Below are 56,390 nucleotides of genomic sequence, written 5' to 3' on the forward strand. Positions count from 1 at the left end.
ATGATCGTGTCGATGAAGGTCTGGGTCATCGACACCAGGCCCTGACGTACCGGGTGCCGGGTCTGCGCCGCCGCGGCGGCGATAGCCGCCGACCCCAGGCCCGACTCGTTGGAGAAGATGCCTCGGGCCACGCCGTACTGCAGCGCGATGATGAAGACCGAACCGGAGAAGCCACCCACGGCCGCGGTTCCCGTGAACGCGTCCGTGAACACCAGTTTCAACGCCGCGGGAACGTCGGTGATGTTGAGCAGCAACACCGCCAGCGCACCCACGACGTAGAGCACGATCATGAAGGGCACGAACGCGGCGGTGACCTTGCCGATCGACTTGATCCCACCGATCAGAACCGCGCCGGCGGCGACGGTGACGACAAGGCCCACCACCCAGGTCGGCACGCCGAAGGAGCTCTCCAGCGAGGCGGCGACCGTGTTGGACTGGGTCATGTTGCCGATGCCGAAGCTCGCCAGGACCGCGAACACCGCGAACGCGATACTGAGCGTGAGCCCGAAGCCGTTCGGGATGGCTTTCGCCAGGTAGTACTGCGGGCCACCGGACATGTCACCACGAGCGTCCTTGGTGCGGAACCGCACCGCCAGGAAGGCCTCCGAGTACTTCGACGCCATACCCACCAGGGCCGTGACCCACATCCAAAACAGCGCACCGGGACCGCCCAGGTAGAGCGCGGTGGCGACCCCGGCGATGTTGCCGACGCCGACCGTGGCGGCAAGAGCGGTGGTGAGCGCCTGGTAGTGGGAGATGTCGCCGTCCGCGTCCTCGTCCCGACGCTTGAACAACGCGAGCCGCAACGCCGGAACGAGTTTGAGGAATTGGACCCCACCTAGTCGGACCGTCAGGTACAAGCCCGTGCCCAACAACAGCGGAATGAGGAGGAACGGGCCCCACACCACATCACTGACTTTGGTGAGGAACTCCTCCATGTCGACTCCTTCGGTCAGGTCGAGCGGGTGAGATCGACAGAGAATAAGACGAGGACGGTTCGAGGTCACGCCATTGTGAGAAGGACCCCGCGACGCGACGTCGACGAGCACGAGAGGAACACCGCGGGCCTTCTCCTCGGCACCCGCGTCGGCAAATTTCGGACAATCCGGGCAACATCGACGGGGTGGCGGACTCGACGTTCGTACGAGGTTCTCGTCGTGACCGCCACGCTAGGAAGGCCCATTCCGACGGGCCAGCTCGACCAACCGCTCCGCACCGTCGGTCCACGCCTCGCCGTGGCCGACGAGCACCGTGCTCACCCCGGTCGCCGCGATGGCATCCAGTGACTCCAGGGCACGTTCCGGGTCCGCGGTGGCCGCCGCGGAGACGATTTGCGGCGCCTTCGTCCCCCGATACGGATTGAGCGTCACCACGGCGTCCCCGGCGATGACGGCGTCCCGGTCGGGGAAGTGCAACGCGCAGTGCCCCATCGTGTGGCCCGGCGTGAACAGCACCCGTGGTTCGCCGGGCACCGGCAACGTGTCCTCACGGATTCGGTGCACTCGCTTGACGGGTTTGGGCCACCAGGCACGATGCGCCACGAAGGCGGCGACCATGGGCAATGCCTTGTACTGCGTCAGCAGGTACCACGTCAGCGAGCGGGCTCGGCCGTATCGGCGGGGATTCCGGGTCAGTGGGAGGTCGTTTTCGTGGATGTAGACGGGCACCCCCACTTCGGAACGTAATCGCTCGGCGAACCCCAGGTGGTCGAAGTGACCGTGGGTCAACACCAACGCCTCGATGTCTTCCTCGCGGCGCCCCAGCTCGTCGAGGGCACGCCTCAGCGAACGCCACGACGTCGGCAATCCGGCGTCGACGACGGTCAGCTTGCCCCCGGCCTCGACGAGGAACCAGTTGACATAGGAATCCTCGACGCAATGGATACCGTCCGCGACGTTCTTCTTGAGCATCCCCACCTCCACCGGCCGAACGTCCTCGTGTGGCCTACCCACGGCGGAGGGCGCTCACGCCGGCTCCGGAGCCTCGGAGACCTCGTCGGCGGCACGTCCCGAACGTGGAGGGCGACGGCGTCGTCGGGATCGATTCGTCACCTCGCCGCGATGAGGGCCTGTGGCGCGGCCTGCTTGATGCGGGAACGCAACCAGACGAGCTGACGCGCGGTCTCCGGCTCCCAGGTGTCGACCACGTGGAGCAGGTCCTCGTCGCGTAGTCCCTGCGCGGCCTGTCCCACGACGGTCCATGTCATGTCGGTGAGGCCGGCCAGCATGTGGAGGTCCTGCAGGTCGCGCAGCAGTCCGACGGGTCCGCTGCGCGTGTGTTCCAACCCCACGGCGTACAGGCGTTCGGGTTCGGCCTCGCGGTCTTCGCCGTAGCGCTCCACGATCGGGCTCAACGCCTCTGCCTGGCGGTCGGTCCGTCCGGCGAGGAGACGACAGAGCTGCGCGACGTCGGGCTCGTCACCGTGCCCACGGGAGACCTCACGGAACGCGTCGGCGAGCGTGGTCAACGACGTGTGGAGCAATCCCAGGTAGATGGTCAGGTACATGGGTTCGTCCGTTCACGAATGGTGCGGCACGTCGGGACTCGGTGGCGCCGGTGGTGGCCTCGTGGCCGCCACGTCCTCCCACACGTCGTCGTCTCCCGTGGTCGCCGGAACGCCCGCCGGATCGTGGGGCGCGGAGGCCGCGGTGGTGGGAGCGGGGGCGGGCCCTTTTCCGTCGGCGAGCTTGGTCACGCGCACGGCGCCGAGCTTGTAGAGGGGTTGCTTGGACACCGGGTCCCAGGCGGTGAGGGTGAGCTCGTTGGCCGCCCGAGCGCGGTCGTCCGTGTCGCTGTCCCAGTAGCCGTAGTGGAAGGGCAGGAACACCACGCCGTCGCGGCCTCCGCCGACACGCACGGGCAGCTCCACCCGACCACGCCTGGACTCGACGCGGACCGGGTCCCCCTCCGTGAGCCCGAGCGCGGCCGCGTCGTTCCGGGACATCTCGATCCACGGCTTCGGTGCCGCGCGACGGAGCTGCCGGGAGCGGCCGGTCTTGGTGCGGGTGTGGAAGTGGTAGACGGTACGCCCCGTGGTGCACACGAGCGGATACTCTCCGTCCGGTTCCTCGGGCGGCGGCACGTACTCCGCCGCCCTGAGAACCGCCCGGCCGTCCGGGTTCCGCGCGTGGTACTCCTCCCGAGAGGTGATGCCGCCGGTGAGGAGATCGCGGCCGTAGCTTTCGCACACGTCGGCGTGGGTGGGGAACACGGCGTCGGCATACAGGCGGTCGCGACCGTTCGGATACTCGTCGTTGCACGGCCACGGAACACCGCTGCCCCCGCGAAGCTTCTCGTAGGACAGTCCCGTGTAGTCACATGGCCGGCCTCGGCTGCACTCCTTCCACGCCTCGAACGCGCTCTCCGGGTCGTTCCACGTGATCAGCGGCGCGCCATCGCGATCGCGCAGGTCCATCCGCCGGGCGTAGTCGCAGAAGATCTCCAGGTCGGAGCGTGCCTCGCCGGGCGGCTCCACCGCTTTGTCGGACAGGTGGACGGTACGGTCGGCGTTGGTGAAGGTGCCTTGCTTCTCTCCCCACAGCGCCGCGGGCAGCACCACGTCCGCGTACTCGGTGGTCTCGGTGCGGAAGCCGTCCTGCACGACAACGAACAGGTCGTCCTTGGCGAGGATCTCTCGGACCCGCGGGAGCTGGGGCAGTGACACGGCGGGGTTGGTGGCGGAGATCCACAGGAATCTGATGGAGCCCTGCTCGGCGTACCGCCAGATCTGCATGGCATGGGTGGGCGGAGCCCAGTGCGGGATGGTCGCCGGGTCCACGTTCCACAACTCGGCGAGCTGCCGAACGTGCTCGGGATTGTCCCAATTGCGAAATCCCGGAAGGTCTCCGTCCGCGCCGGTCTCGCGGGTGTTCTGAGCGGTGGGCTGTCCGTTCATCTGCAGGACCCCGCACCCCGGCTTGCCGAGGAGTCCCCGCAGCAGGTGGAGGTTGTTGACCTGGCAGGCCGCCGCGGTGGCCTGGTGCGACTGGTAGAAACCCTGCAACACGGTGGACAGCACCCGGCCGGAGGTGCCGAATATCTCGGCCGCCCTCCGCAGGTCGTCCGGATCGACGCGGCAGATGCGCGCGACGTGTTCCGGCGTGTACGGCTGGACGGTCACCGCGAGTTCGTCGTAGCCGAGTGTGTGCGCGGTGACGTAGTCGTGATCGACCCACCCGCGGGTGATCACCTCGCGAAGAAGACCGTTCATGAGGGCCTGGTTGGTGCCGGGCAGGGGAGCCAGGTGCACTCCCCCGCTCCGCGCGCACGCCTCGGTCACCGGCGTGCGCCGGGGATCGACGGCGACGACGACGGGCGGGTCCGCGCCGTGGAGCCGGTCCAGGACCCGAGCCCACAACACCGTCTGCGTCTCGGCCATGTTGTGTCCGAAGAGGAACAACGCCTCGCAGGAGTCGATGTCGGAGTAACTGCCCGGTTGGCCGTCGGAGCCGAAACTCTCCTTCAGAGCGGCGGCGGCCGTCGCCGTGCACAACCGCGTGTTGCCGTCCATGTGCGGCGTTCCCAGCCCGGCCTTGCCGATCACGCTGAGGGTGTAGTACTCCTCCAGGAACAACTGACCGCTGGTGTAGAAACCGTGGGACAAAGGCCCCGTCTCGGCCAGCAATTCCCGTGAGCGGCGAACGACCAGGTCCATGGCCGTGTCCCAGTCCGTCTCCCGTAGTCGCCCGTCCCGCCGGACCAGCGGTCGGGTCAACCGGTCCGTTCGGTGCCACTGCCGGGAACCGTACAGTCCCTTGGGGCCCAGCCGCCCGTGATTGACCACGTCGCCCGCCCGCCCGCGAATCCCGACCATGCGGCCGTCCTTCACCGCGATGTCACATGCGCACCCGTTGCTGCACAACACGCACGCCGACCGCACCCAGGTGTCGACGTCCGAGGGGGCGAGTCCCTCGTCGAGATGTCGGTCCACCCGAACGGGCCACGAGGTGTCCTTCGCGTACGGTGTGCGGGTTCCCCAAAGGTCCGCGATGCGGTCGGCCATGTGTCTCCCCCCGGTCGCTCCGACGCTCGTGCGCGGCGGATACCCGCCACGCCGTCGTCGAACCTTCCGGGGTGCCGTGCGGGTCGCGGTCAGCCGACCGGCTCGGCTTGCCGCTCGGCGGTCTCGCGGGCGGGGAGATCGGCCTTGGAGTAGCGCAGGATCACACCGGTCGCCGCCAGGGCCAGGACCACGAGCCCCCCGAGCAGGACGGGGTAGGTCGCCACGGCGCTGAGCAAGCTCAGCAACGCGGGCAGCAGGAATCCGAGGTAGGCGAAGGCGTAGTACACCCCCGTGGTGTCCGCCAGTTCCTCCGGGCGCGAGAAGCGTTGCAGTTCGAGCAGGCCCGACACCACCGCGAGGCCGTACGCGCAGCCGAGTCCGAGCGCCGCCACCAGGGCCAGCACCGGTGATCCCGCCACGGCCGCGACCACGCTGAGCGCCAGCCCCACCGACATGACGCCCATGGACACCGCCACCGCACGGGCACTGGTCGGCCGGTCCAAGCGCTTGGCCACCGGCTGGATGAGCGCCCCGGCTCCCAGCGTGCCCACCGTCAGCAACGTCGAGTAGGCCAGCGCCAGGGAGCCGAGCCGATCGCCCACGAGCTGGGGCATGATCGCGTAGGCGACCCCGGCCGCCCCGAAGATCCACGGCGCCATCGGGAGGACGGCCTTCCGGAAGCGCGGATGCCTCACCCCTCCCCACCGCGGCCGGGGCGACCCACCGAGGCAGCCGGTCTCCGGGAGTCGGTACAGCAGCGGCAGCACCGCGAGCGCGAGCACGACATGCACGACGTACGGCAGGACCATGGGGGCGGGCCCCCACTGCGCCAGGGCACCCGCGACCCCCGCGCCGATTCCGAAACCCGTCGTGAGCGCGAGCGCCGCTCGTCCCGCGCCGGTGCGGGAGTCGCTACCCGAGCACGCCGACAGTTCGGTGACCCAGGTGGTGCCGACCGCCATCGCCGCGGCGACGCCGAATCCGGTCACGAACCGTCCCGCGGCGAGCCAGCCCGCGCCGTACTCGCCCGCGGCGAGCGACACGCTCGCCGTCAGCGACGCCACGACACCCGCGATCATCACCGCTCGGCGCCCGAAGCGTTGGGAAAGACCGCCCGCGAACAACAGCCCCGGAAACAGCCCGAGGACGTAGGCGCCCAGCAACGTGTTCACCATGAGGGCGGAGTGGCCCGCCTGTCGATACATCACGAGCAGTGGGGTGAATTGGTTGCCGCCCCACCCACAGACGAAGATCGCAGCGACCGCCGACTTCCACGCGGCCGGCCTCATGAGCGATGCGTTTCGTTCAGATGCGACCGCAACGTGGCCGCGAACGCGGCCTCGTCGCGCGCCTCGATGGTGGACACCAGCTCGGCGTGCTGTCGAAGAACCACGGGAAGCTGCTCCGGAACCGGTCCGAGGGCGTACATGCTCATGCGGCGTTGTCTGTCGGCCAAGGACGCGTAGAAACGCTGGAACAGCGCGTTGCCCCCGGCCGTCACGATGGTGCGGTGGAAGATCTCGTCGGTCTCGGCGAAGGCGGGCAGGTCGTCCCGCTCGGCATGGCCGCGTTGCACCTCCAGCACGGACCGCAGCTCCGCCACCACCGACGGCACCCGCTCCGGGGTGCGCAGCAACCTGCGTACCGCCGCGCACTCGACGGCCTCGCGCGCGTCGAGCACGTCCTCGGCCTCCCCCGGTGAGACCGGGACCACGATCGCACCCCGCTTCGGCACCAGCCTCAGCAAGTCCTCGGCCTGGAGCCGCAGGAACGCTTCCCTGACGGGGGTACGGCTGATTCCCAGGCGCTCGGCGATCTCTCCCTCGCTGAAGAGATGTCCTCCGGGAAGCTCGCCGGAGAGCACGAGTTCCTTCGTCAGCGCGTACGCCCGCTCGGCGGCGCTTTGGCGGGTTCGGGAAGTCGACACACCCCCACTGTAGGAAATAGATACAAGCTTGTATCTATGAGCTTCGTCGCTGATCAACTCAGGTCACGGGAGCCTTCGACGTCCTCCCCGAGCCGTGACCCGGACTTCGGAACCGGACACCCGCGAGGCGCGGAGCCACGACCGGCCCCCAGACTGGCGGTATGTTCCAATCCCCCGTCATCCTCACCCTGGACCTGTTGGGCACGTTCGCGTTCGGCCTGAACGGCGCCCTCACCGCCACCCGCGCCGCTCGGCTGGACCTGGTGGGGGTGCTGGTCCTGGGCATGATGACCGCGTTGGGTGGCGGGGTGATCCGGGACATCCTGATCAACGTGCCACCCGCGACCTTCGGCGACGGACGCTATCTCGCGGCGGCCGCGGGCGGAGCGCTGGTGGCCTTCCTGCTGAGCGTGGAACTGGAGCGCTACACCCGGCTCATCACCGTCTTCGACGCCGTCGGGTTGAGCGTGTTCTGCGTGACCGGAACCAGCAAGGCCCTCGACGCCGGCCTGGGAAGCGTGCAGGCGGTGATCCTCGGCGTGATCACGGCGGTGGGAGGGGGAACCCTGCGGGACATCGCCGTCCAGCGGGTCCCCTCGGTGTTGACCAGCGACTTCTACGCCGTTCCCGCTCTCGTGGGCGCCGTCCTCGCGGCCGTGGCCCTCGGCATCGGAATCCCCGGACTCGTCGGTGCGCTCGTCCCGGCGGCGGTGGCCTTCGTCATCCGCATGCTCGGTGTCCGCTACAACCTACGGGTGCCCCGCACCCGCGAGCGTGGCTTCCACTCCCGTGACGGGGACGAGGCCACCGACTGACGAGACGGCATCGGGGACGCGGCGCGGCCGCCCTCGCCCCGCTCCGGCCGGACCGCGGCGCCGGAGGTCAGAAGTGGTCGAGCAACTGCCCGAACCGCTCCACCGTCACCAGGCGCTCCGCGCCGAGGTCGAGATCGGCGTGCTCCAACACCCACGTGTTGGCGTTCGGCACGTACACGGCCCCCATGCCGGCGGCCAGTGCGGGCAGGATGTCGGAGGCGGGCGAGTTGCCCACCATCCACGTCGACGCGGGATCCAATCCGTACCGTTCGACGAGCCCGGAGTACGTGGCGACGTCCTTTTCCCGCACCACGTGAACGGCTCGGAAGTACTCGCGCAGCCCCGAGTTGTCGAGCTTGCGCCACTGGTCCTCCGGGACGCCCTTGGTCAGCAGGAGGAGCGGATAGCGCTCCCGTAACGCCTCGAGTGTTTCGGCCACCTCGGGGATCAGTTCGATACGGCACTCCAGCACCGCTTCCGCCAGCCGCCCCAGGTGCTCCCGTTCCCGTTCGGTCGCGGGTCGTCGGTGGATCCGCTCCAGGCAGTCGGTGAGGCTGCGCAGGAACACCGCGGCGCCGTAGCCGTAACGAGCCGAGTTGGCGTGTTCGACCTCGGCGAGCAGTTTCCGCACGGCCGCCGCGTCGAGTCCCGGCCGGGCCTGCCAATCGCAGAAGTCGTCGATGGCGCGCTCGAACACGACGTTGCATTCCCAGAGGGTGTCGTCGGCGTCGAACATCAGCACGGATCGCTGACCGAACACGGCGGGAACCTCCCCCGGACGCGGGCACGGGCGCGACCTTCGGGATGCTGCCATGACGGCCCCGGCTTCGACGACATCTTTTTGCGTAGAATGCTCCACCGTGCGCAGGTCTCGGTGGGTGCTCGGGGTGTTGGCACTCGCAGCCGTTGCCGTTCTGGTCGCCGTGGTGGTCCTCACCGGCTCCGATTCCGACTCCCCCGTCGATCGACCGGGGCCTCCCGGAACCGGTCCCCTGACCGTGGTGTCGCTCGGGGACAGCACGCTGTCCGGCGAAGGCGCGGGCGACTACACGCCCGACACCGACGGCAAGGACGGCAACTGGTGTCATCGCTCCCCGCACGCGATGGTGCACCAAATCGAGCTCACCGGAGTCACCGAGTCGATCAACCTCGCCTGTTCCGGGGCGCCGTCGGGGCACGTCGCGCTCGGCGACGTGGAGCAGTGGACCGAACCCTCCCAGGCCGGTCAGCTGCGCGAGCTGCTCGACGACCACCGGGTCGCCGCGGTGATCGTCGCGATCGGCGCCAACGACGACCCCCACTTCTCCCGGCTGATCTCCGAGTGCTTCACCGCGTGGTTCCTGCAGCAGGACTCGCCCTGCAACGCCAAGATCAAGCGGGACTGGCAGCAGCGGCTCGACGCCATGACCCCCAAGGTCGTGGCCGCACTCGAAGACGTCAAGCAGGTGCTGAAGGAAGCCGGCTACGAGCGGTCGGACTACGAGATAGTCCTCCAGTCGTACGCCTCTCCCATCGGACCCGACATTCCCGAGGAGTGGCGCAACCTCAACGGCTGCCCGTTCCGCACCGACGACCTGCGGTGGGTGGCCGAGACCGGCGCGATCGAGTTGTCGGAAGCGCTGCGAAGCGCGGCCCAGCAAGCCGACGTGCGGTTCCTCGACCTCTCCCGCGCGGGCACCGGGCACGAGGCCTGCAGTGGTGGCGACAACGCCGAGGACGAGTGGTTCACCCGGTTCACGGTGCGCTGGGACGACTTTCAGGACGTGGACCGCGCCAAACACGTCATTCAGGAGTCGTTCCACCCGAACGCCGCCGGACACGAACAGATAGCTCGGTGCATGAGCGAGTTCCTCGCGACCGACGACCGGGAGGCCGCGTGCCTGGAGGGCGAGGACGGCCACCTGCACGCCGCCCCGTCGCCCCAGTCGCTCGCGAGAAGCTGAGAATACGACCGCGGACACGCGCCCGCGGTCGTATTCTCAGAGGTCGAGGGCGGCTCGCAGGGCCCGGTCGATCTGCTCCTGGACCTCGGTGTCGATCTCGGCCACGTACTCCCGCAGCCACGGCCGGTACAGCCGCATCACATTGACCGTCGAGACCCAGTAGTGCCCGTCGACGGCCACCCCGAGAATGTCGTGGGGATCACGGTCCAGCAGCTCGGTGCCCAGCAGCCACGGCCGGTCGGAGTCGTTGATGCCGTCGGACGACAGCAGCACCATCTGCCGTGCTCGGGCCTGTTCGGAGGGTGGGTAGTAGGTCCAGATCTCACCCCTGCGCACGCAGGTCCTCCAACGCGGCGACCAGTTCGGCCTCGTCCCGCAACGCCGCCTCCTCGGCGGCCCGGCGACAGTCCGCCGGGTCGGGCGCCCGGAAACCGGTCCTCACGGCCTCCCGACGCGCGGCCTTGGCCAACCAGGCCGACACCGAGATCCCCGTGGCTTTGGCCGCTTGTTCGGCGAACGCCAGCACGCCGTCGTCCAGCGAGACCGTCACTTTCCGCGTTGCCATGTCGGCCATGGTACGCGGAACCCTCCCCCTGTGGGGGAAGGTTCACAAGGTCGGCGACCGCCCTTCGAACGGCGTGGACAGCACGACGGTGGTGCGGGTGGAGACCTTGGCCGCCTCCCGGATGCGCCGCAGCAGATCCTCCAGCGCCAAGGGCGAGGCCACCCGCACGAGAAGCACGTAGGACTCGTCGCCGGCCACCGAGTAGCACGACTCGATCTCGGGGATGTGCTCCAGCCGCTGGGGGTAGTCGTCGGGGGCCGCGGGATCGTTCGGTGTCAACGAGATGAGCGCCGTCAACGGCAGCCCGATCTGTTCCCCGTCGAGCCGAGCGGTGTACCCGCGGATGACACCGCGCTGCTCCAACCGGCGGACCCGCTGATGCACGGCCGACACCGACAGTCCGACCCGCTCGGCCAGGTCGGTGAAGCTGCAACGGCCGTTGGCCGCCAGCTCCCGCACGATGGCCCGGTCGAGCGGCTCCAGTCCTCCCCCGGTCATGCCGGCAGCACGACGAGTTCGTGCGGGCGCGTGTTCAACGGCTCCACACCGTCGGCGGTGACCACCACGATGTCCTCGATCCGTGCGCCCCACTTCCCCGCTCGGTACACGCCGGGTTCGACGCTGAACGCCATGCCGGGCTGCAGGGGCAGGTCGTTGCCGCTCATGATGTAGGGCTCCTCGTGCACGTCGAGCCCGATGCCGTGGCCGGTGCGGTGGATGAACAACTCGCCCAGCCCGGCGTCGGTCAGGATGTCGCGTGCCGCGGCGTCCACCTCGTGGGCCGTGACGCCGGGCCGCACCGCCCGTACCGCCGCCTCCTGGGCGCGCCGGAGCACCTCGTACGCCTCGACGATCTCGGCGGCGGGTTCCCCGACCGCGTAGGTGCGGGTCGAATCGGAGTTGTAGCCCTCGGGAAGCGGCCCGCCGATGTCGACCACGACGACGTCACCGGGCTCGATCACGCGGTCGGACACGTCGTGGTGCGGGCTGGCGCCGTTGGGGCCGGACCCGACGATGACGAAGTCGGCGTGCGTGTGGCCCTCCTCGACGATGGCCTCGGTGATGTCGGCTCCCACCTCGGCCTCGGTGCGACCGGGCCGCAGCCATTCGCCCACACGGGCGTGGACGCGGTCGATGGCCTCGGCGGCCCGCCGCAGGGCGGCGAGTTCGGCCGCGTCCTTGCACATGCGCAGCTCCCGCATCACGGGACCGGCGAGCGTCTGCTCGGCACCGGCCACGGCGTCGCGTAACCGCAGCACGTGGAGGGCGGCCATCGTGTCGCTCACCGCCACCCGGCCGGGCTTGCCGAGCCGGTCGGCCACGAGCCGGTACGGGTCCTCGCCGTCGACCCACGTCACCACGTCGACCCCGAGGTCGTCGGTGGGCACGTCGGCGTAGCCGGGGGCCTCCAACGCCGGCAGCACCAGCGTGGGTGGAGCGTCGGTCGCGGGGACGAGCAGCACGGACAGGCGCTCGAAGGAACCGCCGGCCTGCCCGATCAGGTACCGCAGGTCGGAACCGGGGCCGATCAATAGGGCGTCCGTGGCGGCGTCGGCCGCGGCGGCGCGGGCACGGTCGATCCGAGCGCGCAGCGTGGCGGCATCGGGAGCGGGGGTGTGCAGTGAACGACGCGACATGGCCGAAAGCCTAGCCCCGCGACGGACCGAGTGCCCGCACACCCACCGGCCCGGTGTGGCAGGCTGAGCGCGTGACCGGTCTGGTGCTGCTCGACGCCGCAAGCCTCTACTTCCGTTCGTTCTTCGCGCTGCCCGAGTCGCTGACCGCTCCGGACGGCACGCCGGTGAACGCCGTGCGCGGTTTCGCCGACACCGTGGCACGGGTGCTCGCCGACCGTCGTCCCGCGAGGCTGGTCGCGTGCCTGGACGCCGACTGGCGGCCCGAGTTCCGGGTGCGCGCGCTTCCCAGCTACAAGGCCCACCGCGTCGCGGAGCCCTCGGAGGCGGGCCCGGACACCGAGGAGGTCCCCGACACCCTCACGCCCCAGGTGCCGATCATCCTGGAGCTGTTGGAGGCGATCGGGATCGCCGTGGCCGAGGCCGAGGGCTACGAGGCCGACGACGTGATCGGCACGCTGGCCTCGCGGGAGTCGGAGCACCCCGTCGAGATCGTCACGGGCGACCGTGACCTCTTCCAACTGGTGCGGGACGACCCGACCCCCGTGTCCGTGGTCTACGTGGGCAGGGGCTGGGCCAAGGCGGAGGTGCTGGGGCCGAAGGAGATCGCCGAGCGCTACGCCCTACCGCTGGAGAACGCCGGTGCCGCCTACGCCGACATGGCGATACTGCGGGGCGATCCGTCGGACGGTCTGCCCGGAGTGGCGGGGATCGGTGAGAAGACGGCGGCGAAGCTCGTCACGCGGTTCGGGTCGTTGGAGGGCCTGCTGGCCGCGGCCCGCGACGCCGATCGTGACGTGCCGCCGAGGGTACGGACCAAGCTCACCGAGGCGAGCGACTATCTCGCGGCCGCTCCCCGTGTGGTGCGGGTGGTCACCGACGCCCCGGTGACCGGGTTCGCCGACGACCGCGTTCCGGCGGCTCCCGCCGACCCGGCGCGCGTGGCCGAGTTGGTGGAACGCTACAACCTCGGGGGATCGGTGAATCGCCTGCTGGCGGCGTTGCCCGGCTGACGGCCTCCCGGCCGGTGCGGTCGTGGCTCAGACGGGCAGGCCCACCTCGTAGCGGCCCTCCTCGTCGACGATCTTGATGGGAATGCGTTTGCTCTCGTCGGCGATGATGGCGGTGCAGTCGAATGTGGCGCCCTCGATCACGGCGGGCTGCTGGGGGCAGCGGACGCTCTCGACGTCGGCGATGCCGTAGCTGCCGGTGAGCACGGACCGCACGGCCTCTTCCACGGCGTCCCCGTCGAGTGCCTTCGGTACGGGCGTCAACGACAGCGAGGAAGTGGTCGTCGGTGAGCTCGTCGACGGCTCCGAGCTCTCGGTGACCACCGTCGGGGAGACCTCCCGGTCCCCTGGCTCCTCGGTGTCACCGCCGCAGGCCGTCACCGTCAGAGTCACACCGGCCGCCACGACGACCCACCGTAGTCCTCCGACACCGCGCACCCGCACGACAGGACACTCCACCCGTACTCGACTTCGCTACCGGTCAGAAGAACGTACCGCACCACGGTGCGTGTCGCGTTCGGACCAGTTCGTCGAACCGTTCCGCCGTGGCGTCGTCCTCGACCCCGATCCTCCCGGCGGCCACCAGCGCGGACGGGGACCATCCACCCAGGTAGACCATCGACAGGGCGGCCACGTCGAGGACGGCGTCGGGGGCCGCGTCGGTGCGCTCCACGCGAGCGGGCCCGACGCGGTAGCGGCCCGTGTTGCGCTCCAGGACCGGGTCGGTGACCTCCAGGACCAGCGGCTCACCGCGCCAGGTCCGCGCGGCCAGTGCCGCCTCGACGTCGACCAATCGTAGCCAGGCCTCGTCGGTGAGCTGGCTCGACTCGCAGGCACGGGGATCGGTGAACAACAGCTCTAGCGGCTCGTCCAAACCACGGTGCCGAACGACGATCTCGTCGACCAGATCGACCGAGAGCAAGAACCGCCACAGCCCCGCGAACGCGGAGGCGTCGGCGTAGTGGAGGTCGATCACGCGCATCGTCCCGGCCTTGCCGCCCTCGCGGTCGACCTGATAGACGGCGAACCCATCGGGGCCGTCAGTGCCGTGGTGCACGGCCGCGACGGCGTGCCCGTCGCCTCGACGCAGCATCGCGAACAGGCCGGGCCACCACCGCGCGGGGCGGGTCATCATGCCCGGCCGCAGCGGCACCCGCTCGTACACGTCGGGCAGGCGCCGCTCGGCCTCGTCGACTGTGATCAGCTCCACCTCACCGCCCTCGGGAACGCCGGGCCGCAGTCGCGCCCGGCTCCGGCGCACGACGCAGTCCCGTATCCGGCTGGCGACGCCGTAACCGAAGCGGCCGTAGATCACGCCCTCCGTGGCGTACAGGACAGCGGCGGTGACCCCGCGCTCGGCGAAGTCGGTGAGCTGGTGGCGCATCAACGCCGTCAGCACACCGCGCCTGGTGCGATCGGCGCGAACCCCGACCCCGGTGACCGCCGCCGTCGCGACCTTGGCCCCACCCGGTACCGCGAGTTCGGCGTCGGTCGACCTCGCGGTACCGATCAGCCGCTCGTCGAACGCCCCGAGTACCCGCCCCGGCTGGTGCACCTCCCGGAGGCGCTCCCACTGCTCGTCGGTCGCGGGACCGGAGTGGAGAGCGGCACGGAACAAGGTGTGCGCCGTACGGAACTCGTCGTCGCGGAGGGCGCGGACTACAACGTCGGTCATCGAATCGATCCTGTCGAACGGGCGCGGTGGGGACCAGTGGTTCTCGGCTCAGCCCTTCGGCGTGGGCCTGTCGACGGTGTAGTGCCCCTCATCGCTGGTGACCGTGATCTTCACGGTCTGCTGCTCACCGTCCACCGTGACGTCACAGGTGTAGACGTGGCCCTTTTCGACCGGCTGGTCGCCGGGGCAGTCGACCTGGCTGTTCTCCGAGACCCCGTACGAGTTGACCAGTAGCTTCTGCACCGACTGCTCGACGCTTTGTTCGTCGAAGGTCTTGGAGACGAGCAGACCGGGCTTCCAGAACAACACCACGGCCGCGGCCGCGATCACGACCACCGCCACCACGAGACCGATCAGGAGCTTCTTGCCGCCGCCGGAGGTGCCCTGAGGCACCCCACCCGGCTGCTGCCCGTAGCCCTGACCGTAGGCGCCGTACTGGCCCTGCTGCTGCGGCGGATAGGTGGCCTGTTGCTGGCCGTAGGTGCCCGCCCCCTCGTACGGGTTCGGGGCGGGTTGCTGGCCGTACTGCGGCTGCTGAGTGCCGTAGGCGGGCTGACCGTAAGCGGGTTGCTGACCGTACCCGCCGGGCTGAGGGAATCCACCGGACGCGGGGTTCGCGGGTGGTTGCTGCCCCCACTGCGCGGGGTTGTTACCTCCGTACGGCGCGCTCATCGTGTTGCCCTTCCGCGTATCACAGCCCTGATGTCGCACTTCACGGCAGTCACCGCCCACACGGCCGCCGCTTGCCGAATCCAACCACATCGGCCGAGGCGTCGGCACGTCCGCCCGGTGCTTTCTCAGACTTCTCCGGCGGCGACCACGCCGCGGCGGAGCAGGCGGGACGCCTTGCCCGCCGCGCCCCCCACGGGATGCTCCTTGCCGAGCACGTCCTTGATCTGGTCGAGCAGGTCGACCACCTGCCGCGACCAGCGCACGAAGTCGCCCGCCGACAGCTCCTGGCCGTTCATCTCGGCGGTGGTCAACACCTTCTCCAGGCTCTCGCCCCGCGCCCACCGGTAGACCGGCCAGGCGAATCCGGCGTCCGGTTCCCGAGTGCGGTCGAGTCGGTGCCTGCGTTCGTCCTCGACGAGGTCCGTCCACACCCGCACGGTCTCCTGCCATGCCGTGGACACCGGCCCCGAGGGCAGCTTCGACTCGGCCGGGGAGTCCCGCCGCGCCTCGTAGACCAATGTGGAGACCACCGCGGCCAGCTCCGCCGGGGCGAGTCCGTGCCACAACCGCTGCCGAATGCACTCGGCGGCCAGCAGGTCGGACTCACTGTACAAGCGCGACAGCAGCCGCCCGTGTTCGGTGACGGTGTCGCCGTCGGCGTCGAGGTAGCCGCGCTCGGACAGCAACCGGCGAATGCGGTCGAACGCGCGCGCCAGCGAGTGGGTCGTGGCCGCGACCTTGCGCTTGAGCTGCTCGGTCTCGGCCTCCAGCCGGAGGTAGCGCTCCACCCACCGCAGGTTGGCCTCCCGGTCGGCCATCCCGTGCACCGGGTGAGCACGCAGTTCACGACGAAGCTCCCCCAGCTCCGCGTCGGAGTGGGCGTCGGAACGCCACTTCCGGCGCCGGGGCGGACGCAGGCCCAGATTACGCAGTGACGAGGCGATGTCACGACGCGTCTTGGGGGAACGCAGCTCGACGTGCTTGGGCAACCGCAACCTGCCGAGTGGTTCCACCGGGGCCGGGAAGTCGGACAGCGACAGCGCGCCGGACCACCGGTCCTCGGTGACCACGACGGGCCTCGGTTCGTCGAACTGGTCCACTCCGGGGTCGACCACCACGGCCAGGCCCGCGCGCCGCCCCTGGGGGACGGCGATGACGTCACCCTTACGGAGCTTCTCCAGCGACTGGGCGGTCTGCGCACGCCGGGCGGCGGTGTTCTGCCGTGCCAGCACCTTCTCCCGGTCGGACACTCGCTTGCGCAGGGCCAGGTACGACCTCAGCTCGTCGAAGTCACCGGTGAGCGCGTCGGCGTACCCGCGGAGCGCCTCGGTGTTGCGCTCGATGCGGCGGGACAGGCCCACCACCGATCGGTCGGCTTGGAACTGTGCGAACGACTGCTCCAGAAGCTCCCGCGCCTTGGCCGCCCCGAACCGACCCACCAGGTTCACGGCCATGTTGTAGCCGGGGCGGAACGACGACCTCAACGGATACGTCCGGGTAGAGGCCAGCCCCGCGACCTGCCTCGGGTCGACTCCGGGCTGCCACACCACCACGGCGTGCCCCTCGACGTCGATCCCCCGCCTTCCGGCCCGACCGGTGAGCTGCGTGTACTCACCGGGGGTGAGGTCCACGTGCGCCTCGCCGTTGTACTTGACGAGCCGTTCGAGCACGACGGTGCGAGCGGGCATGTTGATGCCCAACGCGAGCGTCTCGGTGGCGAACACGACCTTGACGAGACCGCGGACGAACAGCTCCTCCACGGTCTCCTTGAAGGCGGGCAACAGCCCGGCGTGGTGGGCGGCGATTCCCTGTTCCAGGGCTTCCCGCCATTCCCAGTAACCGAGCACGGCGAGATCGTTCTGCGGCAGGTCGGCGGTGCGCTCGTCGACGATGCGGCGGACCTCCTCGGCCTCCTCGGGAGTGTTCAGCCTCAGTCCGGAACGCACGCACTGGGTGACGGCGGCGTCACAGCCCGCGCGAGAGAAGATGAACACGATCGCGGGCAGCAGGCCGGCCGAGTCGAGACGATCGACGATCTCGACGCGGGACGGTGGACGGTAACGCGGTCCCCGGTAGGGCGCTCCGCGTCGGCCGCGGCCCCGAAGCCCGGCGGGCGCATGCATCCGCGCGGTGTCCTCGACCCGGCGCAGCAGTTGGGGGTTCAGCCTGGCCTCACCGGTGTCCGCGTGCCTCCCGGCGAACAGGTCGAGCATGCGACCGCCGACGAGCATGTGCTGCCACAACGGCACGGGGCGGTGTTCGTCGACCACGACGCTGGTGTCGCCGCGCACTTCCATCAGCCACTCACCGAATTCCTCGGCGTTGCTGACCGTGGCCGAGAGGCCGACCACGCGCACGTAGGAGGGCAGGTGCAGGATGACCTCTTCCCACACCGCGCCCCGGAACCGGTCGGCGAGGTAGTGCACCTCGTCCATGACGACGTAGCCGAGGTCGTCGAGCGCGGTGGACCCCGCGTACAGCATGTTGCGCAGCACCTCGGTGGTCATCACCACGATCTGCGCGCCGCCGTTGACGGACGTGTCGCCGGTGAGGAGACCGACGGCGTCGGAGCCGTACCGCTCCACCAGGTCGCCGTACTTCTGGTTCGACAGCGCCTTGATGGGGGTGGTGTAGAAGCACTTGCGGCCCTCGGCCAAGGCCAGGTGCACGGCGAACTCGCCGACGACGGTCTTCCCGGCGCCGGTCGGCGCGCACACCAGCACGCCGTGCCCGTCCTCGAGGGCCTCGCAGCCTCGGATCTGGAAGTCGTCGAAGTCGAACGCCACGTCGGCGGCGAATCGCGCGAGCTGGGGGTACCGTCCGCGACGGCGCGCCGCCGCGTAGGCCTCGGCAGGGCTCAGAGATGAAGTGGAGGAGTCCACGATCGCCAGGGTTTCACACCCCGCCGTGGGCATGCACGGGGTGGGGGCCCCAACACTCGGGAGGCCACGGTGTTCGGTCGAACCCGTCTTGTCGGTGACCGCCGCTACGCTGCGTGGCATGGAAGCCTGGAGCGCGGAACGGGTGCGATCGTTGTGTCTGTCGCTGCCGGGGACCGAGGAACGATTTCCGTTCTCGCCCGAGCTCAGCGTGTTCTTCGTCGAGGACAAGATGTTCGCGCTGTCGGCGTTGGACGACCACCCCCTGTCGGTGAGTCTGAAGTGCGATCCGGAGCACTCGCTGTACCTGCGCGACACCTACCCCGCGATCACCCCCGGCTACCACTTGAACAAGCGTCACTGGAACACGGTGGTGCTGGACGGTTCCGTGCCGGACGACCTCGTGGTCGACCTGGTGCACGAGTCGTACGACCTGGTGGTGGCGGGGTTGCCGAAGTATCGGCGCGAACGGCTGGCCGCCGGCTCAGGCCAGTAGCGCGTCGAGTTTCTCGTAGCCCTCGACGATGCCGACCTCCATGCCGCTGGCCGGCATCGCGTCGCGGGACTCCAGTGTGTCCACGATCGACAAGCTGGTGACGCGGGTCCGCCCGCGACCGAGGTCGTCGAAGGTGCCGATCTCCAGGCTCACCGCGTCGGGCATGCCGACGTAGCCGAAGGTCTGCACGATCCGTGACGGCGGGCGCACCTCGTGGAAGGAACCGTAGAACTCCGCGATCTCCCGCCCGTCCCGCACCGCGGTGTAGCGGTAGCTTCCGCCGGTGCGGGCGTCCCAGGTGTCGAGGTGCATCTCCAGCTCCTTCGGGCCGAGCCAGCGAGCCACCAGCTCCGGCTCCGTCCAGGCCCGGAAGACCTCGTCCCGCGGGGCGTCGAATTCCCGCACGATGCGCACCGACGGCAGGTCGGGAACGGCTTCGATCAGGGTGTCTCGGGTCTTGGTCGTCATGATGCCTCCTGCTGGGCGGCTCCGGAAGTTCCGGCGCCGGTGTCGATGAGGTCCTCCGGCACCGCGTCGAGGCGACGGAACCGCTCCTCGGCGGCGAGCCGGGAACGCTCGATCCACGTGGTCATCAGGTCCAGCCCGGCCGTCTCCAGATGGCACGGCCTGCGCTGGGCCCGTCTGCCGCGGCTGATCAACCCGGCGTCCTCCAGCACGCGCAGGTGCTTGGAGACCGCCTGCAGCGACACGTCGTAGGGCTCGGCCAACTCGGTCGCCGTGGCGTCACCGGTGGCGAGCCGGGCCACGATGTCACGGCGGATCGGGTCCCCGAGGGCGGCGAACATGCGCGACAGCTGATCGTCGGCCACTGAAACTTCTCCCGATTCTCAACCAGTCGGTTGAATACCCACGGGGACCAGCTCGAAACGTGGTCAACCGTTCGGTTGAACACGGGGCCGGACGAGGAACCGCAACAGCACCAGGGCGGCCACGGCCAGCGCCAGGTTCCCCACGAGCGCGGTCGTGAACGCGTTCAGATGCGCTACCGCGACGGACGGTCCGTCGCCCAACGCCGTGGAGAACACCAGTCCCAGGACCGTGACACCCAGTGACATGCCGAGCTGGCTCGCGGTCTCCAGCACGCCTCCGGCGGCACCGGCGGCACGCTCGGGGACCTCCCCCAGGGCCGCACCGAACAGGGGACTCACCCCGAGACCCTGACCGAAACCGACGATCGCCAGCGGTGCCACGAGCTCCCAGCCCGTGGTTTCGGCGCCGTCCAGCCACACCGTCGCCAGCAACACGGCCGTGCCGACGGTGTTGACGCCGTACCCGAGCGTCAGTACGTGGTGGCCCCACCGGACGGACAGCCGGGGACCGATCAGGGACGCCACCGCGAACGTCACCGCCAGCGGAGCGAACACCAGCCCCGCCGTCAGCGGCGAGTAGCCGAGGCCGTCCTGCAACGTCAGCGTCAGCACGAAGAACAACCCGGCGTTGCCCGCGAAGAACACCACCGCGATGCCGTTTCCCGCCGCGAAACCACGCAGTGCCAGCAAGTCGGGGTCCACCAGGGGCGCGCCACCTCGCCTCTTCAGGCGCCGCTCCCACACCACGAACACCGCGAGCAGGGGCAGCGACGACACCAGCGACACCCACGTCCACCACGGCCATCCGGCGTGGTTGCCTTCGACCAACGGCACCGACAGCGCCAGCAGCGCCACGGAGAGCAGTCCGACACCGGTCACGTCGAGCGCACCCCGCACGCGGCTGCAGGTGCGTTCCCCCCTGGGCAGAAAGCGCAGGGCGCCCACGACGGTGGCGACGCCCACGGGCACGTTGACCAGGAAGACCAGGCGCCAACCCAGCCCCCACACGTCCAGGTGCAGAAGCAACCCTCCCACGAGCTGCCCGGCGATCGACGCCAACCCGATGGTGGCGCCGAAGAGCGCGAACGCCGTCGCCCCGGCCCGGCCGTCGAACGCGGTGCGCAGGATCGCCAGCACCTGTGGGTAGAACAACGCGGCACCGCCGCCCTGCACCAACCGAGCGACGATCAACGACGTCGCGTCCGGCGCGAGCCCGGCCGCCAACGAGGCCAGGGTGAACACTCCCACCCCCACCACGAACATGCGCTGGACCCCGTGGAGATCGCCGAGCCTGCCGCCGAGCACGAGCAACAGCCCGTACACGAGCACGTAGCCCCCGACGACGAATTCGATCTGCGCGAAGCTCGCGTTCAGCTCCGCGCGTACCGACGGAACGGCCACGTTCACGATGAACGAGTCCATGATCGCCAGGAACGTCCCCGCCAGCGCGATCCCGAGAATCCACCATCCAGATCCGGTGATGCCCCGGTCGCCCCGCTCCCCCGAAGGGACGGACCGTGGCCCGGTCTCCGTACTCATCGTCGTCTCCTCGTCCTGCCGTTTCGGACACCGGAAACGATCACTCCGGGCCGGAGCCGGAACAACGACGCACTGCGCACCGATCGATAAGCTAGGCTTATGGTTCTTGGTCCGGTGCCCGAGCGGCACGAGATGGACGCGTTCCTCGTCCTGGCCGAGGAACTGCACTTCGGACGCACCGCTGAGCGCCTGCACCTCACTCAGGCACGCGTGAGCCAGACGATCCGCAAGCTCGAACGCCGCATCGGAGCGCCGCTGTTCGAACGCACCAGCCGTCGGGTGGCCCTCACTCCGCTCGGAGAGCGGTTCCGCGACGACCTCGCCCCGCTGCACCGAGAACTCGCGAACGCCTTGGCCAGGGCACAGGCCGCCGCTCGCGGAGTCGACGGCAGCCTGCGCGTCGGGTTCCTCGGTCTGGCAGCCGGCGAACTCACCCCCAAACTGCTGGAGACGTTCGCGCAACGCCACCCGCGCTGCGAAGTCGTGATGCGGGAGACCCACTTCAACGATCCGCTGGGACCACTACGTTCCGGCGAGGTCGACCTGCTGCTCACGCGACTGCCCGTGGAGGAACCGGACCTGACGGTCGGACCGGTCCTGTTGTCCGAGCCGAGGGTGCTGGCCGTGCCGACCCGACACCGGTTCGCCCGGCGCGAACGCGTGTCCCTCGACGAACTGGCCGGTGAGACGACGTTCGGCGTCGCCGGGGCCGCGCCCGACTACTGGTGGGACTTCCACGTGCCACCCACCACGGCCGACGGCAGGCCGATCCGCCGTCGAGAGTCGGTCAGCACCTTCCAGGAACTGCTCGCACTCGTCGCTGCGGGGCGCGGAGTGTCCCCGCTGGCGGCATCCGTGCGGATCTACCACAACCGGCCCGACGTCGTGTTCGTCCCACTGGACGGAGTGCCACCCACCGACGTGGCCGTGGTCTGGCGCACCGCCTCGGCGACCGCCCGCGTGCGCGCGTTCGTTCGGGCCGCGGAAGACACCGTCGCGGCCAACGGCGGTCCCGCCACCCGCTGACCCGAAGGATCAGCCGAGCACCGACAACGCACCCGGCACACACGTCACGGTCACCGGCAGCGCGCCGCAGGGGTCGCCGTCGGCGAACACCGGCCACCCCGGGTCGCCCGCCACGAAGACACGTGAGGCCCGCAGCGTGTGCACGGAAGGGTTGCGCACGTGGGTGCCGGTTCGCAGCCTCGGCAGGATGCGGGCGAGCCGCCACGGGCTCACCGGGCCCACGATCGTCACGTCGAACATCCCGTCGTCGTACGTCGCGGCGGGACAGATGGGAATGCCGCCGCCGTAGAACGCGGTGTTACCCACTGCCACCAGCGTGGCCTGCGTCGTCAGGCGTCCGGTGTCCGTGTCCACCACCACCGGGCGGGGGCGCAACGACACCAGTTCCCGAAGCAGCGCGAGGTCGTAACGGTGCGGGCCGTGGGGCCACCGCAGGCTGTTGGCGCGCGCGTTGACGGCCGCATCGAAGCCCGTGCAGAGCACCGTGCCGAACCAGCGTGGCTCCGCCGGGTCGGTGCCGTCCACGCGCCCGAGGTCCAGTCGACGTCGACGGCCGTGCCGCAGCGCCGAGACCAGGGTGGCCAAGGCGGTACTCGGGTCACGGGGAATTCCGAGCGCGCGAGCGAAGTCGTTGCCGGTTCCGCAGGGAACGAGGCCGAGGGCCACGTCCGTGTCCGCGCAACACTGGACGGCCCGGTGGACGGCCCCGTCACCGCCCAGGACGACGAGTGCGTCCAGCCCCGCCGACCGGCACTCGGCCACGCGCTGCCGGAACCGCTCGAACGACGTCGCCGTGATCAACTCCAGATGATCCGCCTCGGCACGCAGTCGCTCGGCCACCGTGCCCGCGATCCGCGCCGCCGCGCCCCGCCCCGAATCCGGATGCACGGCCAACCCCAGTCGCCACCCCATGCGTCAGGTGATGTCCTCGGTGCGGGGCTTGCCGTCACCGGCGCGCGGTTCGTCGTCGATCGTGCTCGGCGTGTAGTGGAAGGGCGCCGGCTCGTCGTCGGCGAGCTTGTCCCAGTTTTCCTCGCCGCGTCGTCGTGCCTTGCGCTTGTCGTGGATACGGGTGATCTGGAGCGACAGCTCCAGCAGCACGGTCAACGCACCCGCCAGGGCGAGCATGGAGAACGGGTCGGCGGGTGTCACGAAGGCCGCGAAGACGAACGCGATGAAGATCAGGCCCCGGCGCCACTTGCTGAGTTGGGCGTAGCTGACCACGCCCACGCGGTTCAGCATGATCACCAGCAGGGGGACCTCGAAGCTCACCCCGAAGATCACCAGCAGCGACAGGACGAAGGAGACGTACTTGTCACCGGTGAACCAGGTGTCGAACGCGCCGCCACCGAAGTTCACCAGGATCTCCAGGGCGAACGGCACCATCGCGTACGCGAGCACCGCGCCCGTGGCGAACAGCACACTCGCGAACCCGACGAACGTGAGCGCGTACTTGCGTTCCTTCGCGTACAGCCCCGGAGCGACGAAGGCCCAGAGTTGGTAGAACCACACCGGGGCGAACAACACCGCACCGGCCGTCAGCCCCACCTTCAACTGGATCATGAAGGCTTCGAACGGCACGGTCTGCAACAGCCGGCACGGGGGCTCCTTCGGGAACCGGTGCTCGGCGGGAATCGCGCAGTACGGTCCGGTGACGATCTCCCCGAGCGATGGGATGGGTCCCACCCGGTTGGAGAACCAGAGGAACCCGACGACGCCGCCCACACCCAGCGCGATCAGGGCGAAACCCAGACGACGGCGGAACTCGTAGATGTGCTCGATCAGCGTCATGGTGCCGTCGGGGTTGTGCCGACGGCTGCGCTTACGCCGCTTGCTGATGCGGTCGTTCGAGGAATCCGCCACGAACCGTGTCCGTTTCCGTCCCGTGTCGATGAGTCAAGCCGAATGGGCGACGTCTTTGTGCCCGCGGAAGGACTCAGCCCGCGTTCTTCTGCGCCTGCTGAGCGGCCTGCTGCCGCTTCAGCTCGTCGAGCTGACGCTGGAGTTGCTCCACCTGTTCCTCGGTGCTCATCGCCGAGGTGCCCGCCGGCTGGGAGGCGGCCGGCGTGGTGGACTGCGGCAACTGGCGGGTGTCGGGCTCGGCCACTGCGGGCTCGGTCCGCGCGGTGGTCGCCGAGTCGGAGGTCTGGCCGGACTCACGCATGTCCTTGGTCTCGGCCTTGAAGATCTTCATGGACTTGCCGATCGACCTGGCCGCGTCGGGCAAGCGCTTGGCACCGAACAGCAGGACCACGACAAGCACCAGAATGATCAAATGCCACGGCTGCAACGCATTCATCGCCTGGCCTCCTTACTCGCTCAGGGTCGATCGTACTGTGCTGCGGCGATGTCGCGTCAGTGCCGCCGACTCCGCCGGAGCGCGACGCCGACCGCCGCCGATCGAGCCCGCAGCAACCCGACCCGATCACCGGCACGAGCCGACACCATGCTGGCCGTCGCGCGGAACGTGCGCAAGAGCCGGAGCACACGGAACGCGACCAGACCGAAACCGGCCACCGCCGCCACGACGAGGGCGGCACTCACCACGTACCACACGGGCCCACCCTAGCCAGCCGAGGTTGCGGCGAGGTGACGAGCACGTGCCAGCGCCTCGGCCGCCCGCTGTCGTACGGCCCGCGCCACCCACTCGGGTTCCTCGACCGTCACCTGCCCCCGCTGCCGCAGCACCAACCGCACCAACCACGACTCGTCGGCGTAGCGCATGCGCACCCGCAGGCGACCGCCGTCGAGCTCGTCGAGCTCCTCGCACTGGTAGTACTCGGCGACCCACCGGGCGTCCGGTTCGAGCACGAGCTGGGCCTCCGGGTACTCGGGCCGCCGGGGGAAGACGCCCTCGGACAGATCCTTCGGGGTCGCGGTCTCCGGGGGAGCGGCCGGTTCGTCCAGCACCGTCAGCTCGTCGATCCGGTCGAGCCGGAACAGCCGGACGGACTCGGCCTTCCGGCACCACGCCTCCAGGTAGCTGATGCCTTCCACGATCAGCAGCCGCATCGGGTCCACCGTACGTTCGGTGATCGCGTCCTTGGACGCGCTGTAGTAACGCAGCCACAACGCGCGGCGCTTCTGCAGCGCCCGCCGCACCGTCTCGCGGGTCTCCGCCGTGGCCGCCGCCTCCCGGACACCGTTGCCCACCACCACGCCGGACGGACGGGCGTCACCCGACGCGACCTCGATCTTGGCGATGGCCCGGTGCACGCTGTCGGCGTCGACCACCCCGGGAGTCTCGGCCAACGCCCGCAACGCGATCAGCAGCGCGCTCGCCTCCGACCCCGTGAGCCGGAGCGGACGGCGCATGCCCGCGTCATAGGTCACCGACACGGTGTCGCCGTCGAACGACAGGTCGATCAGATCACCGGGGCCGTAGCCGGGCAGACCGCACATCCACAGCAGTTCCAGGTCCTTGCGCAGCTGCCGCGGCGTGACGTCGAAGTCACGGGCCGCCTCCTCGATCCGGATGCCCGGCCGGGCCAGCAGATACGGCACGAGCGCGAGCAGCCTGGGCAGCCGATCCCCCGATCCACTCACCGTGGCACCTCCCGGACGACTCGTTCCCAGCGGTCGGCGACCGCCTTGGCCAACACGTCGGGCTCCAGCACCAGCGCGTCGGGACCGTGGCCCGCGATCCAGTCGGCCGCGCTCTCGGGCGACCAGAGATCCAGCTCCACCACGTCGCCGTCGACGTCGGCGACCGCACGGCGACCCACCACCGTGGCATGGCGCCGGATGCCGGCCGCGCGTCCCTCGGCGAGCCATAACCGCGCCCGCATCACCGGTTGGGGTTCCTCTCGTTCCCCGCCTCCGACACCCGCGACGAACTCCAGCAGGTTCACGTCGGCGGGGCGGGTCACGGCTCCCGCGCGTCCCAGGGTCCGCACTGGACCGGTGATACGGGACAGCCGGAAGCAGCGCGGAGCGTCCCGGTCGCGGTCGTGCCCCACGAGGTACCAGCGCGACCGCCACGACACCACGCCCCACGGCTCCACCGTGCGGGGCCGCCGTTCCGGCGACGTGGAACGCCGGTAGTCGAACCGCACCACCTTGCCCTGCTGCACGGCCGACAGCAGCGGGGCGAACGCGGGCTCGACGTGCACCCTCGGCTCCACGGGGGTGGCCGCGTTCTCATCGACCTCCACGCCGGCCGCCCGGAGCTTCACCAACGCGCCCTGGGCCTGGCCGGTCAGTTCCGGCGAATCCCACAATCGCACGGCGAGCGCGACCGCGGCGGCCTCGTCGGGGGCCAGCTCGATGTCTCCCAGTTCGTAGTCCCGGCGGGCGATGCGGTACCCCTCGACGGGATCGAACGCCGAGTTGCGCCCGGTCTCCAACGGAATCCCCAGCTCGCGCAGCTCCGCCTTGTCACGTTCGAACATGCGCGAGAACGCCTCGTCGCTCGCGGCGTCGGCGTAGCCGGGCACGATGCCACGGATCCGCTCGGACGTCAGGTACTGCCGAGTCGACAACAGAGCGAGCACCAAGTTCACCAAGCGCTCGGCACGGGCTGTGGACACCCGGTAACCCTACCGCCCACCCGGTGGCACCCTTTCGGGCCAGGTCCCTTCGCACACCCGGCCCGGCGAGCCACTCACAACGAGCTGATCAAGCGCTCCACCCGCTCGTCCACCGAACGGAAGGGGTCCTTGCACAGCACCGTGCGCTGCGCCTGGTCGTTCAACTTCAGGTGCACCCAGTCGACGGTGAAGTCACGCCCGGCCTGCTGGGCCGCGGCGATGAAGTCGCCCCGCAGCTTCGCCCGCGTGGTCTGCGGCGGGGTGTCCTTGGCGAGTTCGATCTCGCCGTCGTCGGTGATACGCCGCACCAGCCCCTTGCGCTGCAACAGGTCGAACACGCCTCGCCCGCGCCGGATGTCGTGGTAGGCCAGGTCGAGCTGAGCGATCCTCGGATCGGAGAGCACCAGGTTGTGCTTGCTGCGGTACCGCTCCACCAGTCGATGTTTGATCGCCCAGTCGATCTCGGTGTCGATGCCGGAGAAGTCCTGCTGTTCCACCGCGTCCAGCGCCCGGCCCCACAGGTCGATCACCTGGTGGGTCGCCGGGGTGCCACCGTGGGTCTCCACGTGCTGGACCGCCCTGGCGTAGTACTCGCGCTGGATCTCCAGGGCCGAGGCCTCCCGGCCGCCCGCCAGCCGCACCTGCCGCCTTCCCGTCAGGTCGTGGCTGATCTCCCGGATCGCCCGGATCGGGTTGTCCAGCGTGAAGTCGCGGAACTGCACTCCCTCCTCGATCATCTGGAGCACGAGGTCGACCGAACCGACCTTCAACAGCGTCGTCGGCTCCGCCATGTTGGAATCACCGACGATCACATGCAGCCTGCGGTAGCGCTCCGCGTCGGCGTGCGGCTCGTCGCGGGTGTTGATGATCGGCCTCGACCGCGTCGTCGCGCTCGACACCCCTTCCCAGATGTGCTCGGCACGCTGGGACAGGCAGTACACCGCGCCTCGGGGTGTCTGCAGCACCTTTCCCGCGCCGCAGATGAGCTGCCGGGTCACGAGGAACGGCAGCAGCACATCGGCCACCCTGGAAAACTCACCCGCCCGCGTCACGAGATAGTTCTCGTGACAGCCGTACGAGTTTCCGGCCGAGTCGGTGTTGTTCTTGAAAAGGAAAATGTCGCCGCCGATACCCTCGTCGGCGAGGCGACGTTCGGCGTCGATCAGCAGATCTTCCAGGATCCGCTCACCGGCCTTGTCATGCGTCACCAGCTGAACGAGGTCGTCACACTCGGCGGTGGCGTACTCCGGATGCGATCCCACGTCGAGATACAGCCGGGAGCCGTTGGACAGGAACACGTTCGAGGACCGGCCCCAGGACACGACCCGCCGAAACAGGTACCGCGCCACTTCGTCGGGGGACAACCTGCGTTGCCCGTGGAAGGTGCAGGTCACCCCGAATTCGCTTTCGATCCCAAAGATCCGCCGCTGCATCCTTCAAGGGTAGGCGCTTTTCGCCACGGTACGGTGAATGAAAATCCCGGAGAACCGAGGTGGCCTAATCATCGACACCGTCATCACCTACTTGGCCCGCCGACTGCACCATGTGACCACGATCGACCGCCTCGCCATGCGCTACAGCGCAGCCCTCCCCCACACGCTGTGGGACCCGGCGTTGTCCCGCCTCTCCCGCTCCGCCGACAAGAGCCGCCTGTGGTGGCTCGTCGCCGCGGGACTCGCCACGCGCCGGGGCCCGACCCGCCGTGCGGCGTTCCGGGGCCTGGCGGCTCTCGCGGGTGCCAGTGTCGCCGCCAACCTCGTCGGCAAACCCCTGTTGCCGCGCCGGCGGCCCGCGGCCGAGGCCGTGCCCGAGGCGCGGCGGCTGCACAAGCGTCCGACGTCCTCGTCGTTCCCGTCCGGCCACGCGGCCTCCGCCGCCGCGTTCGTCACCGCCGCCGCCCTCGAATCGCCGCGGCTCGGCATCGCCCTGGCGCCCCTGGGCGCCGCGGTGGCCTACTCGCGTGTGCACACCGGAGTGCACTGGCCGAGCGACATCGGCGCGGGGGCCGTCCTCGGTGCCCTCGTGGCCCTGGCCACCCGTCACTGGTGGCCTCCCCGCCCCGACGACGCCCGAGCCCACACCGCACCCCCCGCCGACGCTCCCGCCCTGCGGGAGGGCGCCCACATCCTCGCCGTGGTGAACCCCCACTCCGGAAACCCCGACGACGACCCGACCACCGAGCTCCGCGAGTTGTGGCCGCGCGCCGTCGTCCTCACCCCCGAATCCGGCGCCGACCTCCACGACCAACTCACCGACGAACTCCGGCGTCGCGCCGACGAGGTGCGCGCGCTCGGTGTCGCCGGTGGGGACGGCACCGCCGCGGCCGTGGCCTCGGTCGCCGCCGACGCCGGTCTCCCCCTGGCGCTCATCCCGGCCGGTACCCTCAACCATTTCGCCCGTGACCTCGGGCTACGCCACTTCACCGACACGGACGCCGCGGTCCGCTCGGGTAACGCCGTCGGCATCGACCTCGGCGAGGTGGAGATCGACAGCGACCACGGCACCACCCGCCGCTGGTTCGTCAACACGGCGAGTCTCGGTGGATATCCGGAGATGGTGCGGCTGCGCGAGACCATCCAACGGCATCACCCGAAGTGGCCCTCGGCCGTCATCGCCATGGTCCGGACCCTCCGGCACGCCCGTCCCCTGCGGGTGCGGTTGAACGGCGAGCACCTGGCGGTGTGGCTGCTGTTCGTCGGCAACGGCACCTACGCGCCGAAAGGTGTCATCCCCTCCCGGCGACCCGCGCTCGACACGGGTCTGCTCGACGTCCGGTACCTGCGAGCCGACCGTCCGTACTCCCGCACCCGTTTCCTGCTCGCCGTCCTCACGAACACGCTGAGCACCAGTCACGTCTACAGCCAACGCGACCTGTCCGAGCTGGACGTCACCCTCCTCGACGGCAACCGCCGAATCGCCACCGACGGCGAGGTGGGTCCGCTCGGCCATCGGTTCCGCTTCCGCTCCCGGCCGAGCGCCCTGGCGGTCTACCGGCCCCGGAAGGCGGTGTCGGACACCCTCACTCCTCCGGAGCAGCCGCCCACCGGGTCACCCGCACCTCGTCGCCGACGGAGAGCTTTCCGGTTCTGGTGACCGCGAACCTGGCCCCGAGCACCACCCCGCCGGGAACCCGGCGGTACTCCGCCAGCGTGCGCAGCGGCTCGGGGCCCCGGCGCTCACCCGTGGCCTGGTCGACCGTGGTCACCACACAACGGATGGCGACCTTGGCGAAGCCGAGTTCGGCCTCGCCGACCTCCACCCGGCGCGCCCGCTCCTCCTCGTGGGGCTCCGACCAGCCTTCGACCACGACGTTGGGACGGAAGCGGTTCATCGGCAGCGCGGGCAGGTCCTTGCCCGCCAGGCGGGTGTTGAGTTCCTCCAGGCTGCGCGTCGACACCACCAGCACGGCGGTGCTGTCGGCGAACCCCGCCGTTCCCGACGTCTCCCCTCCGGTCACCCGATCGTGTTCCGGAGGTACCCGCACCAGCCGGCACGGACGCGCCAGCCACGTCGACAACCACTCGGCGACCCGATCACCCTGGTCGACGCCGCGGTAGGGCTCGCCGTGGATCCACACGTCCGTTCGTGCCCCGGTGTCCTCGCCGGTGTCCACGGCCACGTCGATCGGCTCGATGCCCGGCGCGGCCAGTGTCAACCGACGAGCGTCCTCCCCGAGGGCGGGCCGTATCACCGCGAGACGCGGGTCCCGGCGTTGGCTGAGGAAACGCCCCTCGGAGTCCACCACCATGAAGGTCCGGTCGTGCTCCAGGCCCGCGAGCCCGAGAACGCCCTCACGCAGTTCGACGCCCGCACATCCCTTCACCGGGTAGTGGAACAGGCTCGCGACACGCGCCACCGGAACTCAGCTCGTCTCGTCGCCGCCCTCGGATGGGGCGCCCGAACCCGAGGCGCTCTCCTCCGACTGGGCCTCGTCGTCCCGTCGCGTGCTCGGCATCAACGCCTCCAGCGCCGCGCCCCGGATGCGACGGAACTTCCGGCCGGGGCGTTCGCGGTCGAGCACCGCGACCTCCAGCTTCCCCGGCTCCAGCTCGTTGTTGGCCGTGGAACCACCGCTGCCGCTGCCCGAGGAGCTCGCCGACGGTGCCCGCAGCGCCTCCACCGCGACGGCCAACGCGGCGTCGAGTTCCATGCCGTCGGAGAACGTGTCCTTGAGCTTGGCGTTGATGGCGTCGGTCTGACCGCCCATGACCACGTACTTCGGCTCGTCCATCACGATCGAGCCGTCGTAGGTCAGGCGGTAGAGCTCGTCTTCGTCGGAGTTGTCGCCGACCTGCGCCACGCAGATCTCCACCTCGAACGGCTTCAGCTGCTCGGTGAAGATCGTACTCAGCGTCTGCGCGTACACGTTGGCCAGCGCCCGCGCGTTCACGTCCCGCCGGTCGTACATGTAGCCCTGGAGGTCGACGTGCCGGATGCCACCACGCCGCAGGCTCTCGAACTCGCTGTAGCGACCCACCGCGGCGAACCCGATGCGGTCGTAGATCTCCGAGACCTTGTGCAGGGTGGGCGAAGGGTTCTCGGCCACGAACAGCACACCGCCCCGATACTTGAGCACGACCACGCTGCGTCCCCGAGCGATGCCCTTGCGGGCGAGCTCGGAACGCTCGCGCATCAACTGCTCCGGTGAGGCGTACAGCGGCATCGTCACTGGCGTTGGCTCCGCTCTGCTCGATCGACTACAGGACTACGGTTTCTCGGCGGCGATCGGACGACCGCGGCGTCAGCCGAGCCGACCCGGTCGTTCGGACCGGTCCCGCACCACCGCCTGCGCGATGGCCGCGGTCTCGGACTCCGGCAGTTTCACCGCGCCATCCTCGGCGGTGATCGTCACCACCGTGGGGTAGATGTTGCGCACGAGGTCGGGACCGCCGGTCGCGGTGTCGTCGTCGGCCGCGTCGTACAACGCCTCGATGGCCGCCCGCACGGCAGCGTCGGCGTCGGCGTCGGGGTCGTAGAGCTTCTTCAGCGACGACTTCGCATAGACCGAACCCGAGCCGATGGCGTGGTACCCGGCGTTCTCCTCGTACCGCCCGCCGGTGACGTCGAACGACACGATGCGGCCGGCCCGTTTCGGATCGGGGGCGTCGATGTCGTAGCCGACGAAGAGCGGCAGCACGGCCAAGCCCGCCATGGCGGCGTCCAGGTGTCCCTTCACCATGTTCGCGAGCTTGTTGGTCTTACCGTCCAACGACAGCGAGACGCCTTCGATCTTCTCGTAGTGCGCGAGCTCCACCGCGTACAAGCGCACGAGTTCCAGAGCGATCCCGGCGGTACCCGCGATGCCAACCGCGGAGTAGTCGTCGGTGACGTACACCTTCTCCAGGTCCCGGCTGGCGATCGTGTTGCCCGCGGTGGCCCTGCGGTCACCCGCGATCAGGACCCCACCGTCGAACGTCGACGCGACGATCGTGGTGCCGTGCGGCGGTTCGAACCGGGTGTTCGCCCCCGACGCCGTCTCCACGCGCGTGCGGGGCAGCAGTTCGGGTGCCTGCACCTTCAGGAAATCGATGAACGACGACGTCGTGGTCGACAGGTAGGCAGCGGGCAGCGTGAAGCCCGCGGTGCGCGGCGTGTGTTCCATGCGTGCTCGTGGTTCCCCTCGCCGAGGATGAACAGGACAGCAGTACTCATCGACCGCTTACGTGATCGACAAGCCTAGAAGATGGCCGTACGTCCGCTACTGGCCGCCCTTCTGCACGTACGCACGCACGAAGTCCTCCGCGTTCTCCTCCAGCACGTCGTCGATCTCGTCGAGGATCGTGTCGACGTCCTCACCGAGCTTCTCCCGACGTTCCTGGCCTGCGGGGGCGGCCTCGACCTCGTCGTCGGAGTCCCCGCCGCCGTGCTTCTCGATGCGTTCCTGAGCCATGTTCGCCTCCCGTGTCGGGCCGCTTGTCTTCAGCCTACCCAGAGTCGCCGACATCCGGGCCCTTCGTCACCGGCGTGGCCGAGCGTCCGATGATCTTTTCCGATCCAGTCGAACCACCCGCCGGAGCGGCACGTCGAGTCCCGCGACCGACGTGCCACCCCGTGGACATGACCTACCCGCCCGAGGTCAGGGCATCCACGAGTTGCTCGGCGGTTTCGGCGTTGTCGAGCAACTCCCCCACGTGGGACTTCGTACCCCGCAGAGGCTCCAAGGTGGGGATGCGTACCAGGGATTCCCTGCCGACGTCGAAGATCACCGAGTCCCACGACGCCGCCGCGATGGAGGCGGCGTACTTCTCCAGTGTCCGGCCGCGGAAGTAGGCCCTGGTGTCCGCGGGCGGCGTCGTCATCGCCGCCCGCACCTCCTCCTCGCTGACGAGCCGCTTCATCGTGCCGCGCGCGACGAGACGGTTGTAGAGGCCCTTGTCCAACCGCACGTCCGAGTACTGCAGGTCGATCATGTGCAGGCGCGGCGCGCCCCATCCGAGCGAGTCGCGTTCCCGATAGGCCTCCAGCAGGCGGAGCTTGGCGGGCCAGTCGAGCCGATCGGCGCACTCCTGCGGGTCGCGGGCCAAGGCGTCGAGGACCTCGCCCCAGATCCGCAGCACTTCCTTGGACTGCTCGTCGGCCCCCACCCGTTCGAGGTGCCGGGACGCCAGCTCGTGGTAGGCGAACTGGATGTCGAGGCCCGTGTACTTGCGCCCGTTGGCCAACGCGACGGTGGTCTTCAGGGTGGGGTCGTGGCTGATCTCGTGCACCGCGCGGACCGGTTCGTCGAGCTTCAGCTCGTCGAACCTCATCCCGTGCTCGATCATGTCGATCACCAGCGCGGTGGTGCCCAGTTTCAGGAACGTGGCGTACTCCGCCAAGTTCGCGTCGCCGATGATGACGTGCAGCCTGCGGTACTTGTCCGCGTCGGCGTGCGGTTCGTCCCGCGTGTTGATGATGCCGCGCTTGAGCGTGGTCTCCAGCCCGACCTCGACCTCGATGTAGTCGGCGCGTTGCGAGAGCTGGAATCCGGGTTGCTCGCCCTGGGGCCCGATGCCGACCCGACCGGATCCGGTGATCACCTGCCGTGACACGAAGAACGGCGTCAGCCCCGCGATGACCGCCGTGAACGGCGTCGAGCGCGCCATCAGGTAGTTCTCGTGCGTACCGTAGCTGGCGCCCTTGCCGTCGACGTTGTTCTTGTAGAGCTGCAACGGCGCCTGGCCGGGCACCGTCGCCGCACGCCGGGCCGCCTCCTCCATCACCCGCTCGCCCGCCTTGTCCCAGATGACGGCGTCCCTGGCGTTGGTCACCTCGGGAGCGGAGTACTCGGGGTGGGCGTGGTCGACATAGAGCCGGGCACCGTTGGTGAGGATCACGTTCGCGGCCCCGAGATCCTCCATGTCCGAGTCCTGCCCCTGCTGGGTGGGCCCGGTCAGGTCGAAACCCCGCGCGTCACGCAACGGCGACTCGACCTCGTAGTCCCAGCGGGCACGGCGCGCCCGCGGGATGTCCGCGGCCGCGGCGTAGGCCAACACCACCTGGGTGGACGTCAACACGGGGTTCGCGGTCGCGTCACCCGGTACCGCGATCCCGTACTCCACCTCGGTTCCCATGATCCGGCGCATACCCCAAGCCTACGGGTCATGCGCACAAAAACCCCGTCGAAAAACGGCGCCGAGCGGATTACACCGCCTCGACCACGCCCCCGGCGGAACGGTCACCGCCATTCGAGCGCCGACCGTTGCTCCCAGTACCGCTCGGGAGACCACGCCACCGCGTCGAGCGCGGCCAACTCGTCCGCGTCGAGTTCGAGGACCGCGCCCGCGATGTTCGACCGCAGCTGGTCCACGCTCGCGGGCCCCACCAGGACCACGTCCGCCCACGGCTGGGCATACACCGCGGCCAGGGCTACCGCGTCGCTTCCCACACCGTGCCGCCGAGCCACCTCGGTTAGCGCGTCGGGCGGTTCCACCGCGAGCCTGCCGTTGGCCAGCGTCTCCTTGACCTGCACCAGCACCCCGGCCTCGTGCGCTTCGCGCAACGCCGGTCCCACGGAAGGTTCCAGCAGGTTCCAGGTCGACTGCACGGCGGTGAACACCGGCCGATCCCGCACCCGCAGCCCCAGGGCCCGCCGCACCGTCTCGGCCTGCCGCGGCCCCGAGGTGGAAAACCCCACCCGGACGCCGGACTCCGCCAGCTCCGCCAGGGCGCCCAGCAGCGCGGGGTCGTCGAACAGGGGGCTGTCCGGGGTCAGGGAGTGCACCTGGTACAGCGACACGGCGTCACCCAGCAGAGCCCGTGTCTGCTCCCACTGGGTTCGGAAGCGGGCCAGCGAGTGTTCCTTCACCTCGTGCACCTCGGCGTCGAGCCGCCAGTCGCCGACGTAGGCGTAGCCCCACTTGCTCGACACGACGACATCGGTGGGACGCCGGTCGGCCAGCCAGTCCGCGAGGAACTCCTCCGCTCGCCCGTACGAGCGCGCGACGTCCACCCGGCGGACACCGGCGGCGTACGCCGCGTCCAGCACGGCGAACGTGTGCTCGCGCAGGGCGGTCACGTCCCGGTCGGCGGGCAGGGCCGCGGTACGGCCGAGATTGATGTAGGCCGGCCTGCCGATCGCGGCGAGCCCCACGGCCGTCCGCGCCACGGTGTCCACTGACTTCATGACCGTCACCGTAGTCGTCACGCCGAGCCCATACGCCGTCGCATGAGTTCCAGGAACTGCTCGGACGACAGCACTTCCCGATGCAGCTTCTCCAGCCGTGCGGCGGGCGCGCGCACGTAGCCCTTGCCGAACACGGGCGCGATCTGACGCAAGCTGGCTCCGGCCTCCCTGGCCGCGAGCAGCGCCCAGTCGGACGCGTTCGCGCAGGCCGTGGACGCCTGCCGCAACTGCCCCAGCAGGTCGATGAGTGCGGGCGCGTCCAACTCGCCCGACCGTGCCGCCTCGGCGGTCTCCTCCAGCCAGGCCAGCACGTCCGCGGCCGTGATGGGCGCTTTCGGGGTCTTCGGTGACGCGGGTGCGGTGTCCTCTGCCATACACCCCAGCGTATAGGACGTTATACACACCGCTCCAGTTCTCGCTCCGAGCGTGTCGCCCGCACGAACGAGGCTCCCACGGCGTCTCCGCCGCGAGAGCCCCGAAGCCCGGATCAGAGGTACTGGCCGGTGTTGGTCGCCGTGTCGATGACGCGACCCGACTCCTGGTTCTTGCCCGTGACGAGCGTGCGGATGTAAACGATGCGCTCGCCCTTCTTGCCCGAGATTCGCGCCCAATCGTCGGGGTTGGTGGTGTTGGGCAGGTCCTCGTTCTCGGCGAACTCGTCCACAATGGCGTCGAGCAGGTGCTGGACCCGCAAACCCGGCTGGTTGGTCTCCAGCACGGACTTGATGGCCGACTTCTTCGCCCGGTCGACGATGTTCTGGATCATCGCGCCGGAGTTGAAGTCGCGGAAATACAGCACTTCCTTGTCCCCGTTGGCATAGGTGACTTCGAGGAACCGGTTCTCGTCCGTCTCCTCGTACATGCGCTCGACCGTGTGCTGGATCATCGCGTCGATCGTGGCTTGCCGGTCGCCGCCGAACTCCCGCAGATCGTCGGCGTGGATCGGCAAGTCGGGCGTCAGATATTTGGAGAAAATGTCCTTCGCGCCCTCGGCGTCGGGCCGCTCGATCTTGATCTTCACATCCAGTCGCCCCGGCCTGAGAATCGCGGGGTCGATCATGTCCTCGCGGTTGGAAGCGCCGATGACGATGACGTTTTCCAACCCCTCGACACCGTCGATCTCCGACAGCAACTGCGGCACGATCGTAGTCTCCACGTCGGACGACACCCCGCTGCCCCGTGTCCGGAAAATCGACTCCATCTCGTCGAAGAACACGATGACGGGGGTGCCGTCGGACGCCTTCTCCCTGGCCCGCTGGAAGATCATCCGGATGTGCCGCTCGGTCTCGCCGACGAACTTGTTCAAAAGTTCCGGGCCCTTGATGTTGAGGAAGTAGGACTTGGCGTCCGCCTCTCCCCTGGCCTCGGCGACCTTCTTGGCCAACGAGTTCGCCACCGCCTTGGCGATCAGCGTCTTACCGCATCCCGGCGGCCCGTAGAGGAGCACTCCCTTGGGCGGACGCAACCGGTACTGCGTGTAGAGGTCGGCGTGGAGGAACGGCAGTTCGACCGCGTCTCTGATCTGCTCGATCTGCCGGAACAGGCCACCGATGTCCTCGTACCGGACGTCGGGCACCTCCTCCAACACCAGATCCTCGACCTCGGCCTTGGGCACGCGCTCGTAGGCGTAGCCGGCCTTGAAGTCGACCAGGAGCGAGTCGCCCGACTTCAACGTCTGCTCGGCCAGCGGGTCGGCGAGCCAGACGACGCGCTCCTCATCGGCGTGCCCGACCACCAGTGCGCGAGCGCTTCCTCCCTCGGAGTCCGGGGGAAGCAGCTCCCGCAACGTGCACACCTCGCCCGTGCTCTCGAAGCCGCCGCTCTCCACGACGGTCAACGCCTCGTTGAGCCGGACACTCTGCCCACGCCGCAAGGACTCCACCTCGACGGCGGGCGAGACGGCGACCCGCATCTTCCGCCCCGAGGTGTACACGTCCACGGTGTTGTCGTCGTAGGCGGCGACGAACACGCCGTATCCACTCGGAGGTTGCGCGAGCCGATCGACCTCTTCCCGCAGCGCCAACAGCTGGCTCCGCGCCTCGCGCAGAGTCTCGACCAGCTTGTTGTTACGCTCGGTGAGTTGACTCACCCGCTCGTTCGCCTCGGCCAAGCGCTGCTCCAGCACCTGGTTCTGGCGCGGCGAGTCGGTGAGCTTTCGACGGAGCAGCGCCACCTCCTCCTCGAGAAAGCGGATCTGACGCGCCTGCTCGCTCGACGGGGTGTCCGTGCCTCCGGCTCCGCCCATCTCTGAAGAGTCGGCCTCGTTGTGCCGACCTCCGGGAAGGTCGTGTTGCATTGCGGCACCTCCTCGGAATGCATTTCTTTCCACGGTACCGGCGATCACCGACATGAAAAGCCCTATCCGTGTCACGGAATCGGCGCGTCGTCCGGTTGCGGCGGAGTACCCGCTGATGCTCGGAGTGACTCCGCTATGCCGCTCTCATCCGCATGTCACAACGACGGTGACGCACAGTGACGAACCGTCACGCTCCCCCTAGGCCGACCGAAGAAGCCGCCACTCGGAGGTGTAAAAAATCGGCCCAACCGTTACCTCTACGATCTTGCGTGCGCCCGGTAACCGATTACTTCGTTTCCGGAGCCAAATTTCGCAAACCTGACCACAAGGGGGAACGATGACGTATCCACCTCAGCCCGGCCCACAGGGTCAGCCGGGCCAACCGGGGCAGTTCGGCCAGCCGTACCCGCCCGCGGGCTTCGGCGCACCGGCACAGCCGAAGAAGAAGACTGGACTCATCGTCGGTCTGGTGGCCGGCCTCGTCGTCCTCGTCGGCGGCGGCATCGCGCTCTTCCTCCTGCTGGGCAACGGCGGCGGAAGCGACGAGGACCAGGTAAACGAACTCGCCGACGACCTCGTCACCGCCACCAACGAGCAGGACACCGATCTCGCCATGTCGATCATGTGCGAAGGCATGGCCGACCAGGTGACCCAGATGATGCAGATGGGGCAGAACCTCCCGTCGGACATGAACGTGGAGGTCCCGACCGTCAAGGCCAGCCGAGGCGGCGACATCACCATCGAAGGCGACACGGCCAAGATCCCCATTTCCCTGTCAGCCGAGAGCGGCGCTTCACCGGGCGGCAGCGGTGAGGTGAAGGTGATCTTCACCGCGAAGAAGGAAGACGACTGGTGCATCAACGGCTCCGAACTGGACCCGTCCAGCATGCCCAAGATGCCTTCCATGCCTGACATGCCCGACATGCCCGACATGCCGGAGATCCCTGACATGCCGGATATTCCGGAGATGCCTGATATGCCGGACATGCCCGATATCCCGAAGATGCCTGACATGCCGGAGATGCCCGGCATGGGCACCCCCTGACGGCAGCAGCGCCGGACTTCCGTCCACCGGTCTCGGCCGGGCAACGAGTCCCCGCCGAGACCTTGTCGCATCCGGTGTCACCTCGCCACCGGATGCGACACCGACATTTTCTTCGCAGAACCGAAACGCCAAAGGATTCGTGTGACTTACCCACCTCAACCCGGACAGCCCGGCCCACAGCCCGGCGCGTGGGGACAGCCCCAGCAGTCGGCGATGCCGCCTTCCGGCCCCCTGCCCCAGCAGCAGCCGCCCGGCGCCTACCCCGGCGCTGCGGGACCGAACCAGTTCGGCCAGTACCCCGGCGGACCGGGGCAGCAGCCTCCCAAGAAGAAGACCGGCCTCATCGTCGGGGTGACGATCGCCGCCGTGGCCGTCATCGGTGGCGTGGTGACAGCGCTCATCCTGCTTCTGGGCAACGACGACGAGGACGAGAAGGACTCCAACGTCGCCTCGCCTCCACAGCAAAGCGCACCCCAGGCCCCCGGCGCACCCTCCAACGGCCTGCCCGCGGACTCCAGCGCCCCGAACATGCCGGGACAACCCTCGCAAGACGTGCCGGCACCGGGCGGTACCGGCGACACCGGCGGCATCGGTGCGACCGGAGACGAAGCAGCCGTCGAAGCCCTCGCCGACACCCTCGTCGAGGCTCTGAACAACCGAGACGCCGAGACCGCCGACTCCCTGCTGTGTCCGGACGAAGGCGGTGTCTTCGGCATGGACGTCGTCCCCGACGGCGCCACGTTCAGCCGGGGAGGCGCGGTGACGGTGACCGGGGACACGGCGACGATCCCGGTGCAGGCCACCTTCGACGGTGAGACCGAGGAGGGAAGCTTCCCCGCACGCAAGGAAGGCGGCACCTGGTGCCTCGGTGTATGACACCGAACCTCGCGTCGCCCCGGCCCGGACCACACCGCGACCGGGGCGACGCGCGCCGTCGGCGAACCGCCGCGCGGTCGCCACACACGGCCGACTCCTCCCCATACACGCTGGTCCCGTGCTCCGGCCGGCTCACCGGTCACCTCTGCTCACGCCCTCTCGGCACGCGGACAACTCCCCGAGTTCACGACGAGTGACGGGCACGACCATGGGGCGAACGGGAAGTCGGTGCCCAAAAGGTGTAGAACACCGTTTGCTGCCGTCTAGGTTTTCCGCCCGCACCGGGCGTCGGCGGTGTGATCGAGGAAGGATGACGTGACTTCACCCCAGTATCCGGGCGGCCCCCAGGGCTACCCCCAGCAACAAGGTTTTCCGGGACAACAAGGCACTCCGCAGCAAGGATTTCCGGGGCAGCCGGGAACCCCCCAGCAAGGGTTCCCCGATCCTCAGGCCTACCCCGGCCAGCCGGGTCCGCAAGGGGGGTTCCCGTACCAGGGTCAGCAACCTCCCGGCGCCTGGAATGCCGGCCCGCAGTTCGGCCAGTACCCCGGAGGTCCGGCTCCGAAGAAGAAGACCGGCCTCATCGTGGGCCTCGTCATCGCCGCCGTACTCCTGATCGGGGGAGGCGTCACGGCAATCCTCCTGCTGACCGGCGACGACGACGGCGACGGCGGCAGCGGCAGCTACGGCGGCAGCGACCAGGACCAGGTGACCGCGCTCGCGGACCAGCTGGTGCAGGCCTTCAACGCCCGTGACATGAACACGATCAACAACATCGCGTGCAGCCCCATCGAGGAGGGCTTCAGCAACGTTCCGGACGGCGTGGTGCTGGAACGAACCGGCGAGGTGGTCGTCAATGGCGACACCGCGACGATTCCGCTGGCCAAGGCGCAGGGGAGCCGACGTGAAGAAGGTCAGTTCCTCGCTCGCAAGAACGGCGGCGAGTGGTGCCTCGACCTCTGACGAGCCGGTGACCGCGCTCCTGCGACTGCCGTCACGTGAGTCATCACCTCGGGAGCCCGGAAGATCCGGGCTCCCGTCGGGATGCGTGGGGCGGCTCAGCCCCGGCTCGGCCTACGCTGCGGCCGGGGCGGTGTGACCCCGTCGGCGAGCCGACGGGCGGTCACAAGAAAGGCTGTGTGACCGATCATTCGGTGTTCGGGGCGCACGGCGAGTCCGACCACGTGCCACGGCCGGACGAGCGACTCCCATGCCTCCGGCTCGGTCCAGCACTTCTGCTCGCGCAGCGCCTCCACGAACGTCGACAACTGCGTCACCGTGGCCACGTAGCCGACGAGGACCCCGCCGGGGACGAGCGCCGCCGAGACGGTCGGCAGGACCTCCCACGGGGTCAGCATGTCCAGCACGACGCGATCTACCTCGCCGGTGTGCTCGGCCAGGTCCGCCACGTGCAGCGTCCAGTTGGCCGGCTGCTCTCCGAAGAACTTCTTCACGTTGCGCCGGGCGTGCTCGGCGTGGTCGGCCCGCACCTCGTACGACGTGACACTGCCCTCCGGGCCGACCGCCCGTAACAACGAACAGGTCAACGCTCCGGAACCGGCACCGGCCTCCAGCACGCGCGCTCCGGGGAAGATGTCGCCCCACATCACGATCTGCGCGGCGTCCTTGGGGTAGATGACCTGCGCGCCCCTCGGCATCGACAGCACGTAGTCGGGCAGTAGCGGCCGCAACGCGAGGTACGCGGTGCCCCGTGTCGACGTGACCACCGAGCCCTCGGGCGCACCGATCAGATCGTCGTGGGACACCGCTCCCCGGTGTGTGTGGTACTCCTGTCCCTCGGCCAGGACGATCGTGTAGTGCCGTCCCTTCGGATCGGTCAACTGCACCCGGTCACCCGCGCGAAACGGCCCTGCTGACACCGCACCTCCAGTTCACACTCGTCCCGCTCCCGCCGCGGGGCGAGAACCGCAGGCGATGGTCGCAGATCGCGACCGAGGCCCACTCACCCGGTCCGGAAGGTGGGGCCCGTCCCGTACCCCTCGGAGGCCGTGAGCGCGCTGTGCACGTCATCCTTGCGCAGGACCCCCGTCGGTTTGCCGTCACCGTCCACGACGAGGAACTGCCAGGTGGCCGCCTCGCCCACGTGCTCGGCGATCTCGTCGGGCGGGTCGGAGACGAGGAGCACCGTCTCCGCCCGGATCGGCTCCGCCGCCAGTTCGGCCGGGGAGTGCGGAGCGGACGAGGCCAGCCGCTCGGCGGCCTCCGAGTCGAGCAACCCGGCGGCCACACCGTCGGCGCGGACGAGCACGACGCCGCGTCCCGCGGAGGCCGCGAGGGCGTCCGACACCGGACTTTCGGCGGGAAGTTGCAGGACGGGGCGCATGAGGTCGGTCAGGGACAGCCCCTCGGGCCAGCTCATCCGGTTGTCCGACGCGAACTCCGTGGTGGCGCCCATCGCCACGAACCACGCGGTGACCAGGCCCACCCCGAGCCGCAGCCAGCGGTCGTCACTGCCCTGCGCCATGCCCCACAGGGCCCAGCCCAGCAGCCCCACCGCCACGAGGGCTCCGCCCACGACCGCCACCCGAGTACCGAGGGCGCGGGTGCCGTGAAGCGCCCACACCCCCGACCGCAGCAGCCGCCCTCCGTCGAGAGGCAGGCCGGGAAGCAGGTTGAACACCCCCACCACGACGTTGGCCACCGCGCACTGCGCCACGAGCAGCCACACCGCTCCGTCGGCGGGTACCGCCAGCAGCAGCAACCAGCACACCAGGGCCAGGGCGAGTGACACCACCGGCCCCGCCACCGCGATCAGCGCCTCCTGGCCGGGACGCCGCGGTGACCGGACGACCTCGGAGAGCCCGCCGAGCAGGAACAGACGAAGACGTCGCACCGGCATTCCCAGGCGCAACGCCACCACGCAGTGCCCGAGTTCGTGCGCGAGCACCGACACGCCGAGGAGTACGGCGAAGGCCCCGGCCAGCACGGCCGACAGCATCGGTCCCGCGTCGGGCAGCATCCTCGACACCAGCGGCGTGTAGAGCACGACGACGAGCAGCGAACCGACCCACCACGACGGCGCGAGCAGCACGGGCACGCCGCCGATGCGGAAGAGCAGCATGCCACCGTCCGCGGAGCTCGGGCTCCGGGACCACTCGTCTGCGTACTCGCTCGTCGCGCGCACCCGTCGAGGGTAGAACGTCACGCGTCAGGAGGCCGTTACGTGCGGCGTGTCGCCGGTCACCTCTCGTCCGGGAGTGGACGCGCCGAGTCGCCGCGCACGCACCGTTGTCGTGGCGTCCGGTTACGCTGCCCGGCATGGCGAACGGGAGCACAACCACCGGCACCCCACACGCGGACCCCACCGGCGCCGCGGCACCGACCACGGAGGTACGCCGCCCCGCGCTGTCCCCGTCCAGAGCGAGCGACTTCAAACAATGCCCGTTGCTTTATCGCTTCCGCGCCGTGGACCGGCTCCCCGAGACACCGACCAAGGCACAGGTGCGGGGCACTCTCGTCCACTCGGTGCTGGAACGCCTGTTCGCGCTGCCGCGCGCCGAACGCACCGTCGAGGCCGCCAGGGAACTTCTCCGTCCCACCTGGTCGGAGCTCGCGGAGGAGAGTCCGGAGTGGAGGGAGCTGTTCACCGACCCCGAGTCGGCCGACGAACTCGCCGAATGGTTCGGCGCGGCAGAGAAACTGCTCGACTCCTACTTCGCGTTGGAGGACCCGCGCACCCTCGACCCCGAGGCCTGTGAGCTGCACGTCGAGACCGAACTGAGCTCGGGCGTGCTGCTGCGGGGCTACATCGACCGGCTCGACGTGGCCCCCACCGGCGAGATCCGGGTGGTGGACTACAAGACCGGAGCGGCGCCGAGGGAGATCGGCGAGGCGAAGGCCATGTTCCAGATGAAGTTCTACGCCGTGGTGCTGTGGCGGCTTCGCGGCGTCGTGCCTCGCCAGCTCAAGCTTCTGTACCTCAGCGACGGCCAGGCTCTGGCCTACACGCCGGACGAGGCCGAACTCGCCCGCTTCGAACGCACGCTGGAGGCCATCTGGCAGGCGATCCTGCGGGCGGGGAAGACGGGCGACTTCCGGCCGAACCCGAGCAAGCTGTGCGGGTGGTGCTCGCACAAGGAGCTGTGCCCGTCGTTCGGCGGCACCCCGCCGGAGTATCCGGGCTGGCCCGAACCGGACGCCGGCGAGGAGTCGGCGCTGGACCGCGCGGACTGATCGTGGTTGACGAACGGAGAGGACGACACGTGGCGGAAACGTTCTATCTGTCCTTGGGGGACGGCCGGTACCTGCCCACCGAGCACACCGCGGGCCCGTGGACCCCCGATGCCCAGCACTTCGGCCCGCCCTCGGCGTTGCTGGTCCGAGCCTTGGAGGCGCTTCCGCAGGACGGCGAACGCAGGCTCGCCAGGGTGACCGTGGAGATCCTGGGCCCCGCTCCCCTGTCCGAACTCACCGTCTCCTCCGAGGTCGTCCGGCCCGGACGATCGGTGGAACTGCTGTCGGCGTCGTTGGCGGCGAACGACCGGGTCGTGGCACGGGCGTCGGCGTGGCGCCTGGCCGTCACCGACACCACCGACGTCGCCACCTCGGCGACCACCTCTCCCCTGCCCGCCGTGGTCGACTGCCCGCCGGCCCGCTGGCCGAAGGGCTGGCACGGCGGTTACCTCGACGCTCTGGAGTGGCGCGCGGCACGGGGAGCCGTCAACGCCGAGGGCCCCGCCGCGGTGTGGGCACGGCAACGGGTGGCTCTCGTGGACGACGAGGAGCCCAGCCCGCTGCAACGGGTGTTCACCGTCGCCGACTCCGGCAGCGGTGTGTCCAACGTGCTCGACCCACGACACTGGCTGTTCATCAACACCGAACTCACGGTGCACCTCCACCGCGAGCCCGTGGGCGAGTGGATCGGTCTCGACGCCGCCACCACCGTCGGACCACGTGGTTCGGCCACGGCCCTGAGCACTCTGCACGACGTCGAGGGGCCGGTCGCCTCGGGCGCGCAGGCGCTGCTGGTGCGCCGTCGCTGACGCCGGACGATCCGACCGTTCCCCGACTCGCGCCGACACCGTAGCTGACTTTGGCATCGTTGATCCACTAACCTGCTCGCAAACCAGGAGACGGGAGCTAGGGCACTGTGCAGATCACTTCGGTGGTCAATCAGAAGGGCGGGGTCGGTAAGACGGCGCTCAGCGTCGGCACGGCCGCTGCCTTGGCCGAACGCGGTCGACGGGTGCTGCTCATCGACCTCGATCCGCAGGGACACGCCACCACCGAGATGCTGGGGTTGTCGGAACCACCTCCGGAGGCACCGAGCCTCGCCAAGGCGCTCACCAAGACCTGGCGCGGGCCGATCGAGGAGCTGGTGGTCGCCCATCCCCGGTGCAACGTGGGGCGGGGCGGCGCCTTCGACGTGATCCCCACCTCGCCGGGCATGTTCGACCTGATCCGGCGGCTGGACCAGTTCCGGGTACCGGGGTGGCAACTCGCGCGGGTGATCCAGTTCGCCAACTACGACCACGTCATCATCGACTGTCCGCCGGCGCTGGACGTCCTCACCAACAACGCGCTCGTCGCGAGTCACGGTGTGCTCGTCCCGGTGCAGCCCGACCGCACGAGCATCCGCGCGCTGCGCCTGATGCGGGAACAGATCAGCTACCTCGAAGCCGCCGTGGGACGACCACCCCTCATCTACCACGGTCTCGTCCCCGGTCTCTACCGCAGGCCGGTCTCCGCGTACGCGGCGGCGGCGCTGCGCGAGCTGGAGACCCTCGGCATTCCGATCCTGGCCCACGTTCCGCTCGGCGTCGTGGTGAACGAGGCCGCCTCCAGGGGCGTGCCGGTGACCACGTTCGCTCCCGAGACCGCCCAGGCGGCGGCGTTCCGGGAGATCGCGCGGGTGCTCGACACCGACACGGCGGCGTCGGCCACCCCACCGAACCCGCCCGAGCAGGAATTCGTGTTCGAGGAGTTCATCGCCGAGGTGTCGAGCACGCGCTCGGCCAACGACAGCGGCGCTCGACGTCGTCTCTACGACCTGCTGCCGAAACGGCACCGCCCCAGTTGACCGTCCGGGGCGGTGCCGTACCGCGCAAGTACCCTGCCGCCGACCGTCAGAGCCGGGTGGCGCGGATGTCGGAGGCCAGAACCGCCCGCGCCCCGATCGCGGCGAGCTCGTCCATGATCGCGTTGACGCGCTTGCGGGGGACCATCGCCCGTACGGCGACCCAGTCGGTGTGCGCGAGCGGCGCGACCGTCGGGGACTCCAGGCCGGGTGTGATGGCGGTGGCCTTGTCCAACAGCTCCTTCGGGCAGTTGTAGTCCAGCATCATGTACTGCTGCGCGAACACCACGCCCCGGAGTCGCGCGGTGAGCTGGTCGATCCTCGCCGACTTCTCGCCGCCCTTTCGGCGCACGAGGATGGCCTCGGACACGCAGATCGGGTCGCCGAACGCGACGAGGTTGTGCTGCCGCAGGGTGCGTCCCGAACCGACGACATCGGCGATCGCGTCGGCCACGCCGAGCTGCACCGAGATCTCCACGGCGCCGTCCAGGCGGATGACCTCCGCCTCGATACCGTGGCGGGCGAGGTCGTCCCGCACGAGCCTCGGGTAGGCCGTGGCGAGCCGCTTGCCCCGGAGGTCGGCAACCGACCACTCGCGGCCCGCGGGAGCGGCGTAGCGGAACGTGGAGCCACCGAAGCCCAGCGCCAGTGTCTCCTCCACCTCGGCACCCGAGTCGAGCGCGAGATCCCGCCCCGTGATGCCGAGATCCAGCTCACCGGACCCCACGTAGATGGGGATGTCCTTGGGACGCAGGAAGAAGAACTCCACCTCGTTCACCGGGTCCAGCACGGTGAGGTCCCGCTGCTCATGTCGCTGCCGGTAGCCCGCCTCGCCGAGCATGTCCGACGCCGGTCCCGCCAGCGCTCCCTTGTTCGGCACTGCGACCCGCAGCATGTTGGTGTCCTTCCTCACTGACCGATCGAACATCGCACCGTGGCCACGCGGTCACGGCGGCCACCGGCACCGTTCACTTCACCGGTTTCGAAGCGACCGCGCCACCCGATGAGACGAGACAACGCTCACAGATACCGGTAGACGTCCTCCAACGTGATGCCGCGGCCGAGCATCAGCACCTGCACGCGGTACAGCAGCTGGGAGATCTCCTCGGCCAGCCGCTCGTCCGACTCGTGTTCGGCCGCGATCCAGACCTCTCCGGCCTCCTCCAACACCTTCTTACCCTGGGCATGGACCCCGGCCGCCAGTGCCTCGACGGTGCCCGACCCCTCGGGTCGTGTGCGGGCGCGCTCGGTCAGCTCGGCGTACAACTCGTCGAAGGTCTTCACAGCAGTGATCCTCGCATCCTCGCCTGGTTTCCCGTCGGGCGACCCGGTACCACTGGGAAGAGTGCGGTCGGTCGCGTAGTTGACTTACTCGACGAAATCCACTTTGCTGATTTCCGCTCGTGACCGTGCGGCTACGGAAGGTCGTGGTATGGATAACGAGAGGCTACCTGGCGAAATGATCGGCTCACAGCCCGGGCACGGGCAGCTTCAGGTGCGGTTACCCGATCATGTTGAGCACATCGACCAGGACATGGAATACTGTTCCGTCCTGATCGACGGCTCGTGGAGGAAGATCCGTTTTCACGACTACGATCAAATCTTTGCTATTCCCGGCCTTTACGAACAGCTATTCCACGACATTCTCGACTGTCGTTCTCCCGACGTCGTGGGCAAGCTTCTGAAAGAACAACTCCAACGGGAGAACGTGAGTGCCTCGTCACTGCGGGCGTTGGACCTCGGAGCGGGGAACGGGCTCGTGGGGGCACAACTGCGCACGGTGGGCGTGGGCCACCTCGTGGGTGTCGACATCATCCCGGAGGCCAAGGACGCGGCCCTTCGCGACCGCCCCGAGGTTTACGACGACTACCTCGTGGTCGACATGACCCGGTTGTCCGAGCAGGATCGGGACAAGCTCGCCGGACACGAGTTCAACGCGCTTTCCTGCGTGGCGGCCCTCGGCTACGGCGACATCCCGCCCGAGGCGTTCCGGACCGCGTTCAACTTCGTCGCCGACGGCGGGTGGATCGCGTTCACCATCAAGGACCGCTTCCTGTCGGAGGCCGACACCTCCGGGTTCGCACGTCTGATCGAGCGCGCGAGGGAGTCGGGGCTGTTGAACGTCCACCTGTCGGAGCGGTACCGGCACCGGCTCAACGTGCGCGGCGAACCGCTGCACTACGTCGCCCTGGTGGGCACGAAGCAGGCCGACATCCCGGCCGAGCTGCTGGCCTGAGGGAGGTTTCAGACGGAGCGTACGAGCTCCGCCAGCACCGTCGCGTCGACGCCGACCAGCGACGAACGGAACACCCTTCGTCGTCCGGGCGGCACGGGAACCTCGTTGGGGACGACGAGCACCGTGCAGCCCGCGGCGGCGGCGGACTCCGCTCCCACGGGCGAGTCCTCCACTGCCACGCATCGGGTCGGGTCGACTCCGAGCGCCCGCGCGGCCCGCAGGTAGGGCTCGGGGTTCGGCTTGTTCAGTCCGTCGACCTCGTCACCGCAGACGGTCACGTCGAACCTCTCGGCCCCGATGGTGCGCAACGCCAATTCGGTCAGCTCCCGCTCGGTCGAGGTGACCAGAGCCGACGGCACCCCCGCCGCGCGCACGGCGTCGAGGGCCTGTTGAGCACCGTCCCGCCACGGAAGTTCCTCGGCGAACATCTCCTTCGTCCGGGCGCGCACCCAGTCGGCGACCTTCGCCACGGCGTCGTCGTCGGCGGGCTTCCCGGTCACCTCCAGCAGGTAACGGCACGTGGCGGCCATGTTCGAGCCGACGAGCGTGGAACGCTGTTCGGGCGAGAGCGACCCTCCCAGCCATTCCGCCGCCTCGTAGAGCGCGACGTCCCACAGCTTCTCCGAATCGACGAGCGTGCCGTCCATGTCCCACAGCACAGCGGCGACTTCGTCTACAGCGGACGATTTGTCCACGTCTTCTCCTCGCTCCTCAGACGATCGCTCCGACACCGGCCACGCTGCCTGTCGACGGCGCGCGGAACTCCGCGCGCCCACCGACAGCCTACGGTGAGCACAACGAACCCCGACGGAGTCGGGCCGTACCCGGACAGCGCCGTAGGCTGGTGAGTGTGAGCACGCCCTTCGATGACACGACACGGGAGCGGTCCGAGCCGAAACCGGTGATGATTGCCGCTTTCGAAGGCTGGAACGACGCCGGTGACGCGGCCACCACGGCGATCGAGCACCTGCAGCTGAACTGGGACGCCGAGCCGTTGGCCGAGATCGACCCGGACGACTATTACGACTTCCAGGTCAATCGACCCACCGTGCGGCTGGTCGACGGCGTGACGCGGCGGGTGGAGTGGCCGACGACGAGACTGTCGGTGTGCCGCCCGCAGGGCTACGACCGCGATGTCGTGCTGGTGTACGGCCCGGAGCCCAACATGCGTTGGCGGGCGTTCTGCGACGAGTTGCTCTCCCACGTCGATCGCCTCGGCGTGTCCACCGTCGTGACGCTGGGTGCCCTGTTGGCCGACACGGCGCACACCCGTCCAGTTCCGGTCAGCGGCACCGCCTACGACGCCGACGCGGCGGTGCGCTTCGGTCTGGAACGCAGCCGGTACGAAGGCCCCACGGGCATCATCGGCGTGTTCCAGGACGCCTGCGTGAAGGCCGGGGTCCCCGCGGTGTCGGTATGGGCCGCCGTCCCCCACTACGTCGCTCATCCCCCGTCTCCCAAGACGACCCTGGCGTTGCTGCGGAAGCTGGAGGACGTCCTCGACGTGCGCATCCCCCTGGGAGCGCTGCCGGAACAGGCCGAGGAGTGGCAGCGGACGGTCACCGAGATGACCGACGAGGACGACGAGATCAGCGAGTATGTCCGCAGTCTGGAAGAACGCGGCGACGCCGAGATCGTGCTCGACGAGAACAGTGGAGACAAGCTCGCGGCCGAGTTCGAGCGGTACCTGCGCCGACACGGCCCCGGAGGTACGGCGGGGCCGGGTGACTCCTCCGGCGGCTGAGCGGGCCTCCCGCCGTCACAGCATGCGTCGCACCGGCACCGCGCCCCGAGCGCGGCGCTGCCACTCCCGTGGGTAGCCGAGCGAGACCTCCTCGAAGCGCACCCCATCCACCTCGGTGGTGCGGGGAATGTGCAGGTGCCCGTAGACGGCGAGCTCCGCTCGGTACCGCACGTGCCAGTCGGCCGTCTCCTCGGTGCCGCACCACATCACGAACTCCGGATAGATGAGCGGCTCGGTGGGATGGCGATGAAGGGGCCAGTGTGACACCAGCACGGTGCCGTGGTCGGCGGGAATCCGGGCGAGGCGCTTCTCGCTGTACTCCAGCCTGCGGGCGCACCACTGCTGCCTGCTCGGGTACGGGTCGGGATGCAGGAGGAACTCGTCGGTGCACACGACGCCCGCCTCCCGCGCCTGCCGCAACGCCTCGGCCAACGGCACGCCCTCGGCGGGCGCGGCCCGCCAGCTGTAGTCGTAGAGCACGAACAGGGGGGCAACGGTCAGCGGGCGCTCCGCGTACGGCCACACCGGGAAGGGGTCCTCGGGCGTGAGCACGTCGATGCCGCGGCATCGACGTACGAGTTCCCGATAGCGGTCCTCGCCGCGATGCTGGTCGGGGTCCCGCGCAGTGGTCCACAGTTCGTGGTTGCCCGGCACCCACACCACCGTCGCGAACCGCTCCCGCAACCTCGCGAGCGTGTCGACGACCGTCCCCATCCGCTCCGCCACGTCCCCGGCGACGATCAGCCAGTCGTCGGGGCTCTCCGGCCTGATCAGGTCGACGAAGGACTCGTTACCCCGGTGCGTGACGTGCAGGTCGCTGGTCGCATACAAGTTGGGCACGCGCCCCACGGTAGCCGCGCGGGCAAATGTCGCGACACTCCCGCCCACGGCGAGAAATCGATTACTCGATCACCGCCCGAGACGCAATAGGCCGATCGGTCGGTGAGCACTGACCGGGAGTCGCGAACCGGAGAAGATGATCACTCCAAGGTCGTATTGCCCACCGTCGTCCACACCACGTTGAATTTACGTGCTTTCAAACAGGAGCCGGCCAGAAGGAGCTTCGCTCGACACACGTTCTCCCGAAAACCCTGATTGTTTCCGGGGTTTTCCCCGGTTACGCGAGCGCGGTTCCCACCAAAACCGACTAAGACCATACCGGAAAAACCGATCCTCGAAAGGAATGAAACCTTTCGAGAAATTCGCTTGTCGCCGACTCGAATTTCTGGGGATGCCATGCGAAGAAGATCACATCGGCGAGCGAGACTACGTAGTGTCTCGTTCGGGCTCGCCGCTCTGTTCGCGATATCGACCCTGCAGTTCACCCCAGCGGGACGAGCGACGACACCGTCCTCGTCGGACCCCGAGTATCAACCGACCGCCGAACCACCCTCAGCGGACGCCCCGGCCTCGATCCCCGAGAACGAACGCGGCGAAATACTCGGAGCGCACTGGGAGAAATCCACAGACCGAGCCTTCCTCACCTCCGGTGACGGCAACGGTTTCCACGTACTGATCGCCGACGCCGACGAGGGTTTTCGCTGGCGGAGAATCGCCAGCCTGTCGGAGCCGGGTTTCTCCGTCGACAGTTGGATCGGCAACGCCTGCGTCACCGGCTCCGGTCGCCGCGCCGTGGTGGCGTACGCGCCTCGTACCTTCACGAACGACCCGAAACTGATGCAGCGAGGCGCCTTCACCGCGACGGTCGACCTGACCGACGGCACGGTCACGAAGTTGCCCGTGCAGACGAGCCTGGCCTACTTCAATCCGGGCTGCGGAACGGGCGAGGAAGTGATTCTCACCCAGGGCGGCGACGAGGACCTCGGACGGACTCGGCTGCTGCGACTCGACACCGAGTCCGGGAAGATCACGTCACGGATCGAGGTCGAGGGGCAACTGACGTCGCCGGTTCCCACCGAACACGGGATCGTCGCGGCCGATTCGGGTGGCCTCGTCCGGGTCGACGACGACGGAACCAGACGGATCTTCGCCTCCGCCACCGGCGTGCCCTTCCGGGTCGCCGCAGACTCCGACGACGGCGTGGTCTTCATGGAGCGAACGGGGAAGGAGCAGGCACGGGTACGCCGCGCCGTGGTCGCTCCCGTGAAGGACACCTCGCGGGCGACGAGCGTGACGACCCTGGCGACCGGGGAGCTCATGTCCGTGAACGTCACCTCGGGCAAGGGCGGCCGGGTGTTCGTCACCGGCGAGACGACACGGGTCGCGCGGTCGTTGCCTTCGAGCGTGGCCCTGGTGGACGTGTCCGTGCGCGCCCGGATGTCGATGCGGGGAAGCCTGGCGGTCACCTCGGTGGCCAAGGCTCGCGCGCCCCGGCCCGGGGAAGCGGACGTCACCGCCGCCGTCGTCGACGGAGCACGCCCCCAGCCGCTCGCCGTGGAGGCCACCGTGCTCGCAACCGGGAAGTCGGTGGAGTTCTCCGTCACCACGGCCGACGCGGAGTTCGGCGAGCAGGGTCCGACCGCCGGGCGGGCCCCGAGCCCGGCCCTCGGCTCGGGAAAGCCCCGCACGATGAGCGATCCCCACAACCCGGCGGATTTCGACGAGCGGTACTGCTCGGTGCCCAGATCGGACCCTCGGAACCAGGCGATGCAACCGAAGCCCCGGCAGGTGGAGTGGGCCGTGGACCAGGCGGTGCGCAACGCGTTGGACGTGTACCGCCCGGCGAACTGGAAGAACCTGGGGATGCCCGCCTACACCCCCCAGGGGTTGTTCCCGTACGTGGAACTGTCCGGGGGAGGCTACGTGCCCGCGCAGGTCATGCTCGGTGTCGCGGCGCAGGAGTCCAACCTCTGGCAGGCCGCCCGTTCGGCCGTGCCCGGCGTGACGGGCAATCCGCTGATCGGCAACTACTACGGCATCGACTACTACAACGACACTGAGGCCGACGACTGGACCATCAACTGGGCCGAAGCCGACTGCGGCTACGGGGTCACCCAGGTCACCGACGGCATGCGGTTGGCGGGCAAGGAGCGGCCGGGTGAGGTCGCGATGGACTACGACAAACAGCGTGCCGTCGCACTCGACTTCGCCGCCAACATCGCCGCCGGGCTGCAGATCTTGGCCACCAAGTGGAACGAGACCCGCGAAGCGGGCATGATCGTCAACAACGGTGATCCCTCCAAGATCGAGAACTGGTTCTTCGCCGTCTGGGCCTACAACTCCGGTTTCCATCCCGACAAGGGCGACGGCTCGCCCTGGGGCGTCGGCTGGCTCAACAATCCGGTCAACCCGATCTACCCCGCGAACCGCGCACCGTTTCTGGAGTTCACCTACGAAGACGCCGCCCACCCCCAGGACTGGCCATATCCGGAGAAGGTCATGGGCTGGGCCGGCCATCCGGTGGAGGTGCTCGAAGCGCCGGGCGAACTCGTGGCGGGCTTCCGCCCCGCCTGGTGGAACGGCGGCACCTCGGAGGGAGCGTTCAACCGCCAGCGGGTCAAGCCGCCCGTCACGCAGTTCTGCGACGCCAGCAACGACTGCGTTCCCGGTGAACAGTTCCTTCCCGACGACCCCGAGGTCATCGGTGAACCCGCCGGGCCTTGCTCGCACCGGAACGCGAGCGGCTACTACGACCTCCAGTGCTGGTATCACGAGCCTTCCACCTGGAAGGAGGACTGCGACTACAGCTGCGGCAACGAACTGCTGCGTTTCGACCCCGGCTACGAGTACCAGGAGGACGCCACCAGCTATCCGCCGCGCTGCGATCTCAGCGGGTTGCCGTCGAACGCGCTGATCGTGGACGACGTCCCCGACGACGTGCCCTCGATCCGCCCCGACTGTCCCCGCTCCTGGAGCAACGCGGGCACCTTCGAGTTCACGTTCAAACAGGACAGTGACGGGACGTATCCCGGCAAGATCGACGTGCACCAGATCGGTGGTGGGTTCGGCGGCCACTTCTGGTTCACCCACACCCGAACCGCCACGGACGAAGGCGGACGGCTCGAGGTCAACGCGAGCTGGAAGCTGGATCGTTCCCACACCGGTCCCATGTCGATCTACGTGGCGCTTCCCGACCACGGGGCCCACACGAACTACGCGCGCTACGTCGTCAAGACCGCGCACGGGGACCGCGTCCGGATCGTGCGGCAACCCGGCGAGGGCAATCGCTGGGTGCGGATCGGTGCCTTCCCGTTCGACGGCGTTCCCGAGGTGACGCTCACCTCCGTGACGCCGGACGGCACGGGTGAGGAGGACATCGCCTTCGACGCGGTGGCCTTCGTCCCGATCAACGGCACCTACCACGAGGAGAGCGTCGAGGCGGTGGCGGTCTTCGACGAGGACCAGGACATCGACACCGCGGCACCGGAGTCGTGGCTGGGCGGAATTTCCGGAACTCCGCTCGTGAGCCGCGAAGCCCTGTACGACTGGGCCGTCGCGACCGCCGACCGCATCCTCGCCCTGCCCACGTGTGACATCCCGGCCGCGGGCTGTCTGATGCCCAGGACCGAACAGGCGATCCGCGAGTGGCGCGACGAGGTGATCACCGCCGGAACGGATCCCGTCGACCACCCGGACGGCACCAGCATCGCGAGGTGGATCGGGTTCGCGAACTCCTATCTCGACAGACCGAGTTCCGATCGGCGACCGGACCACTTCGACGACGACGGCAGGTTCAAGATCCGCACCAAGGTGACCGTCTCCTTCGTCACGGACGAGAACGACAAGATCATCCCCGGTACCGAGTACGCGGTGTACGACCACCGGACCGGTGACACCCACCTTCCGAGGTTCTTCCTGGACTTCGTCCGCGCGCTCGCCGAGGACTACGGCGCCTGGGGGATCGGCGAACCGAACCTGAGTTACCGGATGCGGGACCTCAACGCCCACAACGGTGCCTGGACCACCGCCAACCCGATGGAGGACGGTGTCCTGCCGGGACGTGCCTACGCCTACGCCGGGAAGGCCCCGGTGCTGACCAACTACGACGGGGAGATCACCGAAACCGGCGCCGACTGCGTCGCGGCGTTGACCGTGGCCGGCGGGTCGATCGGTTACCGGCCCATGTTGAGCCAGGAAGGCCCGACCACCGCGATGGAGGAGTTCAGCGCCCGACTCGACGCGGACGACCGCATCGCGCAACCGTTGGCGGACCTCGTCGAGGACGTCAGGGAGATGTTCTTCGACGACGGGCTGTTCACCGTGGTTGAGTCGAGCCTGTTCAACGTCGCCCCTCCGATCTGGCAGGAACTGAACCTGCGCTTGTGCGCGGACGGTTCCGTTCGCAAGGTCTCCGGGTTGCCGTTGTTGCGGTCCAGTTGGATGCCGGACCAGTACCTCTACCACAACGGCTCGGCGATCGACCTGGACGGCAACTACTCGGGCAGCAACCTTCCCGTGGTCAAGGGTGACTTCCACACGTTCAGCCAGACCCCGATCCACGCCGATTCGCCCTACAACCGCTGCGGACCGACCTCCGGTCGCAACGGCAATCCCTGGGCGATCGCGATAGCGGACCCGCCGGGGGCCAATCCCGACGGAGCCACGTTCTGTCTCGACGTGAACTTGCCGCCGGACCCGTCGCACAGCAGCCCCTGAGCGTCCCTTCCCACTCACTTGATCCACGGCAGGACAACTCGACAACGGAGAGTGCAATGAGAAGAAGACTGGCGTCCCTCGTCGCGGCCCTGGCGGTGCTGTTCGGCATCGGAGTTCCCGCCGCTCCCGCCGCCGCCCAGAACGCACCGTACGACGTTCTGGAGAACCAAGCCCTGCGCACGATGTGCATCGACGACAGCATCGCGTACGGCTTGCGGCTGTTCAGCTGCAACGGGATGGACTACCAGAAGTGGTACATCGACGCCTCTTGGCCCAACCCGTACACTCCGACCTTCTTCCAGAACGTCGCCACCGAGCGCTGCCTCGACGACAGTGTCTACGGCCTTCGGGCGTTCCCCTGCAACGGGGGAGTCTGGCAGATCTGGAGCCCCCACCGCTGGAACGACGGCACGTGGCAGTTCCAGAACCAAGCCACCGGTCGGTGTCTGACCACCGATCACAACGGTTTCCTGACCACCAACACCTGCAGTTCGAGCGAGTGGGAGAGCTGGTACCGCTACTCCTGAGTCACCGCCCGGTGTAGGTGCCGGACCCGGCGTGTCGTCCGTCGAGGGAGGAACTCTCGGCGGACGACACGCCCGTTTCGCCGAGAAAAGCGGTGGCGAAGGCTTTCCGTCGGCCGCTACACTCGGCCTCGCCATGAAGAACTGACACCGAGTCCGCACCCGCGTCCGAGGACCTACCCGGCGGGTGATTCCCTTCTCCCACGGACCGGTGGTCGACCATGTCTTCCTCTCTTTCCCTGCGTGTCCACGACCTGTCGTTCTCCTACCCCGACCGTGTCGTCTTCGACGGCCTGAACCTCACCTTCGGAGCGGGAAGTCGTGTCGGTCTGGTCGGCGAGAACGGCGTGGGCAAGTCGACGTTGCTGCGGTTGCTGGCCCGGCGGGAACGACCGCGAGCCGGCCGGGTGGAAGGCGGCGGGGACATCGGATTTTTGCACCAGGAGCTGCCGTTTCCGGACACCGCACGGCTGTCGGACGTCGTCGACGACGCGCTCGCCGAGATCCGACGGGTCCTCGCCGAGCTCGACGTACTCGGTCAACGGCTGCACGACCGTCCCGACGACTCGGAGGCACTCGACGCCTACGGTCGGGCGCTCGAATGGGCCCTGGCACACCAGGCCTGGGACGCCGACCGGCGTGCCGAACTCGTCTGTGACGGACTGGGGTTGTCCGACATCGACCGCGACCGCCCGATCTCCACGCTGTCGGGAGGGCAACGCTGTCGGCTCGCCCTCGCGGCGCTGCTGATCCGCTCCCCCGAGACCCTGCTGCTCGACGAGCCGACGAACCACCTCGACGACGACGCCCTGGACTTCGTGCAGGAACACCTGTCCGCCACCTCCGGCATCGTCGTGCTCTCCTCGCACGACCGCGTGTTCCTCGACGCGGTGTGCACGGACATCGTGGACCTCGACCCGGCTCCGGGC

The 56,390-nt window shown here is 69.1% G+C and carries 56 protein-coding genes (2 of these 56 running past the window's edge); 17 read left to right on the forward strand and 39 right to left on the reverse strand.

The window, feature by feature from the left end; genetic code table 11:
* From SACGLDRAFT_RS11730 to SACGLDRAFT_RS11755, 6 genes are all read right to left on the reverse strand, one after another.
* Window positions 1-938, reverse strand: the 5' portion of a protein-coding gene (locus SACGLDRAFT_RS11730) for an alanine/glycine:cation symporter family protein (protein ID WP_005464813.1). The gene continues 478 nt to the left of window position 1, outside the view; only the first 938 of its 1,416 coding nucleotides appear in the window; it begins with the start codon at window positions 936-938; the stop codon falls past the left edge of the window.
* A gap of 231 nt (window positions 939-1,169) precedes the next feature.
* Window positions 1,170-1,910 carry an MBL fold metallo-hydrolase gene (locus tag SACGLDRAFT_RS11735; RefSeq protein ID WP_005464814.1) on the reverse strand — a complete coding sequence of 247 codons (741 nt, stop codon included), beginning with the start codon at window positions 1,908-1,910 and terminating at the stop codon, window positions 1,170-1,172.
* A gap of 137 nt (window positions 1,911-2,047) precedes the next feature.
* Window positions 2,048-2,506, reverse strand: coding sequence for a hypothetical protein (locus SACGLDRAFT_RS11740; protein WP_005464815.1), 459 nt, complete (start codon window positions 2,504-2,506; stop codon window positions 2,048-2,050).
* A 12-nt stretch (window positions 2,507-2,518) separates the two neighbouring features.
* On the reverse strand, window positions 2,519-5,002 hold the full coding sequence (locus SACGLDRAFT_RS11745; RefSeq protein ID WP_005464816.1) for a molybdopterin oxidoreductase family protein: 2,484 nt from the start codon (window positions 5,000-5,002) through the stop codon (window positions 2,519-2,521).
* 89 nt (window positions 5,003-5,091) lie between these two features.
* On the reverse strand, window positions 5,092-6,291 hold the full coding sequence (locus tag SACGLDRAFT_RS11750) for an MFS transporter (RefSeq protein ID WP_005464817.1): 1,200 nt from the start codon (window positions 6,289-6,291) through the stop codon (window positions 5,092-5,094).
* Window positions 6,288-6,929, reverse strand: a complete 642-nt coding sequence (locus SACGLDRAFT_RS11755) for a GntR family transcriptional regulator (protein WP_005464818.1) — start codon at window positions 6,927-6,929, stop codon at window positions 6,288-6,290. The genes SACGLDRAFT_RS11750 and SACGLDRAFT_RS11755 overlap by 4 nt, the downstream gene beginning before the upstream one ends.
* A gap of 161 nt (window positions 6,930-7,090) precedes the next feature.
* Between SACGLDRAFT_RS11755 and SACGLDRAFT_RS11760 the strand changes: the two genes are divergently transcribed.
* Window positions 7,091-7,744 (forward strand): trimeric intracellular cation channel family protein, encoded by a 654-nt coding sequence (locus tag SACGLDRAFT_RS11760; protein ID WP_005464819.1) that lies wholly within the window; start codon window positions 7,091-7,093, stop codon window positions 7,742-7,744.
* Between the two features lie 67 nt (window positions 7,745-7,811).
* Here the strand turns inward: SACGLDRAFT_RS11760 and SACGLDRAFT_RS11765 are convergent, their stop codons facing one another.
* A complete protein-coding gene (locus SACGLDRAFT_RS11765; protein WP_005464820.1) occupies window positions 7,812-8,504 on the reverse strand; it encodes an HAD family hydrolase in 693 nt (230 codons plus the stop codon).
* 118 nt (window positions 8,505-8,622) lie between these two features.
* Between SACGLDRAFT_RS11765 and SACGLDRAFT_RS11770 the strand changes: the two genes are divergently transcribed.
* A complete protein-coding gene (locus SACGLDRAFT_RS11770) occupies window positions 8,623-9,687 on the forward strand; it encodes a GDSL-type esterase/lipase family protein (RefSeq protein WP_005464822.1) in 1,065 nt (354 codons plus the stop codon).
* A 36-nt stretch (window positions 9,688-9,723) separates the two neighbouring features.
* Here the strand turns inward: SACGLDRAFT_RS11770 and SACGLDRAFT_RS11775 are convergent, their stop codons facing one another.
* The 4 genes from SACGLDRAFT_RS11775 to SACGLDRAFT_RS11790 are packed head-to-tail and all read right to left on the reverse strand — an operon-like array spanning window position 9,724 to window position 11,889.
* Window positions 9,724-10,023 carry a hypothetical protein gene (locus SACGLDRAFT_RS11775; protein WP_005464824.1) on the reverse strand — a complete coding sequence of 100 codons (300 nt, stop codon included), beginning with the start codon at window positions 10,021-10,023 and terminating at the stop codon, window positions 9,724-9,726.
* The gene (locus tag SACGLDRAFT_RS11780; RefSeq protein ID WP_040919909.1) at window positions 10,010-10,252 is read right to left on the reverse strand and encodes a hypothetical protein; all 243 of its coding nucleotides are present in this window, start codon (window positions 10,250-10,252) and stop codon (window positions 10,010-10,012) included. The genes SACGLDRAFT_RS11775 and SACGLDRAFT_RS11780 overlap by 14 nt, the downstream gene beginning before the upstream one ends.
* 42 nt (window positions 10,253-10,294) lie before the next feature.
* A complete protein-coding gene (locus tag SACGLDRAFT_RS11785) occupies window positions 10,295-10,750 on the reverse strand; it encodes an Lrp/AsnC family transcriptional regulator (RefSeq protein ID WP_005464827.1) in 456 nt (151 codons plus the stop codon).
* A complete protein-coding gene (locus SACGLDRAFT_RS11790; RefSeq protein ID WP_005464828.1) occupies window positions 10,747-11,889 on the reverse strand; it encodes a M24 family metallopeptidase in 1,143 nt (380 codons plus the stop codon). The genes SACGLDRAFT_RS11785 and SACGLDRAFT_RS11790 overlap by 4 nt, the downstream gene beginning before the upstream one ends.
* 71 nt (window positions 11,890-11,960) lie before the next feature.
* On the opposite strand from SACGLDRAFT_RS11790, the gene SACGLDRAFT_RS11795 reads away from it, so the two are divergent.
* Window positions 11,961-12,899 (forward strand): 5'-3' exonuclease, encoded by a 939-nt coding sequence (locus SACGLDRAFT_RS11795; protein WP_005464830.1) that lies wholly within the window; start codon window positions 11,961-11,963, stop codon window positions 12,897-12,899.
* Between the two features lie 27 nt (window positions 12,900-12,926).
* Here SACGLDRAFT_RS11795 and SACGLDRAFT_RS11800 read toward each other — a convergent pair whose 3' ends face one another.
* The 4 genes from SACGLDRAFT_RS11800 to SACGLDRAFT_RS11815 all read right to left on the reverse strand — a co-directional run bounded on the left by SACGLDRAFT_RS11800 (window position 12,927) and on the right by SACGLDRAFT_RS11815 (window position 18,125).
* Entirely contained in the window at window positions 12,927-13,301 is a 375-nt protein-coding gene (locus SACGLDRAFT_RS11800; protein ID WP_232283955.1) for a DUF4333 domain-containing protein, read from the reverse strand.
* A gap of 76 nt (window positions 13,302-13,377) precedes the next feature.
* Entirely contained in the window at window positions 13,378-14,571 is a 1,194-nt protein-coding gene (locus SACGLDRAFT_RS11805) for a GNAT family N-acetyltransferase (protein WP_005464834.1), read from the reverse strand.
* A gap of 48 nt (window positions 14,572-14,619) precedes the next feature.
* Entirely contained in the window at window positions 14,620-15,243 is a 624-nt protein-coding gene (locus SACGLDRAFT_RS11810; protein ID WP_005464836.1) for a DUF4333 domain-containing protein, read from the reverse strand.
* Window positions 15,244-15,368: 125 nt separating this feature from the next.
* Entirely contained in the window at window positions 15,369-18,125 is a 2,757-nt protein-coding gene (locus tag SACGLDRAFT_RS11815; protein ID WP_040919912.1) for a DEAD/DEAH box helicase, read from the reverse strand.
* Window positions 18,126-18,243: 118 nt separating this feature from the next.
* Between SACGLDRAFT_RS11815 and SACGLDRAFT_RS11820 the strand changes: the two genes are divergently transcribed.
* Window positions 18,244-18,618, forward strand: coding sequence for an MmcQ/YjbR family DNA-binding protein (locus SACGLDRAFT_RS11820; protein WP_005464840.1), 375 nt, complete (start codon window positions 18,244-18,246; stop codon window positions 18,616-18,618).
* Here the strand turns inward: SACGLDRAFT_RS11820 and SACGLDRAFT_RS11825 are convergent.
* The 3 genes from SACGLDRAFT_RS11825 to SACGLDRAFT_RS11835 all read right to left on the reverse strand — a co-directional run bounded on the left by SACGLDRAFT_RS11825 (window position 18,607) and on the right by SACGLDRAFT_RS11835 (window position 20,987).
* Window positions 18,607-19,086: an SRPBCC family protein gene (locus SACGLDRAFT_RS11825; RefSeq protein WP_005464842.1), complete on the reverse strand. Its 480-nt coding sequence runs from the start codon at window positions 19,084-19,086 to the stop codon at window positions 18,607-18,609. The genes SACGLDRAFT_RS11820 and SACGLDRAFT_RS11825 overlap by 12 nt on opposite strands.
* Window positions 19,083-19,448, reverse strand: coding sequence for an ArsR/SmtB family transcription factor (locus SACGLDRAFT_RS11830; protein ID WP_005464844.1), 366 nt, complete (start codon window positions 19,446-19,448; stop codon window positions 19,083-19,085). Before SACGLDRAFT_RS11830 ends, SACGLDRAFT_RS11825 begins: the two co-directional genes overlap by 4 nt.
* 63 nt (window positions 19,449-19,511) lie before the next feature.
* Window positions 19,512-20,987: an MFS transporter gene (locus SACGLDRAFT_RS11835; protein ID WP_005464846.1), complete on the reverse strand. Its 1,476-nt coding sequence runs from the start codon at window positions 20,985-20,987 to the stop codon at window positions 19,512-19,514.
* 99 nt (window positions 20,988-21,086) lie between these two features.
* Here SACGLDRAFT_RS11835 and SACGLDRAFT_RS11840 point away from each other — a divergent pair, with 99 nt between their 5' ends.
* A complete protein-coding gene (locus tag SACGLDRAFT_RS11840; RefSeq protein WP_198283500.1) occupies window positions 21,087-22,013 on the forward strand; it encodes a LysR family transcriptional regulator in 927 nt (308 codons plus the stop codon).
* 9 nt (window positions 22,014-22,022) lie between these two features.
* Here SACGLDRAFT_RS11840 and SACGLDRAFT_RS11845 read toward each other — a convergent pair whose 3' ends face one another.
* The 7 genes from SACGLDRAFT_RS11845 to pafA all read right to left on the reverse strand — a co-directional run bounded on the left by SACGLDRAFT_RS11845 (window position 22,023) and on the right by pafA (window position 27,975).
* Window positions 22,023-22,925: a diacylglycerol/lipid kinase family protein gene (locus SACGLDRAFT_RS11845; RefSeq protein ID WP_005464850.1), complete on the reverse strand. Its 903-nt coding sequence runs from the start codon at window positions 22,923-22,925 to the stop codon at window positions 22,023-22,025.
* A gap of 3 nt (window positions 22,926-22,928) precedes the next feature.
* Window positions 22,929-23,876, reverse strand: coding sequence for a twin-arginine translocase subunit TatC (gene tatC / locus SACGLDRAFT_RS11850; protein ID WP_005464851.1), 948 nt, complete (start codon window positions 23,874-23,876; stop codon window positions 22,929-22,931).
* A gap of 73 nt (window positions 23,877-23,949) precedes the next feature.
* Complete coding sequence (tatA, locus tag SACGLDRAFT_RS11855; protein WP_005464852.1) at window positions 23,950-24,312, reverse strand: Sec-independent protein translocase subunit TatA; 363 nt, start codon at window positions 24,310-24,312, stop codon at window positions 23,950-23,952.
* A gap of 56 nt (window positions 24,313-24,368) precedes the next feature.
* A complete protein-coding gene (locus SACGLDRAFT_RS11860) occupies window positions 24,369-24,569 on the reverse strand; it encodes a bacteriophage holin (protein ID WP_005464853.1) in 201 nt (66 codons plus the stop codon).
* A gap of 9 nt (window positions 24,570-24,578) precedes the next feature.
* A complete protein-coding gene (locus SACGLDRAFT_RS11865) occupies window positions 24,579-25,559 on the reverse strand; it encodes a helix-turn-helix transcriptional regulator (protein ID WP_005464854.1) in 981 nt (326 codons plus the stop codon).
* On the reverse strand, window positions 25,556-26,542 hold the full coding sequence (locus tag SACGLDRAFT_RS11870; protein WP_005464855.1) for a helix-turn-helix transcriptional regulator: 987 nt from the start codon (window positions 26,540-26,542) through the stop codon (window positions 25,556-25,558). Before SACGLDRAFT_RS11870 ends, SACGLDRAFT_RS11865 begins: the two co-directional genes overlap by 4 nt.
* Before the next feature lie 74 nt (window positions 26,543-26,616).
* Window positions 26,617-27,975 (reverse strand): Pup--protein ligase, encoded by a 1,359-nt coding sequence (gene pafA, locus SACGLDRAFT_RS11875; protein ID WP_005464857.1) that lies wholly within the window; start codon window positions 27,973-27,975, stop codon window positions 26,617-26,619.
* Between the two features lie 37 nt (window positions 27,976-28,012).
* Here pafA and SACGLDRAFT_RS11880 point away from each other — a divergent pair, with 37 nt between their 5' ends.
* The gene (locus SACGLDRAFT_RS11880) at window positions 28,013-29,635 is read left to right on the forward strand and encodes a bifunctional phosphatase PAP2/diacylglycerol kinase family protein (RefSeq protein WP_005464859.1); all 1,623 of its coding nucleotides are present in this window, start codon (window positions 28,013-28,015) and stop codon (window positions 29,633-29,635) included.
* Here SACGLDRAFT_RS11880 and SACGLDRAFT_RS11885 read toward each other — a convergent pair.
* From SACGLDRAFT_RS11885 to arc, 8 genes are all read right to left on the reverse strand, one after another.
* Window positions 29,562-30,398 (reverse strand): MOSC domain-containing protein, encoded by an 837-nt coding sequence (locus SACGLDRAFT_RS11885; protein WP_005464861.1) that lies wholly within the window; start codon window positions 30,396-30,398, stop codon window positions 29,562-29,564. The genes SACGLDRAFT_RS11880 and SACGLDRAFT_RS11885 overlap by 74 nt on opposite strands.
* Window positions 30,399-30,404: 6 nt before the next feature.
* The gene (gene prcA, locus SACGLDRAFT_RS11890) at window positions 30,405-31,211 is read right to left on the reverse strand and encodes a proteasome subunit alpha (protein ID WP_005464864.1); all 807 of its coding nucleotides are present in this window, start codon (window positions 31,209-31,211) and stop codon (window positions 30,405-30,407) included.
* 72 nt (window positions 31,212-31,283) lie between these two features.
* Window positions 31,284-32,144, reverse strand: a complete 861-nt coding sequence (gene prcB / locus SACGLDRAFT_RS11895; protein WP_005464879.1) for a proteasome subunit beta — start codon at window positions 32,142-32,144, stop codon at window positions 31,284-31,286.
* 96 nt (window positions 32,145-32,240) lie between these two features.
* Complete coding sequence (locus SACGLDRAFT_RS11900) at window positions 32,241-32,432, reverse strand: ubiquitin-like protein Pup (protein WP_005464881.1); 192 nt, start codon at window positions 32,430-32,432, stop codon at window positions 32,241-32,243.
* Between the two features lie 172 nt (window positions 32,433-32,604).
* Window positions 32,605-34,107 carry a depupylase/deamidase Dop gene (gene dop, locus SACGLDRAFT_RS11905; RefSeq protein ID WP_005464882.1) on the reverse strand — a complete coding sequence of 501 codons (1,503 nt, stop codon included), beginning with the start codon at window positions 34,105-34,107 and terminating at the stop codon, window positions 32,605-32,607.
* Window positions 34,108-34,199: 92 nt separating this feature from the next.
* Window positions 34,200-35,147, reverse strand: coding sequence for an aldo/keto reductase (locus tag SACGLDRAFT_RS11910; protein WP_040919916.1), 948 nt, complete (start codon window positions 35,145-35,147; stop codon window positions 34,200-34,202).
* A 17-nt stretch (window positions 35,148-35,164) separates the two neighbouring features.
* Entirely contained in the window at window positions 35,165-35,521 is a 357-nt protein-coding gene (locus tag SACGLDRAFT_RS11915; protein WP_040918984.1) for a hypothetical protein, read from the reverse strand.
* A gap of 113 nt (window positions 35,522-35,634) precedes the next feature.
* Window positions 35,635-37,443, reverse strand: coding sequence for a proteasome ATPase (gene arc / locus SACGLDRAFT_RS11920; RefSeq protein WP_005464885.1), 1,809 nt, complete (start codon window positions 37,441-37,443; stop codon window positions 35,635-35,637).
* A 337-nt stretch (window positions 37,444-37,780) separates the two neighbouring features.
* Here arc and SACGLDRAFT_RS22290 point away from each other — a divergent pair, with 337 nt between their 5' ends.
* From SACGLDRAFT_RS22290 to SACGLDRAFT_RS11935, 3 genes are all read left to right on the forward strand, one after another.
* Window positions 37,781-38,488, forward strand: a complete 708-nt coding sequence (locus SACGLDRAFT_RS22290; RefSeq protein ID WP_005464886.1) for an Rv0361 family membrane protein — start codon at window positions 37,781-37,783, stop codon at window positions 38,486-38,488.
* A 141-nt stretch (window positions 38,489-38,629) separates the two neighbouring features.
* Window positions 38,630-39,364, forward strand: a complete 735-nt coding sequence (locus SACGLDRAFT_RS21565; protein WP_005464889.1) for a hypothetical protein — start codon at window positions 38,630-38,632, stop codon at window positions 39,362-39,364.
* Between the two features lie 315 nt (window positions 39,365-39,679).
* Entirely contained in the window at window positions 39,680-40,327 is a 648-nt protein-coding gene (locus SACGLDRAFT_RS11935) for an Rv0361 family membrane protein (protein WP_005464890.1), read from the forward strand.
* Window positions 40,328-40,422: 95 nt separating this feature from the next.
* Here the strand turns inward: SACGLDRAFT_RS11935 and SACGLDRAFT_RS11940 are convergent, their stop codons facing one another.
* On the reverse strand, window positions 40,423-41,244 hold the full coding sequence (locus SACGLDRAFT_RS11940; RefSeq protein WP_005464891.1) for a tRNA (adenine-N1)-methyltransferase: 822 nt from the start codon (window positions 41,242-41,244) through the stop codon (window positions 40,423-40,425).
* 83 nt (window positions 41,245-41,327) lie between these two features.
* A complete protein-coding gene (locus tag SACGLDRAFT_RS11945) occupies window positions 41,328-42,446 on the reverse strand; it encodes a site-2 protease family protein (RefSeq protein ID WP_005464893.1) in 1,119 nt (372 codons plus the stop codon).
* Between the two features lie 197 nt (window positions 42,447-42,643).
* Here SACGLDRAFT_RS11945 and SACGLDRAFT_RS11950 point away from each other — a divergent pair, with 197 nt between their 5' ends.
* The 3 genes from SACGLDRAFT_RS11950 to SACGLDRAFT_RS11960 all read left to right on the forward strand — a co-directional run bounded on the left by SACGLDRAFT_RS11950 (window position 42,644) and on the right by SACGLDRAFT_RS11960 (window position 45,404).
* The gene (locus SACGLDRAFT_RS11950; protein ID WP_005464894.1) at window positions 42,644-43,558 is read left to right on the forward strand and encodes a RecB family exonuclease; all 915 of its coding nucleotides are present in this window, start codon (window positions 42,644-42,646) and stop codon (window positions 43,556-43,558) included.
* A 29-nt stretch (window positions 43,559-43,587) separates the two neighbouring features.
* The gene (locus SACGLDRAFT_RS11955) at window positions 43,588-44,367 is read left to right on the forward strand and encodes a thioesterase family protein (protein ID WP_005464895.1); all 780 of its coding nucleotides are present in this window, start codon (window positions 43,588-43,590) and stop codon (window positions 44,365-44,367) included.
* 107 nt (window positions 44,368-44,474) lie between these two features.
* Window positions 44,475-45,404 carry a ParA family protein gene (locus SACGLDRAFT_RS11960; protein ID WP_005464896.1) on the forward strand — a complete coding sequence of 310 codons (930 nt, stop codon included), beginning with the start codon at window positions 44,475-44,477 and terminating at the stop codon, window positions 45,402-45,404.
* A 46-nt stretch (window positions 45,405-45,450) separates the two neighbouring features.
* On the opposite strand, the gene hisG is transcribed toward SACGLDRAFT_RS11960, so the two are convergent.
* Window positions 45,451-46,296, reverse strand: coding sequence for an ATP phosphoribosyltransferase (gene hisG / locus SACGLDRAFT_RS11965; RefSeq protein ID WP_005464897.1), 846 nt, complete (start codon window positions 46,294-46,296; stop codon window positions 45,451-45,453).
* A 125-nt stretch (window positions 46,297-46,421) separates the two neighbouring features.
* The gene (locus SACGLDRAFT_RS11970) at window positions 46,422-46,685 is read right to left on the reverse strand and encodes a phosphoribosyl-ATP diphosphatase (RefSeq protein ID WP_005464908.1); all 264 of its coding nucleotides are present in this window, start codon (window positions 46,683-46,685) and stop codon (window positions 46,422-46,424) included.
* A 148-nt stretch (window positions 46,686-46,833) separates the two neighbouring features.
* Here SACGLDRAFT_RS11970 and SACGLDRAFT_RS11975 point away from each other — a divergent pair, with 148 nt between their 5' ends.
* Window positions 46,834-47,637: a class I SAM-dependent DNA methyltransferase gene (locus SACGLDRAFT_RS11975; protein ID WP_040918987.1), complete on the forward strand. Its 804-nt coding sequence runs from the start codon at window positions 46,834-46,836 to the stop codon at window positions 47,635-47,637.
* 8 nt (window positions 47,638-47,645) lie between these two features.
* Here the strand turns inward: SACGLDRAFT_RS11975 and SACGLDRAFT_RS11980 are convergent, their stop codons facing one another.
* Window positions 47,646-48,332, reverse strand: a complete 687-nt coding sequence (locus SACGLDRAFT_RS11980; RefSeq protein WP_005464914.1) for an HAD family hydrolase — start codon at window positions 48,330-48,332, stop codon at window positions 47,646-47,648.
* 155 nt (window positions 48,333-48,487) lie between these two features.
* Here SACGLDRAFT_RS11980 and SACGLDRAFT_RS11985 point away from each other — a divergent pair, with 155 nt between their 5' ends.
* Window positions 48,488-49,381, forward strand: coding sequence for a PAC2 family protein (locus SACGLDRAFT_RS11985; protein ID WP_005464917.1), 894 nt, complete (start codon window positions 48,488-48,490; stop codon window positions 49,379-49,381).
* A gap of 15 nt (window positions 49,382-49,396) precedes the next feature.
* Here the strand turns inward: SACGLDRAFT_RS11985 and SACGLDRAFT_RS11990 are convergent, their stop codons facing one another.
* Complete coding sequence (locus SACGLDRAFT_RS11990) at window positions 49,397-50,221, reverse strand: metallophosphoesterase family protein (protein WP_040918988.1); 825 nt, start codon at window positions 50,219-50,221, stop codon at window positions 49,397-49,399.
* Window positions 50,222-50,617: 396 nt separating this feature from the next.
* Here SACGLDRAFT_RS11990 and SACGLDRAFT_RS11995 point away from each other — a divergent pair, with 396 nt between their 5' ends.
* The 3 genes from SACGLDRAFT_RS11995 to SACGLDRAFT_RS12005 form a co-directional block, all read left to right on the forward strand.
* Entirely contained in the window at window positions 50,618-54,937 is a 4,320-nt protein-coding gene (locus tag SACGLDRAFT_RS11995) for a golvesin C-terminal-like domain-containing protein (protein WP_005464921.1), read from the forward strand.
* A 56-nt stretch (window positions 54,938-54,993) separates the two neighbouring features.
* Complete coding sequence (locus tag SACGLDRAFT_RS12000; protein WP_005464924.1) at window positions 54,994-55,464, forward strand: RICIN domain-containing protein; 471 nt, start codon at window positions 54,994-54,996, stop codon at window positions 55,462-55,464.
* A 218-nt stretch (window positions 55,465-55,682) separates the two neighbouring features.
* A protein-coding gene (locus SACGLDRAFT_RS12005; protein ID WP_005464926.1) for an ABC-F family ATP-binding cassette domain-containing protein crosses the window boundary here: on the forward strand, window positions 55,683-56,390 show its beginning. 915 nt of this gene lie beyond the right edge of the window; the window shows 708 of its 1,623 coding nt (coding positions 1-708); it begins with the start codon at window positions 55,683-55,685; its stop codon lies beyond the right edge, outside the window.

Source organism: Saccharomonospora glauca K62, from assembly GCF_000243395.2.
Lineage (GTDB): Bacteria > Actinomycetota > Actinomycetes > Mycobacteriales > Pseudonocardiaceae > Saccharomonospora > Saccharomonospora glauca.

Coding starts and splice junctions, on each gene's coding strand:
- SACGLDRAFT_RS11975 (WP_040918987.1), top strand. CDS start 46,834: ATGGATAACGAGAGGCTACCTGGCGAAATGATCGGCTCACAGCCCGGG.
- SACGLDRAFT_RS11825 (WP_005464842.1), bottom strand. CDS start 19,086: ATGACGACCAAGACCCGAGACACCCTGATCGAAGCCGTTCCCGACCTG.
- SACGLDRAFT_RS11750 (WP_005464817.1), bottom strand. CDS start 6,291: ATGAGGCCGGCCGCGTGGAAGTCGGCGGTCGCTGCGATCTTCGTCTGT.
- arc (WP_005464885.1), bottom strand. CDS start 37,443: ATGCAACACGACCTTCCCGGAGGTCGGCACAACGAGGCCGACTCTTCA.
- SACGLDRAFT_RS11840 (WP_198283500.1), top strand. CDS start 21,087: ATGGTTCTTGGTCCGGTGCCCGAGCGGCACGAGATGGACGCGTTCCTC.
- SACGLDRAFT_RS11950 (WP_005464894.1), top strand. CDS start 42,644: ATGGCGAACGGGAGCACAACCACCGGCACCCCACACGCGGACCCCACC.
- SACGLDRAFT_RS11835 (WP_005464846.1), bottom strand. CDS start 20,987: ATGAGTACGGAGACCGGGCCACGGTCCGTCCCTTCGGGGGAGCGGGGC.
- hisG (WP_005464897.1), bottom strand. CDS start 46,296: ATGCTGCGGGTCGCAGTGCCGAACAAGGGAGCGCTGGCGGGACCGGCG.
- SACGLDRAFT_RS11915 (WP_040918984.1), bottom strand. CDS start 35,521: ATGGCAGAGGACACCGCACCCGCGTCACCGAAGACCCCGAAAGCGCCC.
- SACGLDRAFT_RS11810 (WP_005464836.1), bottom strand. CDS start 15,243: ATGAGCGCGCCGTACGGAGGTAACAACCCCGCGCAGTGGGGGCAGCAA.
- SACGLDRAFT_RS11820 (WP_005464840.1), top strand. CDS start 18,244: ATGGAAGCCTGGAGCGCGGAACGGGTGCGATCGTTGTGTCTGTCGCTG.
- tatA (WP_005464852.1), bottom strand. CDS start 24,312: ATGAATGCGTTGCAGCCGTGGCATTTGATCATTCTGGTGCTTGTCGTG.
- SACGLDRAFT_RS11900 (WP_005464881.1), bottom strand. CDS start 32,432: ATGGCTCAGGAACGCATCGAGAAGCACGGCGGCGGGGACTCCGACGAC.
- SACGLDRAFT_RS11945 (WP_005464893.1), bottom strand. CDS start 42,446: ATGCTGCTCTTCCGCATCGGCGGCGTGCCCGTGCTGCTCGCGCCGTCG.
- pafA (WP_005464857.1), bottom strand. CDS start 27,975: ATGCAGCGGCGGATCTTTGGGATCGAAAGCGAATTCGGGGTGACCTGC.
- SACGLDRAFT_RS11740 (WP_005464815.1), bottom strand. CDS start 2,506: ATGTACCTGACCATCTACCTGGGATTGCTCCACACGTCGTTGACCACG.
- SACGLDRAFT_RS11995 (WP_005464921.1), top strand. CDS start 50,618: ATGCGAAGAAGATCACATCGGCGAGCGAGACTACGTAGTGTCTCGTTC.
- SACGLDRAFT_RS11845 (WP_005464850.1), bottom strand. CDS start 22,925: ATGGGGTGGCGACTGGGGTTGGCCGTGCATCCGGATTCGGGGCGGGGC.
- SACGLDRAFT_RS11780 (WP_040919909.1), bottom strand. CDS start 10,252: ATGGCAACGCGGAAAGTGACGGTCTCGCTGGACGACGGCGTGCTGGCG.
- SACGLDRAFT_RS11745 (WP_005464816.1), bottom strand. CDS start 5,002: ATGGCCGACCGCATCGCGGACCTTTGGGGAACCCGCACACCGTACGCG.
- SACGLDRAFT_RS11735 (WP_005464814.1), bottom strand. CDS start 1,910: ATGCTCAAGAAGAACGTCGCGGACGGTATCCATTGCGTCGAGGATTCC.
- SACGLDRAFT_RS11880 (WP_005464859.1), top strand. CDS start 28,013: ATGAAAATCCCGGAGAACCGAGGTGGCCTAATCATCGACACCGTCATC.
- SACGLDRAFT_RS11785 (WP_005464827.1), bottom strand. CDS start 10,750: ATGACCGGGGGAGGACTGGAGCCGCTCGACCGGGCCATCGTGCGGGAG.
- SACGLDRAFT_RS22290 (WP_005464886.1), top strand. CDS start 37,781: ATGACGTATCCACCTCAGCCCGGCCCACAGGGTCAGCCGGGCCAACCG.
- prcB (WP_005464879.1), bottom strand. CDS start 32,144: ATGGAACACACGCCGCGCACCGCGGGCTTCACGCTGCCCGCTGCCTAC.
- SACGLDRAFT_RS11910 (WP_040919916.1), bottom strand. CDS start 35,147: ATGAAGTCAGTGGACACCGTGGCGCGGACGGCCGTGGGGCTCGCCGCG.
- SACGLDRAFT_RS11760 (WP_005464819.1), top strand. CDS start 7,091: ATGTTCCAATCCCCCGTCATCCTCACCCTGGACCTGTTGGGCACGTTC.
- SACGLDRAFT_RS11805 (WP_005464834.1), bottom strand. CDS start 14,571: ATGACCGACGTTGTAGTCCGCGCCCTCCGCGACGACGAGTTCCGTACG.
- SACGLDRAFT_RS12000 (WP_005464924.1), top strand. CDS start 54,994: ATGAGAAGAAGACTGGCGTCCCTCGTCGCGGCCCTGGCGGTGCTGTTC.
- SACGLDRAFT_RS11790 (WP_005464828.1), bottom strand. CDS start 11,889: ATGTCGCGTCGTTCACTGCACACCCCCGCTCCCGATGCCGCCACGCTG.
- dop (WP_005464882.1), bottom strand. CDS start 34,107: ATGCGCCGGATCATGGGAACCGAGGTGGAGTACGGGATCGCGGTACCG.